43 protein-coding genes, 1 tRNA gene and 1 pseudogene (2 of these 45 only partly in view) are annotated in these 57,671 nt (G+C 72.8%); 31 read left to right on the forward strand and 14 right to left on the reverse strand.

The features are described 5' to 3' along the window. From OG393_RS17165 to OG393_RS17185, 5 genes are all read left to right on the forward strand, one after another. Positions 1 to 577, forward strand: the 3' portion of a protein-coding gene (locus OG393_RS17165; RefSeq protein WP_327375528.1) for a type II secretion system F family protein. 293 nt of this gene lie to the left of the window's left edge; 577 of the gene's 870 nt are visible here — the last part of the coding sequence; its start codon lies beyond the left edge, outside the window; it ends in the stop codon at positions 575 to 577. Positions 578 to 648: 71 nt separating this feature from the next. Continuing rightward, positions 649 to 1,353, forward strand: coding sequence for a type II secretion system F family protein (locus OG393_RS17170; RefSeq protein ID WP_327375529.1), 705 nt, complete (start codon positions 649 to 651; stop codon positions 1,351 to 1,353). A gap of 90 nt (positions 1,354 to 1,443) precedes the next feature. After that, positions 1,444 to 1,638, forward strand: a complete 195-nt coding sequence (locus OG393_RS17175) for a DUF4244 domain-containing protein (RefSeq protein ID WP_327375530.1) — start codon at positions 1,444 to 1,446, stop codon at positions 1,636 to 1,638. A gap of 13 nt (positions 1,639 to 1,651) precedes the next feature. After that, on the forward strand, positions 1,652 to 1,984 hold the full coding sequence (locus OG393_RS17180; protein WP_327375531.1) for a TadE family type IV pilus minor pilin: 333 nt from the start codon (positions 1,652 to 1,654) through the stop codon (positions 1,982 to 1,984). Positions 1,985 to 2,079: 95 nt separating this feature from the next. Continuing rightward, positions 2,080 to 2,412, forward strand: coding sequence for an Rv3654c family TadE-like protein (locus OG393_RS17185; RefSeq protein ID WP_327375532.1), 333 nt, complete (start codon positions 2,080 to 2,082; stop codon positions 2,410 to 2,412). Here OG393_RS17185 and OG393_RS17190 read toward each other — a convergent pair. Continuing rightward, the gene (locus tag OG393_RS17190; protein WP_327375533.1) at positions 2,354 to 4,831 is read right to left on the reverse strand and encodes a DEAD/DEAH box helicase; all 2,478 of its coding nucleotides are present in this window, start codon (positions 4,829 to 4,831) and stop codon (positions 2,354 to 2,356) included. The two genes, OG393_RS17185 and OG393_RS17190, sit on opposite strands and share 59 nt — an antisense overlap. 79 nt (positions 4,832 to 4,910) lie before the next feature. Here OG393_RS17190 and OG393_RS17195 point away from each other — a divergent pair, with 79 nt between their 5' ends. The 11 genes from OG393_RS17195 (at position 4,911) to OG393_RS17245 (ending at position 22,148) form a co-directional block, all read left to right on the forward strand. After that, positions 4,911 to 5,264: an STAS domain-containing protein gene (locus tag OG393_RS17195; RefSeq protein ID WP_147979000.1), complete on the forward strand. Its 354-nt coding sequence runs from the start codon at positions 4,911 to 4,913 to the stop codon at positions 5,262 to 5,264. Between the two features lie 78 nt (positions 5,265 to 5,342). Then, positions 5,343 to 5,804 carry an ATP-binding protein gene (locus OG393_RS17200; protein ID WP_327375534.1) on the forward strand — a complete coding sequence of 154 codons (462 nt, stop codon included), beginning with the start codon at positions 5,343 to 5,345 and terminating at the stop codon, positions 5,802 to 5,804. Between the two features lie 488 nt (positions 5,805 to 6,292). Then, positions 6,293 to 8,653: a sodium-translocating pyrophosphatase gene (locus tag OG393_RS17205; protein WP_327375535.1), complete on the forward strand. Its 2,361-nt coding sequence runs from the start codon at positions 6,293 to 6,295 to the stop codon at positions 8,651 to 8,653. 186 nt (positions 8,654 to 8,839) lie between these two features. Then, positions 8,840 to 9,529 carry a small secreted protein gene (locus tag OG393_RS17210; protein ID WP_327375536.1) on the forward strand — a complete coding sequence of 230 codons (690 nt, stop codon included), beginning with the start codon at positions 8,840 to 8,842 and terminating at the stop codon, positions 9,527 to 9,529. A gap of 335 nt (positions 9,530 to 9,864) precedes the next feature. Continuing rightward, the gene (locus OG393_RS17215) at positions 9,865 to 11,415 is read left to right on the forward strand and encodes a DUF7059 domain-containing protein (protein WP_327375537.1); all 1,551 of its coding nucleotides are present in this window, start codon (positions 9,865 to 9,867) and stop codon (positions 11,413 to 11,415) included. Positions 11,416 to 12,067: 652 nt separating this feature from the next. After that, a complete protein-coding gene (locus tag OG393_RS17220; protein ID WP_327375538.1) occupies positions 12,068 to 12,265 on the forward strand; it encodes a hypothetical protein in 198 nt (65 codons plus the stop codon). A 236-nt stretch (positions 12,266 to 12,501) separates the two neighbouring features. Continuing rightward, positions 12,502 to 15,408: a type I DNA topoisomerase gene (topA, locus tag OG393_RS17225; protein WP_327375539.1), complete on the forward strand. Its 2,907-nt coding sequence runs from the start codon at positions 12,502 to 12,504 to the stop codon at positions 15,406 to 15,408. 188 nt (positions 15,409 to 15,596) lie between these two features. Then, positions 15,597 to 18,866, forward strand: coding sequence for a dTMP kinase (tmk, locus tag OG393_RS17230; RefSeq protein WP_327375540.1), 3,270 nt, complete (start codon positions 15,597 to 15,599; stop codon positions 18,864 to 18,866). A 248-nt stretch (positions 18,867 to 19,114) separates the two neighbouring features. Continuing rightward, complete coding sequence (locus tag OG393_RS17235) at positions 19,115 to 20,317, forward strand: DNA polymerase III subunit delta' (RefSeq protein WP_327375541.1); 1,203 nt, start codon at positions 19,115 to 19,117, stop codon at positions 20,315 to 20,317. 103 nt (positions 20,318 to 20,420) lie between these two features. Next, entirely contained in the window at positions 20,421 to 21,977 is a 1,557-nt protein-coding gene (locus OG393_RS17240) for an alpha/beta hydrolase (protein WP_327375542.1), read from the forward strand. 94 nt (positions 21,978 to 22,071) lie between these two features. Then, positions 22,072 to 22,148 (forward strand) — tRNA-Thr (locus OG393_RS17245). 122 nt (positions 22,149 to 22,270) lie between these two features. Here OG393_RS17245 and OG393_RS17250 read toward each other — a convergent pair. Genes OG393_RS17250 through OG393_RS17260 form a run of 3 tightly spaced genes read right to left on the reverse strand, consistent with a single transcriptional unit; the run spans position 22,271 to position 23,785 of the window. After that, positions 22,271 to 22,702 carry a nucleotidyl transferase AbiEii/AbiGii toxin family protein gene (locus tag OG393_RS17250; protein ID WP_327378461.1) on the reverse strand — a complete coding sequence of 144 codons (432 nt, stop codon included), beginning with the start codon at positions 22,700 to 22,702 and terminating at the stop codon, positions 22,271 to 22,273. Continuing rightward, entirely contained in the window at positions 22,584 to 23,171 is a 588-nt protein-coding gene (locus tag OG393_RS17255; protein ID WP_327375543.1) for a nucleotidyl transferase AbiEii/AbiGii toxin family protein, read from the reverse strand. The genes OG393_RS17250 and OG393_RS17255 overlap by 119 nt, the downstream gene beginning before the upstream one ends. Next, positions 23,171 to 23,785, reverse strand: a complete 615-nt coding sequence (locus OG393_RS17260) for a type IV toxin-antitoxin system AbiEi family antitoxin domain-containing protein (protein WP_327375544.1) — start codon at positions 23,783 to 23,785, stop codon at positions 23,171 to 23,173. Before OG393_RS17260 ends, OG393_RS17255 begins: the two co-directional genes overlap by 1 nt. Positions 23,786 to 24,457: 672 nt before the next feature. On the opposite strand from OG393_RS17260, the gene OG393_RS17265 reads away from it, so the two are divergent. The 5 genes and pseudogenes from OG393_RS17265 to OG393_RS17285 all read left to right on the forward strand — a co-directional run. Next, on the forward strand, positions 24,458 to 26,029 hold the full coding sequence (locus tag OG393_RS17265) for a TIGR02677 family protein (RefSeq protein WP_327375545.1): 1,572 nt from the start codon (positions 24,458 to 24,460) through the stop codon (positions 26,027 to 26,029). Continuing rightward, entirely contained in the window at positions 26,026 to 27,555 is a 1,530-nt protein-coding gene (locus tag OG393_RS17270) for a TIGR02678 family protein (protein WP_327375546.1), read from the forward strand. The genes OG393_RS17265 and OG393_RS17270 overlap by 4 nt, the downstream gene beginning before the upstream one ends. Continuing rightward, entirely contained in the window at positions 27,556 to 31,686 is a 4,131-nt protein-coding gene (locus OG393_RS17275; protein ID WP_327375547.1) for a TIGR02680 family protein, read from the forward strand. Between the two features lie 4 nt (positions 31,687 to 31,690). Next, complete coding sequence (locus OG393_RS17280; RefSeq protein WP_327375548.1) at positions 31,691 to 33,046, forward strand: TIGR02679 family protein; 1,356 nt, start codon at positions 31,691 to 31,693, stop codon at positions 33,044 to 33,046. Positions 33,047 to 33,753: 707 nt separating this feature from the next. After that, positions 33,754 to 33,864 (forward strand): annotated as a pseudogene (locus OG393_RS17285) (Uma2 family endonuclease); the annotation flags it as partial. A gap of 80 nt (positions 33,865 to 33,944) precedes the next feature. Here OG393_RS17285 and OG393_RS17290 read toward each other — a convergent pair. The 5 genes from OG393_RS17290 to OG393_RS17310 all read right to left on the reverse strand — a co-directional run bounded on the left by OG393_RS17290 (position 33,945) and on the right by OG393_RS17310 (position 41,723). Further along, positions 33,945 to 36,038, reverse strand: coding sequence for a protein kinase domain-containing protein (locus OG393_RS17290; protein WP_327375549.1), 2,094 nt, complete (start codon positions 36,036 to 36,038; stop codon positions 33,945 to 33,947). A gap of 23 nt (positions 36,039 to 36,061) precedes the next feature. Continuing rightward, the gene (locus OG393_RS17295; RefSeq protein ID WP_327375550.1) at positions 36,062 to 38,269 is read right to left on the reverse strand and encodes a serine/threonine-protein kinase; all 2,208 of its coding nucleotides are present in this window, start codon (positions 38,267 to 38,269) and stop codon (positions 36,062 to 36,064) included. A 6-nt stretch (positions 38,270 to 38,275) separates the two neighbouring features. Further along, a complete protein-coding gene (locus tag OG393_RS17300; protein WP_327375551.1) occupies positions 38,276 to 39,178 on the reverse strand; it encodes a serine/threonine protein kinase in 903 nt (300 codons plus the stop codon). Positions 39,179 to 39,404: 226 nt separating this feature from the next. After that, positions 39,405 to 39,797, reverse strand: coding sequence for a DUF6479 family protein (locus tag OG393_RS17305; protein WP_327375552.1), 393 nt, complete (start codon positions 39,795 to 39,797; stop codon positions 39,405 to 39,407). 213 nt (positions 39,798 to 40,010) lie between these two features. Beyond that, positions 40,011 to 41,723, reverse strand: coding sequence for a bifunctional 3'-5' exonuclease/DNA polymerase (locus OG393_RS17310; protein ID WP_327375553.1), 1,713 nt, complete (start codon positions 41,721 to 41,723; stop codon positions 40,011 to 40,013). 760 nt (positions 41,724 to 42,483) lie between these two features. Here OG393_RS17310 and OG393_RS17315 point away from each other — a divergent pair. The 3 genes from OG393_RS17315 (at position 42,484) to OG393_RS17325 (ending at position 44,672) form a co-directional block, all read left to right on the forward strand. Beyond that, the gene (locus tag OG393_RS17315) at positions 42,484 to 42,873 is read left to right on the forward strand and encodes a winged helix-turn-helix transcriptional regulator (protein WP_327375554.1); all 390 of its coding nucleotides are present in this window, start codon (positions 42,484 to 42,486) and stop codon (positions 42,871 to 42,873) included. Continuing rightward, entirely contained in the window at positions 42,852 to 44,000 is a 1,149-nt protein-coding gene (locus tag OG393_RS17320) for a DUF2786 domain-containing protein (protein ID WP_327375555.1), read from the forward strand. Before OG393_RS17315 ends, OG393_RS17320 begins: the two co-directional genes overlap by 22 nt. Before the next feature lie 429 nt (positions 44,001 to 44,429). After that, positions 44,430 to 44,672 (forward strand): DUF397 domain-containing protein, encoded by a 243-nt coding sequence (locus OG393_RS17325; RefSeq protein WP_327375556.1) that lies wholly within the window; start codon positions 44,430 to 44,432, stop codon positions 44,670 to 44,672. Positions 44,673 to 44,999: 327 nt separating this feature from the next. Here OG393_RS17325 and OG393_RS17330 read toward each other — a convergent pair whose 3' ends face one another. Further along, the gene (locus OG393_RS17330) at positions 45,000 to 45,497 is read right to left on the reverse strand and encodes an ATP-binding protein (protein WP_327375557.1); all 498 of its coding nucleotides are present in this window, start codon (positions 45,495 to 45,497) and stop codon (positions 45,000 to 45,002) included. A 340-nt stretch (positions 45,498 to 45,837) separates the two neighbouring features. Between OG393_RS17330 and OG393_RS17335 the strand changes: the two genes are divergently transcribed. Beyond that, positions 45,838 to 46,710 (forward strand): helix-turn-helix domain-containing protein, encoded by an 873-nt coding sequence (locus OG393_RS17335; protein WP_327375558.1) that lies wholly within the window; start codon positions 45,838 to 45,840, stop codon positions 46,708 to 46,710. A 76-nt stretch (positions 46,711 to 46,786) separates the two neighbouring features. Beyond that, positions 46,787 to 48,244: an aldehyde dehydrogenase family protein gene (locus OG393_RS17340; protein WP_327375559.1), complete on the forward strand. Its 1,458-nt coding sequence runs from the start codon at positions 46,787 to 46,789 to the stop codon at positions 48,242 to 48,244. Positions 48,245 to 48,301: 57 nt separating this feature from the next. Here OG393_RS17340 and OG393_RS17345 read toward each other — a convergent pair whose 3' ends face one another. Both OG393_RS17345 and OG393_RS17350 read right to left on the reverse strand, forming a co-directional pair. Further along, positions 48,302 to 49,714 carry a glutamate decarboxylase gene (locus OG393_RS17345; protein ID WP_327375560.1) on the reverse strand — a complete coding sequence of 471 codons (1,413 nt, stop codon included), beginning with the start codon at positions 49,712 to 49,714 and terminating at the stop codon, positions 48,302 to 48,304. Between the two features lie 100 nt (positions 49,715 to 49,814). Beyond that, positions 49,815 to 50,183, reverse strand: coding sequence for a YbjQ family protein (locus OG393_RS17350; RefSeq protein WP_327375561.1), 369 nt, complete (start codon positions 50,181 to 50,183; stop codon positions 49,815 to 49,817). A gap of 150 nt (positions 50,184 to 50,333) precedes the next feature. On the opposite strand from OG393_RS17350, the gene OG393_RS17355 reads away from it, so the two are divergent. Then, a complete protein-coding gene (locus tag OG393_RS17355; RefSeq protein WP_327375562.1) occupies positions 50,334 to 51,020 on the forward strand; it encodes a DedA family protein in 687 nt (228 codons plus the stop codon). A gap of 146 nt (positions 51,021 to 51,166) precedes the next feature. On the opposite strand, the gene OG393_RS17360 is transcribed toward OG393_RS17355, so the two are convergent. Together OG393_RS17360 and OG393_RS17365 are read right to left on the reverse strand one after the other, a co-directional pair. Further along, a complete protein-coding gene (locus OG393_RS17360; protein WP_327375563.1) occupies positions 51,167 to 52,813 on the reverse strand; it encodes a threonine/serine ThrE exporter family protein in 1,647 nt (548 codons plus the stop codon). A 121-nt stretch (positions 52,814 to 52,934) separates the two neighbouring features. Next, positions 52,935 to 53,429 (reverse strand): inorganic diphosphatase, encoded by a 495-nt coding sequence (locus OG393_RS17365; protein ID WP_147979032.1) that lies wholly within the window; start codon positions 53,427 to 53,429, stop codon positions 52,935 to 52,937. Between the two features lie 102 nt (positions 53,430 to 53,531). On the opposite strand from OG393_RS17365, the gene dacB reads away from it, so the two are divergent. The 4 genes from dacB to hpt all read left to right on the forward strand — a co-directional run. Then, positions 53,532 to 55,010: a D-alanyl-D-alanine carboxypeptidase/D-alanyl-D-alanine endopeptidase gene (gene dacB, locus OG393_RS17370; RefSeq protein ID WP_327375564.1), complete on the forward strand. Its 1,479-nt coding sequence runs from the start codon at positions 53,532 to 53,534 to the stop codon at positions 55,008 to 55,010. 115 nt (positions 55,011 to 55,125) lie between these two features. Next, positions 55,126 to 56,256, forward strand: coding sequence for a zinc-dependent metalloprotease (locus OG393_RS17375; protein WP_327375565.1), 1,131 nt, complete (start codon positions 55,126 to 55,128; stop codon positions 56,254 to 56,256). 196 nt (positions 56,257 to 56,452) lie between these two features. Next, a complete protein-coding gene (gene tilS, locus OG393_RS17380) occupies positions 56,453 to 57,466 on the forward strand; it encodes a tRNA lysidine(34) synthetase TilS (protein WP_327375566.1) in 1,014 nt (337 codons plus the stop codon). 41 nt (positions 57,467 to 57,507) lie between these two features. After that, positions 57,508 to 57,671 carry the 5' portion of a hypoxanthine phosphoribosyltransferase gene (gene hpt, locus OG393_RS17385; protein WP_132917781.1) on the forward strand. The gene runs 376 nt beyond the window's last position, so 164 of the gene's 540 nt are visible here — the first part of the coding sequence; it begins with the start codon at positions 57,508 to 57,510; its stop codon lies beyond the right edge, outside the window.

Here is a 57,671-nt window from a genome sequence, read left to right on the forward strand (position 1 = left end):
ACGCCTGCGGGCGGCCGGAGGCCGTCGGGAGAGCGAGGCGCGGGCCGACGCGGTGGTGGCCCTGTGCGGCTCCGTGGCGGGGGAGTTGAGAGCCGGCCGACAGCCCGCGCAGGCGCTGGTCTTCGCGGTCGGGGCGACCGGGGCGTTGGGCGCGGGGGACATGGCGGCGGTACTGGCCGCGGCACGGTTCGGCGGCGACGTGCCGCGGGCGCTGCGGCGGGCGGCGCGCCGCGACGGCGCGGGTGGCCTGGCGGGCCTCGCGGCCTGCTGGCAGGTGGCCGTGGACGGCGGGGCGGGACTGGCCGCCGGGCTTGACCGGCTGGAAGCCGCGCTGCGCGAACACCGGGACCAGCGGGAGCGGCTGAGAGCCCAACTGGCTGGTGCCTGGGCGACCGTCGCCGTGCTCGCGGCGCTTCCGGCCGTGGGCCTCGCCCTGGGTACCGCGCTCGGGGCCGAGCCACTGCGCGTGCTGTTGCACACCCCGGCGGGACTTGTCTGTCTCGCCGTGGGCGGGGGGCTGGAGACGGCCGGCCTGTTCTGGGCCGCGCGGATCGTACGAGGGGGTGAGCGGCTGTGACGGGGCTGACGGGACTGACGGGCACGGCTGGCGTGTTCGGGACGGCCGTAGCGGTTACCTGGGCGGCTCGGATGACAGCGGACCGGCGTCGCGGGTACCGGACGCGGAAGCGGACCGCCGAGCTGCTGAAGAGCGAGTGGAGGCGTGGGCGTCGGCGACGGAGCGTGATCCCGCGGCGACCGGATGGCTTGCACGGCTGGGGCGTCCCGCTCGTCGTCGCCGTGACCTGCGGGGTGTCGATCGGCGGCATGGTCGGCTGCCTGGTGGGGATGACGGCGGCCTGGGGCGTACGGGCCTGGCGGACCCGGCGGCCGGAGCGACCGGCCCATGAGGCCGAGACCGTCCGGCAGTTGCCCCTCGCGGCCGATCTGCTGGCCGCCTGCGCCTCGGCCGGAGCCGGACCGGCGGAGGCCGCCGAGGCCGTCGGTGGATCGCTCGGCGGGCCGGTGGGAGAACGGCTGACACGGACGGCGGCCGAACTGCGCCTGGGCGGCGAACCGGCCGAGGTGTGGAAGAGGTTCGGGGCCGTCGCCGGTGCCGATGGCCTCGCCCGCTGCCTCGAACGGTCGGGCTCCACCGGGGCACCCGCCGCCGAGGCCGTCTCCCGGCAGGCGGCCGGGTTGCGTGCAGGGCGGGCCAGGGAGGCCGCCGCCCGCGCACAGCGGGCACAGGTGCTGATCACCGCACCGGTGGGGTTGTGTTTCCTGCCCGCCTTCCTGGCGGTGGGTGTGGCTCCGGTGGTGATCGGACTGGCGAGCGGACTGCTGCACCGGTGATCCCGCTCCGTGCCCGATCCGCTCCGGTGCCCGATGCGCTCGAAGAGCGCCTCGATTCGACGAACGACCATATGAGACAGAGGGGTTGCAATGCCGAACGTGAGCGAGTGGTGGCGGGTCCGCAGGGCTGCCGCAGACGACGCGGGGATGACGACGTCCGAGTACGCGATGGGAACGATCGCCGCCGCCGGCTTCGCGGCCGTGCTGTACAAGATCGTGACCAGCGAGTCCGTCTCCGGCGCGCTGGAGTCGGTGATCGGCAAGGCCCTCGATGCGCCGTTCTGAGGACCGCGGCGCCGTGACCGTGGAGGCGGCGATGGTCCTGCCGGTCCTCGTGGTGTTCACCCTGACGATGCTCTGGGCTCTGGCCGCCGCGGCGGCGCAGATCCGGTGCGTGGACGCGGCCCGGGCCGGCGCGCGAGCGGCGGCCCGTTCCGAGCCGGTCGCCGTGGCCGAGTCCGCCGCCCGAACGGCCGCACCCGACGGGGCGAGTGTCTCCGTCACCCGTTCGGGCGAGCTGTGGCGGGTGACCGTGGAGGTGTCCGCCCCCGGCCCCGGTGGCATGGGGCTGACCCTCCGCGCAGCGGCGGCCGCGCTGGCGGAGGAGACGGTGGGGGTGGGAGCGCCATGAGGCAAGCGGGTGGCCTTGGTGACGCCGGCCGGCTCCGGGATGTCCGTGCCGTCCGTCGCTGCCGCGGCCTTCGAGGCGAGCGGGGGACGGCGACGGTGTGGACCGCCTTCGCGGCCTGTGCGCTCTGCGTGGTCTTCGGGGCCGTGCTGGCCCTGGGCCAGGCGGTCGCGGCCCGGCACCGGGCGGGCGGGGCCGCGGACCTGGCGGCCCTCGCCGCGGCCGACCGGGCGCTGTGGGGCGAGGAGGACGCCTGCGCCACGGCGGCCCGGATCGCCGACGCCCAGGGGGCCGCCGTGCTGCGGTGCTCCGTTCGCGGCGACATCGCGGACGTGACGGCGGTGGTGCGCCTGGGGCCCTACGCGCCCGCGGTCAGGGCGCGGGCGGGACCGGCGGGGGCTCCGCCGGGGCTTCCCGTAGCAGTTCCGTGAGGAGGCGCACGGCGCCGCGCTTGTGGAGCGGGTCGTTGCCGTTGCCGCACTTCGGAGACTGGACGCAGGACGGACAGCCGGCCTCGCACTCGCAGGAGGCGATGGCCTCCCGGGTGGCCGTCAGCCAGGCGGGTGCCGTGTGGAAGGCCCGCTCGGCGAAGCCGGCGCCACCCGGATGGCCGTCGTACACGAAGACGGTCGGAAGGAGCGTGTCCGGGTGGAGCGGCACGGACACCCCGCCGATATCCCAGCGGTCGCAGGTGGCGAAGAGCGGCAGCATGCCGATCGAAGCGTGCTCGGCGGCGTGCAGGGCTCCGCCGAGGATCTCCGGGGAGACGCGGGCGGCGTCGAGCTGGTCCTCGGTGACCGTCCACCACACGGCCCGGGTGCGCAGGGTGCGCGGCGGCAGGTCGAGCTTCGTCTCCCCGAGCACCTCACCGGTGATCAGCCGACGGCGCAGGAAGGAGACGACCTGGTGGGTGACCTCGACGGAGCCGTAGCAGAGGCGCCCGGCGCCCCAGGGGATCTCGGTGTCGGTTTCGAGGACGGAGAGGGAGGTGGTGTCGCGGGCGGTGGTGGAGTACGGCGGACTGGCCTCCTCGACCAGTGCCACCGCGTCCCGCAGGTCCAGCTGCCGCACCAGGTACGTACGGCCCTGGTGGAGGTGGACGGCCCCGTCGTGGACGGCCGTGTGTGAGGCGGCCTCGTCGACGGTACCCAGGAGACGCCCGGTGGCCGCCTCGACGATCCGGACGGGGCTGCCGCCCTCGCCCCGGATGTCGGTGAGATCGGCGGCCCGCTCCCGGCGGGTCCAGTACCAGCCGGTGGAGCGGCGGCGCAGCAGCCCGGCCGCCTCCAGCTGGGGCAGCAGCTCGGGAACGGCTGGGCCGAACAGGTCCAGGTCGGAGTCGGTCAGCGGAAGCTCCGCCGCGGCGGCGCACAGGTGGGGGGCGAGGACGTAGGGGTTGTCGGGATCCAGGACGGTCGACTCGACCGGTCTGCGGAACAGTGCCTCGGGGTGGTGGACCAGAAAGGTGTCCAGCGGGTCGTCACGGGCGACCAGGATCGCCAGCGCGCCCTCGCCCGACCGGCCCGCACGGCCCGCCTGCTGCCACAGGGAGGCCCGGGTGCCCGGATAGCCGGCGATCACCACGGCGTCCAGTCCGGAGACGTCCACACCCAGTTCCAGGGCGGTCGTGGCGGCCAGCCCGAGGAGTTCGCCGGAGTGCAGGGCGCGCTCCAGGGCGCGGCGTTCCTCGGGCAGGTAGCCGCCGCGGTAGGCGGCGACCCGCCGGGCCAGGGAGCGGTCGACCTCGGCCAGGCGCTCCTGCGCGATCACGGAGATCAGCTCCGCCCCGCGCCGGGAGCGGACGAAGGCGACCGAGCGGACGCCCTGGACGACCAGGTCGGTCAGCAGGTCGGCGGTCTCGGCGGTGGCGGAGCGACGCACCGGCGCGCCCCGCTCGCCGTGCAGCTCGGTCAGCGGTGGCTCCCACAGCGCGAAGACCAGTTCGCCGCGCGGTGAGGCGTCGTCGGCGACCTCCGCCACCGGCAGTCCGGTCAGGCGTCCGGCGGCGGTGGCGGGATCGGCGGCGGTGGCGGAGGCGAGCAGGAAGACGGGTTCCGTGCCGTACCGGGCGCAGACGCGACGCAGCCGGCGCAGTACCTGGGCGACGTGCGAACCGAAGACGCCCCGGTAGGTGTGGCACTCGTCGATCACGACGTAGCGCAGGGAGCGGAGGAAGGAGGACCACCTGGAGTGGGCGGGCAGTATGCCCCGGTGGAGCATGTCGGGGTTGGTCAGCACGTAGTTCGCGTACTGGCGGACCCATTCGCGTTCCTCGACCGGCGTGTCTCCGTCGTAGACGGCGGGCCGGATTCGGTTGCCGAGCGGTGCGGCCAGCTCGCGCACGGCTCGGCGCTGGTCGGCGGCGAGGGCCTTGGTGGGTGCCAGGTACAGGGCGGTGGCGCCCCTGCCGTTGGCGGCCTCGGCGCCGTCCAGCAGCGTGGACAGGACGGGGGTGAGGTAGGCCAGCGATTTGCCCGAGGCCGTACCGGTGGCGATCACCACGGACTCGCCGTCGAGGGCGTGCTCGGCGGCCCGTGCCTGGTGGGCCCAGGGGTGCTCGATTCCGGCCGCCTGGATAGCGCCGATCACTTCCGGACGGATGCGATGCGGCCAGACTGCATGCCGACCCTCCCGGGCGGGCAAGTGCTCCGTATGAGTGATGCGCGCGGCCCGGCTCTCGCCCGATGCGAGCCGGTCGAGGACCCTGCCGGGAGACGGGCGGCTGCCCGAGGTTCCGGCCGGTCGACTGGGGCGGTGATTCTTGGCCATCGGCACCGAGTGTGTCACTGGCATGACGGACAATGCTCCCAAGGCGTCGTGCATGGCTGCTGGTAAGTGATTGAATGCCATCGCGGCTGGCGATCCGTCCCCCGACTCCGCCCGGGAGATCCGAGGGGCGAACGCCCGATAGCAAGGTGCTGGAGGATCCGTGGACCTGTCCCTGTCGACTCGCAATGTGTCCGGCCCGAGCGGCGACCGTACGGTTGTCGAGGTCGGTGGCGAGATTGATGTGTATACCGCGCCCAAGCTGCGCGAGCAGTTGGTCGAGTTGGTGAACGACGGCAGCTACCACCTGGTCGTCGATATGGAGGGCGTGGACTTCCTCGACTCGACCGGCCTCGGCGTACTGGTCGGCGGTCTGAAGCGTGTACGCGCGCACGAGGGGTCGCTGCGCCTGGTCTGCAACCAGGAGCGCATCCTCAAGATTTTCCGGATCACCGGTCTGACCAAGGTGTTCCCCATCCACACCACGGTCGAAGAGGCCGTCAACGCCACCGACTGAGCCGGAAGACGGACGGGAGAGCCGGGCGACACGCCCGGTCTTCCGAGTTGTCCACCCACACGTTCCCAGGGGGACCGCATGGCCACCGTTGAACTCCGCTTCAGTGCCCAGCCCGAGCACGTCCGCACGGCCCGCCTGGTGGCGGCCGCGGTGGCGCGCCGGGCCGGGGTCGACGACGCGGTCCTCGACGAGGTCAGGCTCGCCGTCGGCGAGGCGTGTTCCCGTGCTGTCGGGCTCCACCGCAGCAACGACGTGACCACTCCGGTCCGGGTCGTGCTCACCGAGGAGGAGAAGTCCTTCTCCATCGAGGTGGGAGACGAGGTTCCCGGTGCGGGGGTGGCGGCGGCCGACGCCGCTGGTGTGCCCGGCTTCCGGGACGCCGCGCCGGCCGAGGAGTACGACGACGCCGACGGCGAGGACGAGATGGGTCTCGCGGTGATCCGCGGGCTCGTCGACGACGTCGAGGTGAGCGCCGGCGAGGACGGCGGAGTGATCCGTATGAGCTGGCCGACGAACCCGGCGGACGACGTGCTCTCCTGAATCCCGCTTCCGCGCGACGAGAAGCGAAGAAGAGGCCCTGCCCCGCAGGGCCTCTTCTCGTCTGTCTGCCCGCGGCTGTCGCTGACCGGTCACTTCCCGCCCGTCACCGATCGCGCTCTGCCGGGCATCCGGCCCGGTATCACCCCTCGCGCAGACCGATCCCCGGCCGGCACCACCCGTCACGCGTAAGCCCCACCGAATACACCGCACCACCCGCACCCCCTCGCATACATCTCGCGCGGACCGCGGTATCACCCGTGACGCGTGCCGATCACTCGTACCGGTCCCTGCCGCGGGGCATTCCCGCCGATCACCGAAACGGTCGACCGGAACCCGTGACCGCCCATGCGTAAATGCTTCTGCCGCATTACCGTTCTCGGTGTTGGCCGTGAGGTACGAGCGGATTCTGATTGCGGCGCACTGTTTTGTTCGGGATTCGCTCCATACAATCCGTCCACATCTTGACCTCGCAACGTCAAGGAGGACGAATGGCGGGTCTTGCAGCCGCGGTGCTCACTCAGGAGAACCGCGTGATCGTGATCGTCATCGCAGCCGTCGCCCTGGCGGCGCTGCTCGTCGCCCGGTTGCTGGTGCGTCAGGTGCTCGCCGCCGACGAGGGCACCGACACGATGAGGGAGATCGCCGCCGCCGTCCAGGAAGGCGCGAATGCCTATCTCGCTCGGCAGTTGCGCACGCTGGGAATCTTCGCGGTCGCGGTGTTCTTCCTGCTGATGGTGCTCCCGGCGGACAACTGGTCCCAGCGTGCCGGGCGTTCGCTCTTCTTTCTGGTGGGTGCGCTTTTCTCGGCGGCCACCGGATACATCGGTATGCGTCTCGCGGTACGGGCGAATGTGCGCGTGGCCGCTGCCGCCCGGGAGGCCACGCCCGCACCCGGAGAACCGGAAAAGGATCTGACACTCGTCTCCCACAAAGCGATGAAGATCGCTTTCCGTACGGGGGGCGTGGTCGGGATGATCACCGTCGGCCTCGGACTGCTCGGCGCCTCCTGCGTCGTCCTCGTCTACGCCGCCGACGCGCCCAAGGTCCTCGAGGGCTTCGGTCTGGGAGCCGCGCTCATCGCCATGTTCATGCGCGTGGGCGGCGGCATCTTCACCAAGGCCGCCGATGTCGGCGCCGACCTCGTCGGCAAGGTGGAGCAGGGCATCCCCGAGGACGATCCGCGCAACGCCGCCACGATCGCCGACAACGTGGGCGACAACGTCGGCGACTGCGCGGGTATGGCCGCCGACCTCTTCGAGTCGTACGCCGTGACGCTTGTCGCCGCCCTCATCCTCGGCAAGGCCGCCTTCGGCGACCTCGGGCTCGCCTTCCCGCTGATCGTCCCGGCGATCGGAGTGATCACCGCCATGATCGGCATCTTCGCGGTCGCCCCGCGCCGCGCCGACCGCAGCGGGATGTCGGCCATCAACCGGGGCTTCTTCCTCTCCGCGGTGATCTCGCTCTCGCTGGTGGCCGTCGCCGTCTTCGTCTACCTGCCGTCCTCCTACGCCGACCTCGAAGGTGTCACCGAGCCGGGCATCCGGGAGCACGGCGGCGACCCGCGGGTCTTCGCCCTGGTGGCCGTCGCCATCGGCATCGTCCTGGCCGCGCTGATCCAGCAACTCACCGGCTACTTCACCGAGACCGCCAGGCGGCCGGTCAGGGACATCGGCAGGTCCTCCCTCACCGGACCCGCCACGGTCGTCCTCACGGGCGTCTCCATCGGACTCGAGTCCGCCGTCTACACCGCGCTGCTCATCGGGCTGGGTGTCTACGGCGCGTTCCTGCTCGGCGGCACCTCCATCATGCTGGCGCTGTTCGCGGTGGCGCTGGCGGGTACCGGGCTGCTCACCACCGTCGGTGTGATCGTCGCCATGGACACCTTCGGTCCCGTCTCCGACAACGCCCAGGGCATCGCGGAGATGTCCGGCGACGTCCAGGGCGCCGGCGCGCAGGTCCTCACCGACCTCGACGCCGTCGGCAACACCACCAAGGCGATCACCAAGGGCATCGCCATCGCCACCGCGGTCCTGGCGGCCGCGGCCCTCTTCGGCTCGTATCGCGACGCCATCGCCACCGCGGTCGCCGACGTGGGGGCCAGGACCGGGGAGGCGAACCTCTCGATGGACATCTCCCAGCCCAACAACCTCGTCGGGCTCATCCTCGGCGCCTCGGTCGTCTTCCTCTTCTCCGGGCTCGCCATCAACGCGGTGTCACGGTCGGCCGGGGCGGTCGTCTACGAGGTGCGGCGTCAGTTCCGCGAACATCCGGGGATCATGGCGTACACCGAGAAACCCGAGTACGGCCGGGTCGTCGACATCTGCACCAAGGACGCGCTGCGCGAACTCGCCACACCCGGGCTGCTCGCCGTGCTGGCGCCGATCGCGGTCGGCTTCTCCCTCGGCGTGGGCGCTCTCGGCTCCTATCTCGCCGGGGCGATCGGCACGGGTGCGCTGATGGCGGTCTTCCTGGCGAACTCCGGCGGCGCCTGGGACAACGCCAAGAAGCTCGTCGAGGACGGCCACTACGGCGGCAAGGGCAGCGATGCGCATGCCGCGACCGTGATCGGGGACACCGTCGGCGACCCGTTCAAGGACACGGCCGGACCGTCGATCAACCCGCTCCTGAAGGTGATGAACCTGGTCGCCCTGCTGATCGCGCCCGCGATCGTGCAGTTCAGTTTCGGCGCCGACGCGAGCGCCGGACTGCGAGCGTCGATCGCGGTCCTGGCGAGCGTCGTGATCATCGGAGCGGTCTACGTCTCCAAGCGGCGTTCGGTGGCCATGGGTGACGAAGACGACACCGACGACCGGAAGCCTTCCACGCCCAACGCGCCGGTCGTTTCGTAACCCCTGATCAAAGTGCCTGCGGACGACACCTTCTGAGGTGTCGTCCGCGTGTGGTCGTCTCACGTGAGGCGTGTCTCCCTTGGTGCAAATGACTGCAATAGGGGGTGATTCGGTCGTACGAAAGGTGGAAGTGGCGCGCTTGGCGTGTATGTTCCGGGGCCGAGAGCCTTGGAAGGGACCGATCCGGTGAACAAGAAGCTTGCGGCCGTGGTGTCCGGCAGCGCGGTACTGGTGCTCACGCTGTCCGGTTGCAGCGACGACGGCGAGGAGATGGACACCTGGGCCAAGACGTTCTGCGACCAGGCCCAGCCGCAGTTCCAGAAGCAGGCCAACGCCAACGAGCTCATCAAGTCGACCGCCGCGGACAGCAAACCGGCCGAGATCCAGGCCGCCGACTCGAAGGCGTTTGCGGACATCGCCGCGGCCGACCGGGCCCTCGCGAAGGCCATTGAGGCAGCCGGCGCCCCGCCGGTCGAGAACGGCGAGACGGTCCAGCAGGACGCGATCAAGGAACTCAACGCCGCGGCGGTGGCGTACGAGGGCCTGAAGAAGCAGGTCGACGCGCTCGACACGTCGAACCAGCAGAAGTTCGCAGACGGCCTGAAGGGCGTCGCCGACAACCTGGCGAAGATTCAGAACATGGACCAGAACGCGCTGAACAAGGTCCGTGAGGGCGAGTTGGGCCAGGCGCTGGCGAAGCAACCGGGCTGCCAGTCGCCGAAGCCGTCGGTGCCGCCGTCCGCCGGGTCCGGGCCCGGTGCCGATCAGGGGCCGGGTTCCTCCCCGTCGACGAAGGCGTCGGCCTCCCCGTCGGCGAAGGCGTCGGCCGCCTCATCGGCGAAGGCGTCCGGCCAACCGGACACGAGCCAGGAGTAGCGCGGCTCCGCGCGGGACGAGAACGATCCCCACAGGCCGGTGGCCCGGCGGCGGTACACACCGGGCCACCGTCCCGTTCCGTCCCGGCTCCGGGCAGGTGCCCGGTCGTGGCCCGGCTGAACGCGGTGCGCGCGCCGTCCCGAGTCTCCTGTCGGCGCGCCGGCTCGGCCCACGCCCGCCGCCTCCTCGCCCCGCCCCCGCACGCTCCGCCCCCGCACGCCCCTCCGCCGTTCTCTCGTGCTTCGGCGTCTCCGTACCCCCGTGCCGGTACACCCGTCCCGTGCGCACGGGCGGGGCGGGGCGGGCCGAGGTGGTGCGGCGGTCACAATGAGGGAGTGAGTACGACCAGCCTGACCCCCAGCCTCCCGTTGCCCGCGCACGCCGCCCGACTGCGCGAGGCGCTGCTCGCCGCGGACTTCACCGCCGACGGCCTGCTCGAACTGCTCGGAGCCCCCGCCTACGCTGCCCTCGCCCGCAGCGAGACCGTGCCCGCGCTGCGCGCCACCCGCGGGGACTCCCCGCTGGAGTCGCTCGTGCGTCTCTTCCTGCTCCAGGGCGCCGTCCCCGCCGAGCGGGCCGCCGCCGCGCTGCCGTTGAAGGAGGCGCTGGCCGACGGGTGGGTCGAGGAGGAGGGCGACGAGGTCCGGGCGACGGTCGACGTCCGCCCGTACGGAGGACCGGAGGGCCAGGACTGGTTCATCGTCTCCGACCTCGGCTGCGCGGTCGGCGGCGCCGGCGGCATCGGCAGGAAGGGGCGTCACGCGGGGACCGCCGTCGTCCTCGGCGTCGGTGGGGCGTCCACCACGCTCGCCGGCATCACGGTCCGTACGCCCGTCTCCTCCGCCCTCGACCTGGGAACCGGTTCCGGAATCCAGGCCCTGCACGCCGCCCAGCACGCGACCCTGATCACCGCGACCGATCTCAACCCCCGCGCACTGGACTTCACCCGGCTCACCCTCGCCCTGTCCGGAGCCCGTGGGGCCGAGCTGCTCGCGGGCTCGCTCTTCGAACCGGTCGACGGCCACACCTACGACCTGATCGTCTCCAACCCGCCGTTCGTCATCTCCCCCGGCGCCCGGCTCACCTACCGCGACGGCGGCATGGGCGGCGACGACCTGTGCCGCACGCTCGTGCAGGAGGCCGGCGAGCGACTCAACGACGGCGGCCATGCCCAGTTCCTCGCCAACTGGCAGCACGTGGAGGGCGAGGAGTGGCAGGAGCGCCTACGGTCCTGGGTGCCGCGCGGCTGCGACGCCTGGATCGTGCAGCGTGAGGTCCAGGACGTCACCCAGTACGCCGAGCTGTGGCTGCGCGACAGCGGCGACCACCGAGAGGACCCGGCACGCTACGACGAGCGGTACGAGGCGTGGCTCGACGAGTTCGAATCCCGCGGGACGCGGGCAGTCGGCTTCGGCTGGATCACCCTGCGCAAGAACCCGGCGGTGGCCTCCGGAGCCGTGGAGCCGTCGATCGTCATCGAGGAGTGGCCGCACCCCGTCGAGCAGCCGCTCGGCGACACTGTCCGGGCGCACTTCGAGCGTCAGGACTACCTGCGGACCCGTGACGACGCGGCGCTGCTCGCCGACCACTTCGTCCTCGCGCCGGAGGTGATGCAGGAGCAGGTGGGCCTGCCCGGCGCTGAGGACCCCGAGCACGTCGTGCTCCGTCAGAACCGCGGCATGCGGCGCGCCACCAAGGTCGACCACGTCGGCGCCGGATTCGCGGGCGTGTGCGACGGATCGCTCAGCGCCGGCCGCATCCTCGACGCGATCGCCCAGTTGACCGGCGAGGATCCCGTACTGCTGCGGGACCGTACCCCGCAGGCGATCCGCCTCCTGGTGGAGGAGGGCTTCCTGCTGCCCGTCGGCGAGCGGGGCGACGCCTGACACGACCCGGACGGCCACCCCGTGGCCCCCGCGCCGGACGCACGGTCTCCCGGGCCGGCTCCCGGGGGCGGCGGTCCGCGGCGGGCCGAGCTCCGGTGACCGTTTCCGCCTCCGCTCTCCTCCCGCCTCCGCTTCCGTATCGTCACCCGGCTCGTCGTGTCCCGGGGAAGGCCCGCCCGCCGGGTGTCACCCGGCGGGCGGCGCGGCGTATGCCCGCGGAGACACCGCTGGTCGGGGCGGAGTACCCGTTCTTCCGCCGGGTGCTCCGCGCCGGGCTCCCGGCCTCGCCGGAGGGCGCGGCCCACCCGTCCGCGCCGTCCGGCCCGAGCGCTTCCGCCTGCCGGGCGTCCGGCGGCGCCGTGCCCCCGCGCGGGGCGCCGGCCCCGGCCCCCGCCCCGTGCCGTCCGTGGCGCCCACCGCGTCGGCGCGCCGACGCCCCTCCCGCTCGGGCCGGGACGAAACACGAGGCCACGCGGCCGGACGGCCGGGAGAAGGAACGCCGGAGGAGACGCGTCCACTACCGGCCATCTTCGTGAACCCCTGCCGGGCCGTCCGCGTCGTTCACCCGGAATTCGCGCCCACGACGCCGGGGGGTGCCAGCCTCGGGCTCCAGAGGGCCGCGGAGGCCCACGGAGGGAACGGGGTACGGGGCATGGAGAGCGGGCCAGCGATCTTCGCCGGGACGGCGTTCGCGCTGTTCGGAGGCGCACTGCTGCTGTGGACGGTGATGCGCGTGCGGCACCGTCGGCCTGTGGCGCATGGTGTGGACGTACGCGCCGGGGCGGCACTGACGACGGTCTTCGGCGCGGTGTTCCTCCTGCTCGGGGTGTGGTGCTTCGGGCGGCTGTGACGCACGCTCTCCGGCAGCCGCGGCGGACGGTCGCGCCCCGCCGGTCGGGAGTCGGGCGGCAGGAATGCCAGCACTCGGGTTACCGTTCGAGTGGCCGTTGCGGGCTTTCGCCGTTTGACACGGGGGCGGGTTGTACCGTCACACTCCGCAGCGACGGCAGCGTCACCGTACGAGCCGCAGCCGTGCGTGCCGTGCCGCACGCAGCCACCGAGCGTCGACCGGAGAGAAGAGCGAAGTTGTCCCCGACCAGCGAGACCGCAGAGGGCGGCCGCCGACTCGTCATCGTCGAGTCGCCTGCCAAGGCGAAGACGATCAAGGGCTACCTCGGCCCCGGATACGTCGTCGAGGCGAGCGTCGGGCACATCCGTGACCTGCCCAGTGGTGCCGCCGAGGTACCGGAGAAGTACACCGGCGAGGTGCGCCGTCTCGGGGTCGACGTCGAGCACGACTTCCAGCCCATCTACGTCGTCAACGCCGACAAGAAGGCACAGGTCAGGAAGCTCAAGGAGCTGCTGGCCGAGTCCGACGAACTCTTCCTCGCCACCGATGAGGACCGCGAGGGCGAGGCCATCGCGTGGCACCTCCAGGAAGTCCTGAAGCCCAAGGTCCCGGTCCACCGGATGGTCTTCCACGAGATCACCAAGGACGCGATCCGGGCGGCCGTCGCCAACCCGCGCGAGCTGAACCAGCGCATGGTCGACGCCCAGGAGACCCGTCGCATCCTGGACCGGCTGTACGGCTACGAGGTCTCGCCGGTCCTGTGGAAGAAGGTCATGCCGAAGCTGTCGGCGGGCCGCGTGCAGTCGGTCGCCACCCGGCTCGTCGTCGAGCGGGAGCGCGAGCGCGTGGCCTTCCGGTCCGCCGAGTACTGGGACCTGACCGGCACGTTCTCCACTTCCCCCGGTGACGCCGGAGCCGCCCTCGCCGGGGGCGGCTCCGGCGAACCCTCGTCGCTGGTCGCTCGGCTGGCCACGGTCGACGGCCGGCGGGTCGCGCAGGGCCGGGACTTCGGTGCCGACGGCCGGCTGAAGTCCTCCCAGGTGCTCCACCTGGACGAGACGAACGCGCGTGCCCTGGCCGCGGCGCTGGCCGAGACCTCCTTCGCCGTCCGCTCGGTCGAGTCGAAGCCGTACCGGCGCTCCCCCTACGCCCCGTTCCGGACCACCACCCTCCAGCAGGAGGCGAGCCGCAAGCTCGGCTTCGGCGCGAAGGCGACCATGCAGGTCGCGCAGAAGCTGTACGAGAACGGCTTCATCACCTACATGCGTACCGACTCCACGATCCTGTCCGACACCGCCGTGGCGGCGGCCCGGGCGCAGGTCACGCAGCTGTACGGTGCCGACTACCTGCCGGAGAAGCCGCGCGTCTACGCCGGCAAGGTCAAGAACGCGCAGGAGGCGCACGAGGCGATCCGCCCCTCGGGTGATCGTTTCCGCACCCCGGCGGAGACCGGTCTGACCGGCGAGCAGTTCCGGCTCTACGAACTCATCTGGAAGCGGACCGTCGCCTCCCAGATGAAGGACGCCACGGGTGACTCGGTCACCGTCAAGATCGGCGGAGTCTCCTCCGACGGACGCGACGCCGAGTTCACGGCCTCCGGAAAGACGATCACCTTCCACGGCTTCATGAAGGCGTACGTCGAGGGAGCCGACGACCCCAACGCGGAGCTGGACGACCGTGAGCGCAGGCTCCCGCAGGTCACCCAGGGCGACCCGCTGTCGGCGCGGGAGATGACCGCGGACGGCCACGCCACCAAGCCGCCGGCCCGCTACACCGAGGCCACGCTCGTCAAGGAACTGGAAGAGCGCGAGATCGGCCGCCCGTCGACCTACGCGTCGATCATCGGCACGATCCTGGACCGCGGCTACGTCTTCAAGAAGGGGACGGCCCTCGTCCCGTCGTTCCTGAGCTTCGCCGTGGTCAATCTGCTGGAGACCCACTTCGGCCGGCTCGTGGACTACGACTTCACGGCCAGGATGGAGGACGACCTCGACCGCATCGCGCGGGGCGAGGCCCAGTCCGTGCCGTGGCTCAGGCGCTTCTACTTCGGCGAGGGCGGCCAGGACGACGGCGCCGGCGCGGCGGACGCGGGCAACGGTGACGGCGACCACCTCGGCGGTCTGAAGGAACTGGTCACGGACCTCGGCGCGATCGACGCGCGCGAGATCTCCTCCTTCCCGGTCGGCAACGGCATCGTGCTGCGCGTCGGGCGCTACGGCCCGTACGTCGAGCGCGGCGAGAAGGAAACCGAGGGACACCAGCGGGCGGACGTCCCCGACGACCTCGCTCCGGACGAGCTGACCGTCGAGCACGCCGAGGAACTGCTCGCCAAGCCGAGCGGTGACTTCGAACTCGGCACCGACCCCGTCAGCGGGCACCAGATCGTGGCCAAGGACGGCCGCTACGGCCCGTACGTCACCGAGATCCTTCCCGAGGGCACGCCGAAGACCGGCAAGAACGCGGTCAAGCCGCGCACGGCCTCGCTGTTCAAGTCGATGGCACTGGACACCGTGACCCTCGACGAGGCGCTGAGGCTGATGTCGCTGCCGCGCGTGGTGGGGACCGACGCCGAGGGCGTCGAGATCACCGCGCAGAACGGCCGCTACGGCCCGTACCTCAAGAAGGGCACGGACTCGCGGTCGCTGACGGAGGAGGAGCAGCTCTTCACGATCACGCTGGAGGAGGCGCTCGCGATCTACGCGCAGCCCAAGCAGCGCGGGCGTGCCGCCGCCAAGCCGCCACTGAAGGAGCTCGGCGTCGACCCGGTCAGCGAGAAGCCGGTCGTGGTCAAGGACGGCCGCTTCGGTCCTTACGTGACCGACGGAGAGACCAACGCGACCCTGCGGACCGCCGACAGCGTCGAGACGATCACTCCGGAGCGCGGGTTCGAACTGCTGGCGGAGAAGCGCGCCAAGGGACCGGCCAAGAAGACGGCGAAGAAGGCCACGGCCAAGAAGACGGCCGCGAAGAAGACCACCGCGAAGAAGACCACGGCCGCGAAGAAGACCACGGCCGCGAAGAAGACCACGGCCGCGAAGAAGACCACGGCCGGGACGACGGCGACGAAGGCCACCGCCACGAAGGCCACGGCGGCCAAGAAGACCGCCGCCGCGGCGAAGAAGTCGGCGGACGGGCCGGAGTAGAGCGGCCGGACCACGGACACCGGCGAGGGGCGGGGGCGCGAGCCTCCGCCCCTCGCTCGTGCCCCGCTCGTGCCCCGCTCGTGCCCCGCTCGCCCCCGCTCGCCCCCTCTCGCGCACGGTCTCGGCGCGTGCCACGTTTGTTCGGGCGGAGGGAACAGGGAGTGAAGGGGTCCGGATAGGGTGGACGGATGACGCGAGCAGAGCAGACGGACTCCGGTGCCGCACTTGTCGCAGATTCCAGGGAACGTGCCGTGCGGGCGCTGCTGCGCCACCGGCCTCTCCGACGCTTGTGGAGCGCGCAGTTCGTCGGGGGGACGGGGGACGCCCTCGCCCTGCTCGTCCTGGTTCTGCTCGGCCTTCAGTCGGCCGTGTCCGAAGGCTCGTTCGGCGGCGGCTACCAAGGAGCGGCCCTCGCCGTCGCCACCGTCGTCGGCGCCCGGCTGCTGGCCGGCGTGCTCTTCGGGGCCGTCCTTCTCGGCCCGCTCACCACCCTCACCGGCCCCGCGGGAGTCCTCGACCGGCGCTGGACCATGATCGGGGCCGACGCCCTGCGGGCCGCGCTGCTCGTCGTCGCCCCGCTGTGGATCGACTGGACTCCCGGCAAGGCACCGTGGTTCCTGCTCGGCACCGTGTTCGTCACCGGCGCGGCCGAGCGCCTGTGGACCGTGTGCCGCGAAGGCGCCGCTCCCGCGCTGCTGCCCGCGTCACCGCTGGAGGGCGCCGCCGTACGCCCCCTGCCGGACCACCTGGACACGCTGCGCCGTCTGACGCTGCGCACGAACTTCCTCGCCGTCCCGGCCGCCGCGGCCGTCCTGCTCGTCGCCACCCTCGTCGGCGACCTGCTCGGCACCGGCATCGAGTGGTTCTCCCTGCACCAGGCCGCTCTCGGCTCGTACGTCGCCGCCGGCCTGTTCGCCGCCTCCGTCTCCGTCCTCGCCGCCCTCACACTGCCCGGCGGGAAGACGCCGAGGCCCCGCTCGCCCCTGGAGGGACTGCGCCGCCCCCGCACGGACCAGGGCAAGGAGAACGGCCGTACCGGAGCCCTGCCGATCCTCGTCCTCGCGTGTGCCACCGTCGCCGCTGCCGTCACCGCCGCGGCGGCCGTCTCCGTCCTCCACGCGGGCGACCTCGGCGGCGGACCCGTCACCTTCGCACTCCTGATCCTCGCGCTCAGCGGGGCCACCGGTGTCGGCATCCGTACCGCCGGCTCCGTGCTCACCGTCCTGTCCCGCCGTCGCCTCCTCGCCCTCGCGATCGCCCTGAACGGCGTCGCGCTCCTCGCGATGGGCCTGGTGACCGACACGACGACCGTGCTGCTGCTGGCCGTTCTCGCCGGTTACGCCGCCGGAGTCGCCGCCCACACCGGCCACACCCTGATCGACCAGGAGACCGAGGAGGCCCGCAGGCCCCGGGCCACCGAACACCTCCAGGCCGTCGTCCGGGTCGCCATGGCCTTCGCCGCGCTGGTCGCCCCGCTGCTCGCGGCCGTGATCGGCCGGCACCGCCTCGGCTCGGGCAGCTTCGTCTTCGCCCATGGCGGCGCCGCCTTCACCCTGATGCTGGTCGGCGCGCTGCTGCTGCCGGTCGCCGCCCTCGTCCTGGCCAGGACCGACGACCGTGCCGGCGTTTCGCTGCGTCGCGACCTGCGCGACGCGCTGCGCGGTGCCGACCCCGTCCAGGCACCCGCCCCCACCGGCTTCTTCATCGCCCTGGAGGGCGGCGACGGCGCCGGCAAGTCCACCCAGGCCCAGGCACTCGCCGACTGGATCCGCGCCAAGGGCCACGAGGTCGTCGTCACCCGCGAGCCGGGTGCCACACCCATCGGCAAGCGCCTGCGCTCGATCCTGCTCGACGTGTCCAGCGCCGGACTGTCCCACCGCGCCGAGGCGCTGCTGTACGCGGCCGATCGCGCCGAGCACGTCGACTCCCTGGTCAAGCCCGCCCTGGAACGCGGCGCCGTCGTCATCTCCGACCGTTACATCGACTCCTCCGTGGCCTACCAGGGCGCCGGACGCGACCTGTCGCCGACCGAGATCGCTCGGATCAGCCGCTGGGCGACGGGCGGGCTCGTGCCGCACCTGACCGTCCTGCTGGACGTCTCCCCGGAGACCGCGCGGGAACGGTTCACCGAGGCACCCGACCGGCTGGAGTCCGAGCCGCCGGAGTTCCACGAGCGGGTGCGGGCCGGCTTCCTCACCCTGGCCGCCGGGGACCCGGGCCGCTATATCGTCGTCGACGCCGGCCAGGAACCCGAAGCCGTCACCACCGTCGTACGCCACCGGCTCGACCGGATGCTGCCGTTGTCCGAGGCCGAGGTGAAGGCCCGGGAGGAGGCCCGCCGCAAGGCCGAGGAGGAGGCCCGTCGGCGCGCCGAGGAAGAGGCCGCGCGCAAGGCGGAGGAAGAGCGACTGGAGCGCGAGCGCCAGGAGCAGCTCGCCAAGCTCCGTGCCGAGGAGGAGGAGCGCAAGCGCCGCGAGGAGGAGGAGGCGCGGCAGCGCGAGGCCGAGCGGCAGGCCGAGGAGGTCCGCCGTCGCGCCGAGGAGGCCAGGCTGGCCGCCGAGGAGGAGCGTAGGCGGCGCGAGGCCGAGGAGAAGGTACGCCGTGAGGAGGAGGAACGCCGCCGCGAGCAGGCCGAGGAAGAGGCCCGGCTGCGTGAGGAGGCGGAGGAGCGTCGCCGCGAGAAGCAGCGCAAGGCCGAGGAGGCCCTGCTGCGCGCCGAGGAGGCGAGGCGGCTTGCCGAGGCCGCGGCGGCGAAGGCCGCCGAGGAGGCAGCCCGCGAGGCCGTCGCCGAAGCGGAACGGAAGGCGGCGGCCGAGGCAGCCGCCGCGAAGGCCGCGGCCGAGGCGAAGGCGGCCGAGGACGCGAAGGCCGCCGAGGCCACCAGGATGGCGGAGGAGGCACGGGCCGCGGAGGCGGCGCGGGCTGCCGAGGCGGCGCGCCTCGCGGACGCCGAGGAGAAGGCGAAGGCCGCGGAGGCCGCCCGCGCACGCAAGGCCGAGCAGGACGCCAGGGCCGCGGCGGAGGTATCGGCCAACGAGGTGACCGTACCCACACCGGTCGTGCGGCCCGACGACATCACACAGCCCGTGCCGACCGTCTCACCGAACGAGGTCACGGTCCGCACGCCGCTCGTGAAGCCGCAGGAGCAGACGCGTCCCGAGGAGGAGACCGCCGTGCTCCCGTCGGTCCGGGACGCGGCCGACACCGCGGTCCTGCCGCCCGTCCGGGACACCGACCCGGCCCACCGGGTGCCGCCGGGGTTCTTCCGTGACGAGGAGGACGAACCGACGGGGGCCGGCGACCGCACCCGTGAACTGCCCCAGGTCGACGAGCGGGGCCGCCCGCGCCGCCGCTCCGACTGGGCCGAGGAGACGCCGCTCGACGACCTGCCGACCCTGGCGGACGAACTGTTCGGCCCGCACGACGACGAGGACGACAGCCGGCCCCCGCGCCGCTGACGCCCACCGACGGCAGCGGTGCCGACGACGTCCCCGCCGTCGGCACCGCGGCCGTCGGGTACGCCCCCGGGGGCCGGTGCCGTGTCGTGCAGTGCTCCGCACGGCCCCCGCGCCGCTCTCCCCGACCCCTCCCGGTGCGTGCCCGTCCCCGCCGCTCACCCCTCCCTCCCTCCCTCCCTCCGGCCGTCGCCTGGACCCGCTGTCGGCGCGGTGCCCCACAATGGAGGACGTACCTGAGGAGGGCGCACATGGCCGTATGGGACGACCTGGTCGGACAGGCGCGGGTCGAGGAACAGCTCGCCGCCGCCGCGCGCGACGCCGACGCGCTCGTCACCGCCCAGGCCACCGGCGGTTCCGGCCCCGAGGCGTCCAAGATGACGCACGCCTGGCTGTTCACCGGCCCCCCGGGCGCCGGGCGGGCGACGGCGGCGCGCGCGTTCGCCGCCGCCCTTCAGTGCGTGAGCCCCGACCGGGCCCTCGGCGGGGCGCCCGGCTGCGGCTTCTGCGACGGCTGCCACACCGCCCTGATCGGCACCCACGCCGACGTCGAGGTCGTGCGCACCGACCTGCTCTCCATCGGCGTCAAGGAGACCCGCGACCTGGTCCGGCGGGCCCAGCTCTCACCCGCCAACGGCCGCTGGCAGGTGATCGTCCTGGAAGACGCGGACCGGCTCACCGAGGGTGCCGGAAACGTACTCCTGAAGGCGGTCGAGGAGCCCGCGCCGCGCACCGTGTGGCTGCTCTGCGCACCGTCCCTGGAGGACGTGCTGCCCACCATCCGCTCCCGCTGCCGCCACCTGACGCTGGGCACACCGCCGGTGGACGCCGTCGCCGACGTCCTCGTGCGCCGGGACGGCATCGACCCGGCCGTCGCCCAGGCCGCGGCCCGCGCCACCCAGGGCCACATCGACCGTGCCCGCCGGCTGGCCACGGACGAGCGGGCCCGGTCCCGCCGTTCGGTCGTCCTCAAACTGCCCCTGCGGACCGACGACATCGGAGCCTGCCTCAAAGCCGCCCAGGAACTGGTCGACGCGGCCGGCGAGGAGGCCAGACAGAGGGCGGAGGAGACCGACGTCAAGGAGACCGAGGAACTGAAGGCCGCCCTCGGCGGAGGCCAGGGCGGACGCATGCCCCGCGGCACGGCGGGTGCCATGAAAGAGCTGGAAGAGCGTCAGAAGCGGCGCAAGACGCGTTCGCAGCGCGACAGCCTGGACCTCGCGCTCACCGACCTCACCGGCTTCTACCGCGACGTACTGGCGCTGCAGCTGAGAGCACGTACGGCCCTGGCCAACGAGGACGTGCGGGACGCGGTCGAAAGGATCGCCCGGGACACCACCCCGGAGCGGACACTGCGTCGGATCGAGGCCGTGCTCGCCTGCCGCGACGCCCTGGACCGGAACGTCGCCCCGCTGCTGGCCGTCGAGGCGATGACCATGGCGCTGCGAGACTGAGATGCCGCGCCAGGCGTTCCGCCGGGGCCTCCGCGGGGCGCCCCGCCGTGGCCCCGGCGGTCCGATTGGACACGCTCCGCACTCGTACGGATACGCTCCGGGCATGGACTCCAGGCGCTTGCTCCGCACGTCCGCCACCGCCCTCGCGGCGGCCGGGCTGATCCTCTCCGGCTGCACGGGCGGGAACGACGCCGCCGCCGGGCCGTCGTCCGAGCGGAAACCGGCCGCCTCCTCCGCGTCCCCGGTGTCCGAAGCCGCCCTGCGGGGCTACTACACGCAGAAGCTCGCCTGGAGCGACTGCGGTGTCCCCGGATTCGAGTGCGCGACGCTCCGCGCGCCGCTCGACTACGCGAAGCCGGACGAGGCGGAGATCGCACTGGCGGTGTCCCGGGTCCGGGCCACCGGCCCCGGCAAGCGGCTCGGCTCGCTCCTGGTCAACCCCGGCGGCCCCGGCGGCTCCGCCGTCGGCTACCTCCAGGGCTACGCCGGCATCGGCTACCCGGCCCCGATCCGCGCCCGGTACGACATGGTCGCCGTCGATCCGCGCGGAGTGGCGCGCAGCGAGCCCGTCGAGTGCCTGACCGGCCCCCAGATGGACGCGTTCACCCAGGTCGACCAGACCCCCGACGACGACGGCGAGACAGCGGCGCTGACCGCCTCCCTCAAAGGCTTCGCGACCGGCTGCGCCCAGCGTTCGGCGAAGATCCTGCCCCACGTCTCCACCGTCGAGGCGGCACGGGACATGGACCTCCTGCGGGCCGTCCTCGGCGACCGGAAACTGACCTACGTCGGCGCGTCCTACGGCACCTTCCTCGGGGCCACCTACGCCGAACTCTTCCCCTCCCGCGTCGGACGGCTCGTCCTCGACGGGGCGATGGACCCCTCCCTGCCGGCGGAGGACCTCAACCGCGACCAGACGGCCGGCTTCGAGACCGCCTTCCGGTCCTTCGCCGCGGACTGCGTCGAGAAGGCCGGCTGCCCGCTCGGCACCAAGTCGGTCGCCGAGGCCACCGACAACCTCCGGGACTTCTTCCGCCGGGTCGACGCCCGGCCCCTGCCCACCGGCGAGAGCCGGGCACTCACGGAATCCCTGGCCACCACCGGCGTGATCGCCGCGATGTACGACGAGGGAGCCTGGCCGACGCTGCGCGAGGCCCTGACCCGGGCGATCGGCGGCCAGGGCGCGGGCCTGCTCGCCCTGGCCGACAGCTACTACGAGCGCGAAGCCGACGGCACGTACGCGAACCTGATGGCCGCCAACGCCGCCGTGAACTGCCTGGACCTTCCCTCCGCCTTCACCGGGCCCGCAGAGGTGGAGAAGGCCGTGTCCTCCTTCGAGAAGGCGTCCCCGGTCTTCGGCGAGAGTCTCGCCTGGGCATCCCTGAACTGCGCCTACTGGCCCAGCCCCGCGACCGGCCGCCCCCACCGCATCACCGCCAAGGGCGCGGCCCCGATCGTCGTGGTCGGCACCACCCGCGACCCGGCCACCCCCTACAAGTGGGCCCGGTCCCTGGCCTCCCAGCTCTCCTCCGGCACCCTGCTGACCTACGAGGGCGACGGTCACACCGCGTACGGCCGCGGGAGCGACTGCATCGACACCGCGATCAACACCTACCTCCTCGAAGGGACCGCCCCGGAGGAGGGAAAGCGCTGCTCGTGAAGGTGCCGGAGGCCACCCCGGGGGTGGTCGGAGCACCCCCGGAAACTGTGTAGACTTGGCGACGCCGCTGCGCCCACTATGGATCGCACAGCATGCCGCCTTAGCTCAGTTGGCCAGAGCAACGCACTCGTAATGCGTAGGTCTCGGGTTCGAATCCCGAAGGCGGCTCCATTTTAGACCAGGCCAGATATGCTCTGACCTGGTCTTTTGTGTTCAGTTTCTGATGACTGGTCAGCTCTTGTGGTGGCTGGATGTTCAGGGGAGCGCGAGGGGAGCGCATTCGAGCTCCGGAATCAGGACCATGTCCGGGTGGCTGCGGCCCACGTCTGTGTGGCGGCTTCGCCCGTGATGCAGGGATCCGAGAAGGCGATGACCTGCTGCACGACGTCGGTGAAGCGTTCGGGGTGGCCGGTTGCGGCAGTGCCTTGGCGGCGGCGCCACGCGGCATAGGAGCTCTGGCGCTGCTCGGCGAGGTCGGTGATCGCTGTGCTGAGTGGCTTGAGAGTGATGCCTCGGTGGGTGGCCGTGGCGGTCAGCGCGGCGGCGAGTTCCCGGCCGTCGAGGTCGTTGAGGGTGAGCAGGCGGTAGAGGTCGGCGTAGTCGCGGTCACGGGTGTTGAGGTCGCCGAGCGAGATGGCGGTGGTGAGCTTCTCGGCGATGACAGTGGCGAGGGGGTAGCCGAGGATCTGGAAGCTCTCCGAGGTGAGCTGCTGCGGGTAGTCGATGGTCTGCGGGCCGGGGGGTGACGGGGTCGCCGAAGCTGACGTCGAGCTGGAGCTTGAGACGGGCCCGTGCGATGGAGGCGGCCATCGACAGGCGCAGGCCGTGGTACTCGTCCTCTTCGCGGATCGGTACGGTCTTCAGTGTCGCCGGGTCGAAGGCGACGCCGTCGTCGGTCTCGGTTGCGGCGATGGCCGCGATCCTGCGAACGATCTCGGTTTCCTCGCCGGGGAAGGAACGGCCGAGGATGTCGATGTCGCGGGTCGTGCGGCGAGCCCCGAACTGGGCGAGCAGCAAGCCGCCCTTGAGTACGAAGTGTTCGCGGCCGAGGGGTGAGATGGCGAGGCGGTAGAGGAACCGTTCGAGTACGTACTCGACCATGATCTCGTCGGTGGAGCGGTTGGTGCGGCGGGCCAGGTTGCGCAGGTCGTTGTAGACGCGGCCGGCGGTGGTGCCGCGGGTGGGGTTCGGCATCAGGCGAGCACCGCCTCGACGGCGGGGCGGATGGTGGACAGCGCGTCCAGTTCCCGAGCGATGTCCTGGAGCTCGCGGGCGGCGCGGCGTCCGTCGCGCCGCAGGTAGCGGCCGAGTGCGGACAGGGCCAGGGTCTCGCCGATGCGGTGGCGGTGGCGCATGGCGTCGACGACGCTGCGGGCGGCGTTGTATACGGGGATGGTTTCTCCTGGGGCTGCTTCGAAGGGCTCGATGCCGAGGGCGAAGGTCTGTGCGGTGTACTGGGCGACAGTGGTGGGCGGGTAGGAGATCGTGGGGCGGCGGGTGCCGCGGGGTACGGCGATATGCACGGTGGTGGGGATGTCGTCGATCAGCTCATGCAGGGCGAGAGCCGACTCGCCGCAGATGACGGCATGGGGCGCCCGGATGCATACGGCCAGGAGGTCGGCGTGGGCGGTCTCCGGTGCGTCTGCTTTGCGGTAGACGCCACGGGAGAGGTCGTTGACGGCCCCCTCTCCGACCAGGGTGGCGAGATCGCGAGAGGAGAGCCGCGCCTGGTGTGCTTGCGCTGTGGTGAAAGTGGGGGGCAGGTGAGTCAGCCGCTGTGAGCGGCTGGGGTCTTTCGCGGCCGTCATGCATCAAATCGTACCCCTCTCGGGTGGTGATGGGTGCGATTTGATGCATTCGGTGCGCTGGCCGTCTCGACGGTGGGGCGGCGCCCAGCAACAGGGCATCCTTACTCTTGACCCGCGAAACCACCCTTTGCCGGGAGGGCGCCGTCCGGCTTCGCGTGGCCCTTGCGGCGGGCTCGATCTTCAGGCCACGTTCGGGGAAGAGCCACAGGACGGGCGGTGCTGCGTGCAGTGCTCCATCAGCCACCGGATGCTCGCCGGAGTCCCCGTCCGGCACCGGTTTGATGCCCAGCCTTCCGTGGATGAGTTCCATCCGGAGGACTTCGCGCTCAGCGGCTGTGGCGATGCGCTCGAAGTCTTCGGCCGGCATCTTCCGCCGGTGCTCAGCGACGGTCACCAGACGCCTCCCACGCTCAGCCCAGGCGGGCCCGGGGCTGCGTGTGGCCTGTTGGCGTCCGGCAGGGCCGAGCCGCCCGAGCGGGGCCGGAGGAGGCAGCCCGGGGTCAGGGCCGCTGTCCGGCGCCGGGGCGGGATCTGTGAGGGCGCGGAGTCTACCCGCGTCGGCAGAGCTGGGAGGAGGGTTTCCCCTGCACGGTGTTCAGGCGGCAGACTGGGGGTCAGGCCCGGCAGTGTCCCACCGGTCCGTTCCGCCGTACGAGGAAGCCGCCGACGCTCGTGAGTCACGATTCCCTGGCCCCGTCGCAGGCCGCGCCGGCCGTCGCCGTTCCCGCAGATGCTGAGGAAGAAGGGGCCTTCGGGATCGACGCCTTCACCCTCGACGACCGACTTCGGCTCTTCCACTTCGCCGCCGCCGAGAAACGCCACGACTACTTGTGGCTGCTGCGCGCCTTCGAGCGGGGCCGGGCCAACTACCAGGTGTTGCTGAACGCGTCGGACGTGTCCGGGCTCCTGCGCCAGATGGCCGGGGAGTACGCCGGTGCGGCGGCCGTCGGCGACGTACAGCCGCTGCTCGACGCGCTCGCCGAGTGGCGTGTGCTCGACCGCAGTTACGACGGGACGCGGGCGGCGAACCTGGCGGAGTACCGCAACCGGCACTACGTGTATCAGTTCACCCAGGCCGGTTACCGGGCGTACCGGGCCGTGGAGGACGTGCTCGGCGCCGCCCTGGAGGACGCGCAGCTGTCGCGTCTGGTCTTCCCGGACATCCTCGCCGACCTGACCGCGCTGGCCGAGGCGAACGCCGCGGGCGACGCCGAGGAGGTCTACCGCAAGCTGGGCCGCCTGGACTCCGTGCTGAACGAGATGGCGCAGCGGGCGGCCCGCTTCTATCTGATGCTCGGCGACCTGGCGCGCACCAACGACACCCGGCCCGAGGTGTTCCTCGCGCACAAGGACGCGCTGCTCGCGCACATGCGGGAGTTCACCGCCGAGCTCGGGCGTTACGCGCCGCTGCTCGCCGAGGCGGTGGAGAAGGCCGCCGCGAGCGGTGTGGACCGGATGGTCGAGTACGCCGCGGAGGCCGACGAGCGACTCTTCCGGACCCCGGCCGCCCGTCTGGACGACTGGCGGCAGCGGTGGGGCGGCATCGTGCACTGGTTCGGGGAGCGTGAGCACAGCGAGGCCGAGCGGCTGCAGGACGCCACGGTCACCGCGATCCGTTCCGTGCTCGCGCTGCTGCGCCGGGTGACCGAAGCGCGGCGCGGCGGGGTCAGCCGGGAGAGCCAGCTGCGCCACCTCGCCCAGTGGTTCACCTCGTGCGTCAGCGACGACGACGCGCACGCTTTGTTCCAGGCGGTGTTCGGGCTCGGCGCGCCCCGGCACATCGCCGTCCCCTATCCGGATCCCGAGCTGATTCCGGGCCGTAGCTCTTGGTGGGAGGCCGAGCCGGTGGAGCTGGCCCGCACCCTGGTGCAGTCAGGCCGTACCCCTGCCCTCAAGGGCCCCGGCCGTATCGAGCGCAACGACGCGGAGCGGGCCCGGCTGCGGGCCGAGCAGATCAGGGAGCAGGCCGAGCGCCGGGGCGCGGCCGCCGCCCTGGCCCTCGACGGCGCCTACAGCAGGGTCCTCGACGAGGCCGAGACCCGCGCCCTGCTCTCCCTGATGGACGTGGCGCTGGCCGCGCGGGTGCCGGTCACCCGGGGCGTGCCGGGCCCCACCGCCGCCGGCTCCGCGCACGGCGTACGTCTCACTCTCGTCCCGACGGGGCCCGGCGAGGCGTTCACCACGGTACGGACCGTGCGCGGGGATCTGCATCTTGACGGGCTGCGCCTGGAGGTCACCGGATGAGCACCCGCGTCGCCGAGAACGTCTCGGCCCTGGAACTGGCCGACTACCAGAAGGCCGTGCGGCTGGTCCTGCGGCATCCGCTGATCACGCCGGTGTACCCGGACAGCGGCGCGCTGGCGACCGTGCGGCGCTGGGCCGAGCAGCTGCGTACCGACCTGATGGACGTACTCGGATACCGGCTGGTCACCACCGCCGACACCGCCCGCCTCCAGCGCGCGCAGGACCGGCTCGATGCCACCCGGCCCGCGCTCAGCCGTGCGGGCCGCCCCTTCGACCGGCGCCGCTACGCCTATCTCGCCCTCACTCTGGCCGCCCTCGGCAGGCACGGAGCCCAGGTCGCGCTCGGTGAACTCGCCGACGCCGTCGCCGCCGACGCGGCCCGTATCGACGGTCTTGGCCTGGACACCGCCCGCAAGCACGACCGGGACGCCTTCGTCGACGCGGTCAGCTGGCTCGCCGAACGCGGTGCCCTGAGGCTCGCCGACGGCTCGGCCGCCTCCTGGGCCTCGGATCCGGAGCGGGCCGAGGCGCTCTACGACGTCGACCGCGAGGTGCTCACCGCCGTTCACCAGCCCACCCGCGTCCTCCAGCACATCACCTCGGTGACCGGGCTCCTGGACTCGGCGGGCGCCCGGAGCCTGTCCGAGGGGCGCCGGGCCCAGCGGCTCACCGCCGCCCGGCGGGCCAGGCGCCTGGTCCTGGAGAACCCGGTCGCCTACTACGCCGACACCGACCCCGAGCTGACCGGCCAGCTGCGTGCCCCCGCGCTCGCCGAGGACCTCACCCGCCTCACCGGTCTGAGCGTCGAGCGCCGAGCAGAGGGCATCGCCCTGGTGGACACCTCGGGACGCCTGTCCGACCTGCGGTTCCCCGGCGGTGGCACCGTCGCCCAGGCCGCCCTGCTGCTCGGCTCGCGGATCAGTCAGGCAGCGGCGCGCACCGGGCGGCACGCGCCCGAGCCGCTGCCCGCGCCGACCGCCGCCGAACGCCTCGCGGACCGGGCCGGCCGTATCGACCTGGCCCTCCCGGCACACGGCGTGTTCGGGGAGATCGCGACGGGTGCGGCGGGTGCGGGTACGACCGGCGCGGACGCCGGGGCGGCGCACCGCGGGGCGGACGGGGACGAGGCGGATGGCGGACCGAACGCGGAGAGCGACTCCGTGTCCGCCCCGGAGGCCCGCTACCCGTTCGTCACCGCCTCCTGGCTGCGCGCCCGGATGAAGGACGTCATCGAGCGGTACGGGACCGGGTTCGCCGCCGACCTGCGCGGCGACCCCGACCGGCTGCTCGACCAGGCGCTGGACCTGCTGGCCGCCATGTCGCTCGTCGTACGGGTGGAGGGCGGCGTCCTCGCGCTGCCGCTCCTGGCCCGCTATCGCGGGGTGACGGCCGAGGTCAGGACCCGTACCCGGGTACGTACCGCCGCGCCTGAGGCCGATGACGCGCCCGCCCCGGCCGCTTCCCAGGACGCCCTCGTCCCCGAGCCCCGCGCGCACACCGCCGACGATGTGAAGGACCCCGCCTAAGTGAGCACCGCCGCCACCGACCTCAAGACCCGGTTCGTGCCCACCCGCGCCGGGATCGTCAACCTGTGGGACTACCGGGACGAGGAGTTCTCCTTCGCCGGAGGCTGGCTGGTGCTGCGCGGCCCCAACGGCTCGGGCAAGACCAAGGCCCTGGAGGTGCTGTTCCCGTTCGTCCTGGACGGCCGCATCGACCCCAAGCGGCTCAACCCGTTCGCCGCCGAGGACCGCACCATGAAGTCCAACCTGCTCTTCCGCGGGCAGGAGGGCGCGCTCGGATACGTATGGATCGAGTTCACCCACCGCAGCACCGGGCAGGCGGTCACCTGCGGCATCGGCCTGCACGCCCAGAAACACCGGGACGCCCCCGCCCGCTGGCACTTCGTCGCCGACGGCCGGGTGGGAGAGGACTTCTCCCTGCTCACCGACGACGACCGGCCGCTGACGAAGAAGCAGCTGGCCGCCGAACTCGCCCCGCTCGGCGCCGAGCTGATCGCCTCGGCCACCGACTACCGGGCCGCCGTCGACCAGCGGCTCTTCGGCCTCGGCCGGGAGCGCTACGAACAGCTGCTCACCCTCATCCTCACGCTGCGCCGCCCTCAGCTGGCCAAGAACCTCGACCCGGCGAAGCTCTCCGACACCCTCACCGAGGGCCTGCGCCCGCTCGACGAGGACCTGATCGGTGAGGCCGCCCGCTCCTTCGACGACATGGAGTCCGTCCAGCGCACCCTGGACGGTCTGGTCGCCGCCGACGAGGCCACCCGGGCCTTCCTCGCCGCCTACTCGACCTACCTGCGGGTCAACGCCCGCGTCGCCGCCGACCGGCTCAGCGCGCGACGCGGGGAGAGCGAGCAGCGTGAGCGCGCCCACGCCGGGGCGGAGGCGGAGCTCGACCAGGCCCGCGACCGGCGGGAGGCGGCCGGCACCCGGGCCGACGAGACCGATGCGGCGCTCGCCGCGCTCCGCGCCCGCCTGGAGCAGCTGCGCTCCTCCGCCGCCTACCAGGCCGTCGAACAACTGGCCGATCTGGAACGTCTGGTGCGTACCTGCGAGCAGGCCGTCCGGCAGGCAGCCGACGAACACCGCCGCCGCGGCGCCGCCACCGGCCGGGCCCGCGCCGAGGCCGGGCACGCGGCCTCTCTCGCCGCCGAACTCGCCACCGCCGTCAGCGCCTCGGCCGCCGCCCTCGCCGACCAGGCTCACCGCGCCGGCATCCACTGGAGCGCCGCTGACGCGGACCCCGCGACCCTCGCCGAACGCGCCTCGGCCCGTGCCGCCGCCCGCCACGAAGGCGTACGGGCGGTACGGGCCGCCGCGGCGCACCTGCGGGACGCCGAGCGGACCCGCGAGGCGGCCCGCGCCGGGCGGGAACGCGCCCAGGACGCGGTCCGCGGCGCCGAGCACGAGGAGCGGACGGCGCACGGCGCGCTCGTCGCGGCGCACCGGCAGGTGCGGGAGGAGCTTGAGGGGTGGACCGCCCAGTACGGCGAACTGCTGCCCCCGGACACCGCCGACCGTCTGACCGAGGCCCTCGACGCGGCCGCCGAGGCGGACGGCCCGGGGGCTTCGGCCCCCGGGCTCACCGACCTGTTCGCCGAGGCCGTCCCCCCCGCCGTCCAGGACCTGCGCGACCGCCTGGCCGCCCTGCGCACCGAGCGCGACGCGCTGCTCTCCCGCCGGGCCGAGATGGAGGCCGAGCGGACCCGGATCGCCGCCGAACACGACGACGCCCCGCCCGCCGCCCGCGGCCGAACCGCACCGCGCGGGGAGACCGGGGAGACCAGGGAGAGATCGGCCGTGCCCCTGTGGCGCCTGGTCGACTTCGCCGACCACCTCGACGACGCGGGGCGCGCGGGCGTCGAAGCGGCCCTGGAGGCGTCCGGCATCCTCGACGCGCTCGTCACCGCCGAGGACCGGCCCGTGACCGCCGCCGCCGGCGACGGATACCTGCGCGCCACCGCCCCCGTCGACGGACCCAGCCTCGCCGACCTGCTGCGTCCCGAGACCGGTACCGCGATCCCGTCCGCGAGGATCACCGCCGTACTCAGGTCGGTCGCCGTCGCCGACACGGTGAGCGACTCCAGCACCGCCACCGCCACCGCCATCTGCCCGGACGGCCGCTACGCCGCCGGGATCCTCGTCGGCGCCCACACCAAACCGCACGCGGAGTACGTCGGCGCCACCGCCCGCGAGCGCCGCCGCGCCGCCCGCATCGCCGCCTGCGACGCTCTCCTGGCCGAACTCGGCGCCCAGCTCGACGAGCTGGCGCGGGCCGTGGCCGGCTGCGCGCGGGCCCTTGAGGAGTACGACACCGCCCGCGCCGCCCTTCCCCGTACCGCCGTCCTCACCCCGCACCTGCGCGCCCTGGACCGGGCGGTCGCCGCCCTGCGCGCCACCCGCGAGGCCCAGGATGCCGCCCAGTCGGTCCACGACGAGGCGCAGGCGGCCTGCGCGGTCGCCGAACGCGCCCTGCACCGGGCCGAGTCGGAGCACGGCGTCACCGCCGTCGGCGCGGACGACACCGAGTCCGCGACCCGTTCCTTCGAGCAGGCGGCGGCAGAACTGGCCACCCGCAGGCGCGAGCACGCCCGGCAGAACGAGACCGCCGCCTCGGCCGCCGAGCGGCTCACCGTGACCGCCGAGGACGAGGAGAGGGCCGCCGAAGCCGAACAGGCGGCCCGCCGCCGCCACGCCGAGGAGGACGCCGGACTCCAGGCCCTGCGCGAGGCCGTCGGCGCCGAGGCTCGGCACGTCATGGCCCGTGTCGAGGAGACCGAGAACAGCCTGGAGGCAGCCACGCGCGAGGCGGAGGCGGCCCGCAGGGCCAGGGACGAGGCGATCGGGCACCTGGCCGCCGCCGAGGCCCGGCGTACCGCCGCCGTCGACGCTCTGCGGGTCGCCGCCGCCGAGGAGCAGGACACCGCCCGCGGCCTCGCCCCGTACGCGGCCCGCGAACTCCTCGACCTCCTGCGCTGCCCGCCGGGTCTCGCCTGGCCCGCCCAGGAGGCCGACTGGACCGGCGCGGGACTGCCCGCCGCCGCCGTGGCCGTCCACGAGGCGATCCTGACCGCCACCCGCGACCTGACCCCCACCGAGTCCAGCGTCAAGCAGTCAGTCACCCGCCTCACCACGGCGCTGGAGGACCTGCACGCCCAGCTCGCCGCCGCCGGACAGGACTACCAGCCCGCCTGGGACAGCTCCAGCGGAGTGATCGTGGTGTCCGTCGCCGACGAACAGGGCCCGCTGCCGATCGCCTCGTTCGCCGAGAAGATTGCCGCACACCGCCGGGACCAGGCCGAACTCCTCTCGGATTCCGAACAGCGGATCCTTGAGGACGCCCTGCTCACCCGCCTCGCCCAGCAGATCCACGACCGCACCGTGGACGCCCGCGACCTCATCCGCCGTATGAACACCGACATGCGTGAACGCCGCATGTCCTCGGGTACCACCGTCGGGGTGAGCTGGCTGCTCGCCGACACCCTCGACGACGAACAGCGGGCCGTCTGCGCCCTCCTGGACGCCGACGCCGCCCGCCTCGGCCCGGACAAGCTCGCCCGGATGCGCACCCACTTCGCCGCGCAGATCAAGAACTCCCGCGCCCGGCAGCGCGAGACCCCCTACCGGCAGCTGCTCGCCGAGGTCCTGGACTACCGGCGCTGGCGGCAGTTCGCCTTCCAGCTGGTCCGCCCCGGCAAGGACGAGGAGCGCCTCACCCGCGCCCGGCACAGTCGGCTGTCCGGCGGCGAACAGTCCGTCTCCCTGCACCTGCCGCTGTTCGCCGCCGCCCATGCCATGCTCAACTCCGCCCACTCCGACGCCCCGCGCCTGCTCGCCCTCGACGAGGCGTTCGCGGGCGTCGACGACACAGGGCGCGGCGAACTGATGTCGCTGGCCGCCCAGTTCGACCTCGACCTGTTCATGACCGGGTACGACCTGTGGGCCGTGCACGCCGCGGTCGGCGCCGCTGCCCACTACGACCTCGCGCACTCCGCCGTGGACCACACCGTCTCCGCGCTGCTGCTCCTGTGGGACGGCGAGCGTCTGCACGCCGACGACACCGGCACCCTGAGCGCCGCACTCGGCTCACCGGGCACCCGCTGCGTACACCGGGAGGCCCGGCTTGTCGGCGGCTGAGAACGTGGCGGCAGACCCATCGGGTCCGGTCGCGGGTTCGCCTCCACGCTCCGAGCCGAGCGGTGCGACACCCCCGCCGTCGTACGCCGAACTGGCCGGCGAGGGCTGGCGGCGCCTGATCGCCGCCGCCCGGCGCCGGCTTGAGCGCACCGGAGGAGCCCTCGACGGCGACATCGGCCTCACCGCGCCCACCGAAGCCGAACGCCGTACGGTCATCGGCGTCACCGGCCGCTATCGCCCCGAGACCGTCAGACGTCTCACCATTCCCCTCTCCGACCTCGACACCTACCTGTACGACCGGTACGGCACCGGCCTGCTCCAGACCCTGGGCGCTCTGCGCGGCCCGCTGCGCGACCGGCCGGCCGAGCGCGCCGACGAGGCGGCCGCCCGTGCCCGAGTTCTCGAAGCGGCCCACGCCTCACCCCTGGTCGGCCGGGACTGGTACCCGGCCTGGTTGGAGAGGGTCACCGCCGACGGCACCCTCACCCGCCTCGTGCGGCGTGGCGACGGCGCCCTGCTGGCGGCGGCCGTCCGTGTGCTGGAGGTACTGGAGTTGCCGGACCTACCGGATCTACCGGACCTGCCCGGAACACGCGGCGACGGCGGCCGGGGCCCGCTTCCCCTGCCCGTCCTCGCGGAGTGGACCACGGGGGACACCAAGGCCCTGGTCCCGGGCGGCCCGCTCGAACAACTCGTGCTGCGCGCCCTCGCCCAGCGCGCCGCGGCCGACGGCGGGCCGCCGGTCCGGGTTCCCCAGGACCGGGCGGGGCGCCGCGCCCTGTGGGAAGGCGCCGGAGCCGTCGCCGACGACCTCGCCAGCCAGGTCCTCGTCCTCAACGTCGGCGCCATGGGCGACGACACGGTCTGCGACTGGCTGCGCGACGCCACCGGCTTCGGCATCCCCTTCCGCCTCACGCTCCACCAGCTGACCAGCGCCGACGTCGTGCCCGCCGCCCGCGAGATCCACGTCTGCGAGAACCCGGCCGTCCTGCGCGCCGCCGCCGCCGAACTCGCCGACCGCGCCGCGGCCCTGGTCTGCACCGAAGGCGTTCCCTCCGCCGCCTGCCATAGGCTCCTCGCCGCCGCGGCCCGCGCCGGCGCCCGCCTGCACTGGCGCGCGGACTTCGACTGGACCGGCCTGCGGATCACCGCCGCCGCCCTGGAGCGGCACGGTGCCCGTCCCTGGCGCATGACCGCGGCCGACTACCGGGGCGCCCTGGAACGGGGCGAGTCCACGGGGCTGGCCGGATCGCCCGCCGCCAGCCCCTGGGACCCCTCCCTCGCTTCCGCACTGAGCGAGTCGGGCCAGGCGGTCATGGAGGAACGACTGCTACCCGAACTCCTGTCCGACCTCGGCTGACGCGCTTGCCGCGGGGCGAGGTGTGGACGTCGACGACGCGGATGCGGTCGCCGGGGCGGAACTGGATGCCCGGAGTTGTCGGAACCACACAGGCGGCTCCGCGGCGCGCATTCCGACAGCTGTCCGCTGTCAGACCGCCACCGAAGGCGGTCAGGGGAGCGCGAGGGGAGCGCGGACGCCTTTGGACGGTGCGGCACTGGGCACGCACAGCGGGACCGCGACATGTGCTGTGATCTGGGGAAACGGGATCTGTCACGATCCCATGGCACAGCCCGGCACGATCGCTGTCGGCCTCGTAATGCGTAGGTCTCGGGTTCGAATCCCGAAGGCGGCTCGGATCAGCCCCAGGACTCACTCGCCGTGACCTGGGGCTTTTTCATGCCCCTTACCTGAGCGGACATGCGGCAGCGGGGGTCCGATACCTCGTGCGTGAGCATGCGGGAGCGACGGGGCTGTCAACCCGTGGACACGGGTCTCGCCCGCCGGTGGTCGCCGGTGAGCGGCCCGTCGCGGCAGAGCGGAAGCAGCGGCGCAGGCCGAATGCACGGCGGTGCTCCGTGCTCGCGGTGGCGAGCCGGGCGGCCATCGGGTCGTGGGTTGCGGTGGCGTCGGTGAGCCGGGCCTGCTGGACGGCCGAAGCGCGCGCCGGCTGTTCTGGCGTCCGGTGTGCCGGGGGGGCTGGGACGGTGCGCTGAGTTCAGCGGGAGGAGGAGGCCGCGGGACCTGACTGGAACGCCGATACCGACTTCGACGTCTGTCTCCAGGACGTTCCGCTCACGAGTCGGTGCCCGGATGTCGTCGTGTACCAGCCCGCGACCCGAGCCGCCGGATCGCGCGTTGCGGGTGGCCGGCCTGGACGCGGCCGTGCTGTCGCGTCTTCTGGCCGGGGCGCGGTCGGTCAGAACACGGGCAGGGCACTGAGTGACGTGCCGTCAAGGACGAAGACCCGGTTCGCGTCGCCCGTGAGCCAGTAGCGGTCACGGTTCTCCAGCATCGGGAACGTCCACGTCGGGCGGGACGCGGCGGACAGGTCCAGGGCCTGGATCGCCGCCTGCTTCTCGTTGGCGGCCACCGACCAGAGCCCACTGCCCTGCAGCACGAGGGGGCTGCCCGCGTCGCATTCGAGGAGCCCGCTGTAGCGCCAGTCGGTGGCCTTTCCCGTCCGGATGTCGAGCTGGACGGGGAAGATGACCTCGGTCGCGTACACGGCCGGGCCGTCGAACGTCGGGGAACTCCAGAAGGCCGGATCGCCGTTGGGCAGTGCCGGGCTGTCGGTCGACCAGAGTTCCTCGCCGCCGACGAGGCCGAAGGCGAACAGTTGCTTGCCCGCCACGCACAGAGTGCCGTCCGACTCGGCGGCCTGGGCCCGGCCCGATACGGTCAGCTTCCGCTGCTGCCAGATCTTTCGGCCGTCGGCGGTGTCCAGGGCGATCACGGAACCGTCCGCGGCCGTGATGACCAGCCGGCGCCGCGCGGCCAGGCCGCGTGACGCCGCCTTCTCGCCGAGGTCCGCGTCGACCCGCGCGGTCCAGCGGACCTTGGCGTCGGACCGGTTCACGGCGCTCACCCGGCCGTCCTCGGTGATCGCGTAGACCGCTTCGGCGTCCGCGGCGAGCAGCGAGGCGGCCCGTGCGGGGGACGTCCATTTGGGCTCGCCGGTCGAGGCGACGAACGTGACGAGCGTGCCGTCCCGGTCCACGGCCGCCACCAACCGGTCGGAGAGGGACAGATAGCGACCGGCGGCCACCACGTCAGGCGCCGACCAGCGGACCGAGCCGTCGACGACGCTGCGCGCGGCGATGCCGCCCTTCGGCGCCGCGACGATCAGGACGTCCCGCACGGGCAACGGCGCCGTCGCCTCCTCGGCGAGCGCGGACGGGACCTTCCAGAGCGGTTCGGGCGCCTCGCCGAGGACGTAGTCGCCGTTCTTCGCGTCCAGGACGCGCGCCTTCGGAGTCGGTACGGCCTCCGGTATGTCGAAGGGGCCGCCGCCCTTCCCGTACCACCAGGCGGCGGCCCCGCCACCGGCCGCGAGTACGGTTCCGCCGGCCGCGAGGCCGGTGAGCAGCCGACGCCGGGTGAGCGGACGCGGTGCGACGGCGCCCGCCGTGGTGGTCAGCTGGTGGAGGTGGTGTTCGCGGGTGGTGATGTCCTGTGCGATCGGCCCCTTCCGCCAGACGCGTTCCGCGCCGTGGGGCGGGGCCGCCGCCTGGAGGACCGCGGCGGGCAGGGGCCGCGCCGCCGGGTCCTTGGCGAGGCACGGGCCGATCAGCGGCCGGAGCGCAGGCGGTACGCGGTCGAGGCGCGGTGCGCCGTGGACGACCTCGTACTGTACGGCGGCGACATGCGCGCCCTCGTACGCGTGCCGCCCGCTCGCCGCGAACACCAGGACGGCGCCGAGGGAGAAGACGTCGGCCGCCGCACCGACACGCTGTCCGAGCACCTGCTCGGGCGCGCCGTAACCGGGGGTGACCGGGACCTGGCCGGTGGTGGTGAGGGTGAGGCCGTGTTCGGGGCGGGCGATGCCGAAGTCGATGACCCGGGGGCCGGTCGCGGTGAGCACGATGTTGGCGGGCTTCAGGTCGCGGTGGACGAGTCCGGCGGCGTGTATGTCCCGCAGCGCGCGGGCGAGCGCCGCCGCCAGTGCCCGTACCGACGCCTCGTCGAGTGCCCCGTGGGCCTGGACGGCCTCCGCGAGGGTGGGGCCGGGCAGGAACTCGGTGGCGATCCAGGGACGGCCGCCCTCCGTCTGGGCGTCCAGGACCCGGGCCACCGTCCCGGCCGTGACCGCCCTGGCCATCTGTGCCTCGCGGACGAACCGACGGGTGAGGTCCGCGTCGTGCGTCAGGTGGGGGTGCAGCACCTTGACGGCGGCCGCGCGCCCTTCGCCGTCCTGGCCGACGTAGACCTTGCCCATGCCGCCTTCGCCGAGCACGGAGTGGACGCGGTACGGGCCCAGTCGGATCGGGTCTCCGGATTCCAGGGGCTTCATGGCGTGTGAGGCTTTCTGTGAGCTCAGGCGAGGGGGTACGCGGCGGTGTACTCGTCGCCGATGGCGATGAGCCGCTCGGCGGACCTGTGGGCGAAGTACCGTGCCCTGGCGGCCTTGAAGGGGCGGGACAGGGTGCCGGTGCGGATGTCCACGGCCACCATCCCGGAGGACGCCTTGCTGTACACGTACGCGATCCCGGCCACGGGGGGCGTGTCGAGGTCCTCGGCGGTGACCGCGCGACTCTTCTCCGCCCATCGCTGCCGGCCGTTCGCGGCGTCGAGCGCGACCGTTCCGCGGCCTTCCTCCACCGCGTACACCACACCGTCGTCGACGGTCGCGGGGCTGAACCGGGCTCCCGGAGTCCGCCCCTCGAAACGCCAGCCCTCCTCGCCGTCGGCGAGGCCGAGCGCGACGAGTTCACCCGCCGCCGGATACACGTACCGGCCGTCCACGGCCAGATGCGCCCGGCTGAGAACCGGCTGCTCGCCGCCGAGCGGCCGGTTCCAGAGTGCCTTGCCCGTCCGTGCGTCGTGGACGACGAGGCGTGGTTCTCCGTCCGCGGACTGCTGGACGAGGACGAGGTACGCGCCCACGGCCCGGGCGGAGAGGAAGTGCAGGCGCTCGGAGGAGTGGGGGCGGGCGGGGAGCGGAACCTCCCAGAGCTTGCTGCCCGTGCGGGTGTCGACGGCCAGCAGGAACCATGTCTGGTCCCGGTGGAAGCCGGTCTTCGCCTGGGGACCCCGTCCCGCGGCCAGGAAGACGGCCTCGCTCGTCGCGCAGAGCAGTTGGGTACCGTAGAGAATCGCTCGCAGGTCCTCGAGTTCGCCGAACGGGGCGTCGATCTTTCCGGTGTCCCGGTCGACCGTGGCGACGGTGAGGGGATCGGTCTCTTCGAGGGTGTAGTCGACGGCGTAGAGCTTCTTGCCGTCCGTGGCCGTGCGGCGCATGAACCAGACCTCGGAATCGGGCCACTTGGCCTCGCCCGTCGCGGGGTCCAGGCCCTTGACGCCGTACTCCCCCACGAGGAGCAGTCCGTCGAGGACGAGCGGGGCGGGGAGGGTGAGAGGGTCCGTGTAGCGGGTCTGTACCTGCCAGAGGAGGTCCCAGGCGGGTTTCTCCGGTGACGGGGCCGGTGACGTGCTGCCGGAGCCGTCCGAACGGGTGCCGCCCGGACGGCCCAGCCAGGCCCAGGCTCCGGCTCCGGCCACCGCCGCGCCGAGTACCGAACTCCCCCCGAGCGCGAAGAGCTTGCGGCGGGAGAGCGCGGACGAGGGCGTCGGCTCGCCGCCGGGAGAGGTCTCGGCGTCGGCGGGGTCGGCGGGGTCGGCGGGCGCCGGAAGGCGGTGCGGCCGGGCGCGCCAGACGCCGCCGGAGCGGCGGGCGATCTCCAGGAGCAGGGGTTCGGGGAGATGGGCGGAGAAGTCGCCCTGTCCGTGGTGCAGTCGGTCGGCGAGTTCGCCGGTGGTGGGGCGGTCGGCGGGGTTCTTGCCGAGGCAGCGGGTCAGGACCGGGACCAGGGCCGCGGGGACTCCGGTGAGGTCGGGTTCGGCGTAGCGGACGCGGTAGAGGAGGTCGGCGTGCTGTCCGGTACCGAAGGGCCCCCGGCCGGTGGCCGCGTAGGTGAGGACCCCGGCGACGGCGAACACGTCGCCGGCGGAGGTGTGTTCCTGGCCGGTCGCCTGTTCGGGGGACATGAAGGCGGGCGTGCCCGCGACGGTACCGGTGCGGGTGAGGCGGTCGTCGCCGATGGCGCGGGCGATGCCGAAGTCGATGACCTTGGGACCGTCCGCGGTGATCATGATGTTGGATGGTTTGAGGTCGCGGTGGACGACCTCCGAGGCATGGAGCTGGGCCAGTGCCGTGCACAGCAGGGCCCCCATCGCGCGGACCGCCGGCTCGGGGAGTGGCCCCGCGACGGAGACCGCGTGGTCGAGGGACGGGCCGAGCACGTACTCGGTGGCCAGCCAGGGAGTTTCGGCGAGCGGGTCGGCGTCGAAGACGCGGGCGCCGTGGACGGGGCCGATGACGCGGGCCGCGTCCACCTCCAGGCGGAAGCGGGTGCGGCCGGCGGGGTCGGCGGCGACGTGGGCGTGCATCGTCTTCAGCGCCGCCGTACGGCCTGTGGCCGAGCGGGCGAGGTAGACGGTGCCCATGCCGCCGCTGCCCAGGCGGGCGATGAGGCGGTACGGGCCGAGGCCGTGCGGGTCGTCATGGGTGAGCGGGGAGAACATCGGCCATCAGTCCAGAGCGGCGGGGGAGGGGAGTTCGGCGGCGAGGACCCGCGCCGACTGGCGTGCCAGCGCGGCGATCACGGCTGCCGGCAGCGGAATCGGAGCGACCGTGTCCAGGGCGGTGGGCGGATGCGTCGGCGGAGGCGTCGCCGTACTCGCGCCGTGCGCCAGGTGGGTGAGGACCTCGTGCGCCTGGGGGCGTCTCGCGGGATCACGGGCGAGGCATGCCGAGATCACGGCGCGCAGCGAGGGGGGCAGTTCCCGGCTTTCGGGCACGGTGTGGCCGGTGCTCGCCTGGGCGAGTACCGCGCCCAGGGCGTACACGTCTCCCAGGGGGCGTGGCCGTCCGCCGGATGCCTGCTCCGGGGCGAGGCTGCCGGAGTCCAGTCCCGGCAGTCCGCTGCGGTGCTCACCGTCGGGGGCGGCGGCCCGCACGGCCCCGAAGCAACTGAGGCGGGGGCCTTCGGTGGTGAGCAGGACGGCTGCCGGGGAGAGACCCGCGTGCGTCACGCCGTGGGCGTGGGCAGCGGCCAGCGTCCCGGCGAGGGCGGTGCCCAGTGCCCGCACGACGGGCTCGGGCAGCGGACCGCCGTGGGCCCGCAGGACGGCGGGCAGGGGGAGTGCCGGGACGTACGGTGTCGCGCACCAGCGCAGGTCACCCGGGCCGCCGACCTCCTCGACCGTGAGGAACCCCGGGATCGAGAGGCGGCGGGCGTCCTCCGCCTCGACGGTCCAGCGGGCGGGGTCCGCTCCGGCGAGCGGAAGGCGGACGAGGGAGGTGCGGTCGCCGTCGGCGCCGCGGCTGATGAAGAGGCGTTCCGGTACGGCCTGTTCGGACTCCGGGGCGAGCCGGGCCAGCGTGCGGTGTGGTCCGGTCCAGGGAGGGTCGTCCTCGCGCAGACGTTCCACGTGCGGTCTCCCCCCGGTCTGTGATGAGCGAGGACGAGCCTACTCAGACGTCTGTGCGACCTGAGGGCCGGTACCGGCCCTCAGCGGGGTTCGGTGCCGGTGCCAGGACCGGACGGGCGGTCGGCGCGTGGCGTGGAGGCCGGGCGGACGGGCGACTCGCGTGGGCGACACGTGAGCGGAGTGGGTGTCGGCCCCCGCCCATGGCCGGGCGGGGGCCGTACCGGCGTCAGTCGCCGTGGCCCGTGCCGCCGCTGCCGAAGCCGCCGCTGCTGATGCCGCCCCACTTCCGCTTCTCCTCGGTCGGTGGCTCGGGTGAGGTCTCCGAGCCCGATTCCTTGAGCTGGTACGGCATGAGCCGGTGTTCGCCGTCGGTCTGCGGCATCTCCGCGGGACGGCGGTACTCGGACATCTCACCGGGGAGCGCGTCGGTCTCCGGGCGGTGCGGTTGTTCCTCCGGCTTGGGTGTCGGTGATTCCTTGTCCCTGACCCGGAAGCCCAGGTAGACCCCACCGATCAGTACGGCGACGATGATCAGACCGCCGAGGAGCTGGCCCAGGCCCGATTGCCAGACACCGGCCAGTGTCGCGCCCCCTGCGGAATCCGCGAGAAAAGCGTTCATACTCCATGATTACCCCGTTTCGAGTGGTTTTGGATGCTCGCGACTCATGAACTCGTCCGAAAGCGTCCGCCGACCCCTCGCGCCCGGACTCCGGCGCTGGAAGACCGATGAAGACCTTGCTTCGGCCGCCCGACTCACCCCGGATCGCCAGTAAATGTCAATCGGTATGAATTGCCGCAAGCCGGGCACGATTTCAAGATCTTCAGGACGCCTCTAGGCGGCGTCGGAGTAGCGCTCGACCGTCGACGTCGTGAAAGGGAAGCGCACGGGGGTCCGTCCGAAGGCGATCAGGGCCGCTTCGTCTCCGGCCGCGCCGATCGCCGCCGTGACCGCCTCCGCCTCCTCGGCCGGGCAGTGCACGATCACCTCGTCGTGCTGGAAGAAGACCAGCTCGGCCCGCATCGCCCAGAGGGACCGGCGGAGCGCGGCGAGCATCAGCAGGGCCCAGTCCGCGGCGCTGCCCTGCACCACGAAGTTCCGGGTGAAACGGCCGCGCGCACGGGCGTCGGAGGACGCGTATCCGGCGGTGTACCCGCTTCCCGCGGCCTCGGAGCCGTCTTCTCCCGGGCCGGACCCCTGAGGGATGCCCGCCTCGTCGTTCTCGTTGTCCTCGCCGCCGCCGACGGCACGCGGGCTGGTGCGCCCCAGCCAGGTCCGCACGAGCCGGCCCTCCTCGCCCGCCTTCGCCGCGTCGTCGACGTAGGCCACGGCCCGGGGGAAGCGGCGGCGCAGCGCGGCGAGGTTCTTCAGGCCGTCGCCGCTGGTCTGGCCGTAGATCGCGCCGAGCAGGGCGATCTTGGCGTGCTCCCGGTCGCCGGAGAAGGCCCGGTCGGACAGTCGGGTATAGAGGTCGTCGGGGTGTGCGGCGACCTCCATCAGGCCCGGGTCGTGGGAGATCGCGGCCAGGACCCGGGGCTCCATCTGGTCGGCGTCCGCGACGACGAGCCGCCAGCCCTCGTCGGCGACGACGGCCTGCCGGATCACCTTGGGGATCTGGAGGGCGCCGCCGCCGTTGGTGGTCCAGCGCCCCGTGACCGTGCCGCCGGGCAGGTACTCGGGGCGGAAGCGGCCGTCGTGCACCCAGTCCTGGAGCCAGGACCAGCCGTGGGCGGTCCAGATCCGGTACAGCTTCTTGTACGAGACCAGGGGGGCGACGGCCGGGTGGTCGATGCCCTCCAGCTCCCAGCGGCGGGTGGACCGCACGCGGATCCCGGCGCGCGCGAAGGCCCGGACGACGTCGGCGGGCAGGTCGGGGCGGACGCGGTGGCCGAAGGCGGCGGACACCTCGTCGGCGAGTTCGGCCAGCCTGCGGGGCTCGCCGCCTCCGGCGTACCGCTCGCCGAGCAGGCCGTGCAGCACCTCCCGGTGCGCATCGGCCCGCCAGGGCAGGCCGGCGCGGTGCATCTCCGCGGCGACGAGCATCCCGGCGGACTCGGCCGCGGTCAGCAGCCGCATTCTGCCGGGGTGTTCGGCGCGGTCGTGCCGGCGCCGCTGTTCGGCGTAGACCTCCAGCAGGCCCTCGAAGGAGATCCCGGCGGACGGCGCGGGCTCGAACAGGGAGTCCTGTGAACCGGGCGCGGCGGCGCGCGGGGGCGGATCGGGCGGTACGGGCGTGTTCCGCAGGCGAGCCAGGGCTGCCGCCGCGGAACGGGGTTCGCCGAGCCGGCCCTCGTGCCCGAGGAGGAGCTGTTCGGCGATCTCGACGTCGTAGCACCGCTCGACACGCACCCCGGCGGCCAGGAGGCGGGGATACACCTCGGCGGTCGACCGCCAGACCCAGCGCGTGACGTCGGGCCTCGAGCGGACGGCGGCGACGAGGTCGGGCTCGTGGACGACGGTCCCGACGGGCAGACCGTCGGGACCGAGGGGGACGAGTCGTGCTCCGTCACCCTCCGTGTCACCGGCCAGCGCCCACCTCTCGCTCATGGACGCGAGTCTGTCAGCCGCCGCCGACAACGCCACCGCTGACGGAGGCGGCGAGGGTCAGGCACCCGGCGACGGGCGGGGCCATGTGCGCCGCGGGCTGGTCCCGCGCCCGTGCCGGACCGGCGCGGAGCCACGGGCGGGGCGGCGGCCTGGCTCCGACCCCGGTCGCCGCCCCGCCCGTCCACGATCGCCGCTCGGCGTGCCGCGCGCACGCGGGGAGGAAGGCCACCGGGTCGGCTCGACCGTCGGCACACCCCGCTCGGCGGCGGGCACCCGCTCCTGTCGCGGGGCCGTCGCGGCCGGTGCCGGGGCGGTCGGTGGTCTTGGGCGGGGGACCGGCGCCGGGGGCCGGGGCCGGGCGGGCTCCCCGGGTGGGCGTCACCACTCGATATCCACAGGCTGTGGACGGCTGGATGTCCGGTCGACGGTACCGGGGAGCGGAAGGCGCGCCTTCCCGGACGCCCACCCGCCCGCCACCGGGCGCTCCGGTGCGCCGCCGTCGCGCGACCGGTCCCGGCCACCGTGGTGAAGGCCGCCGCGAGCGTGCCGGGCTCGTCGAAGTCGACCCGGCGGGTTCCGGGCAGTCCGGCGCGGGTGCCGAGGACGACGTCGTCCCGGCCCGCGAGTCGCTCCGCGACGAGCCGTCCGAGTGCGCCGGAGACACCGGTCACGAGCAACATGGTTCCCCCTGATGGTGTGGGTGGGTGGTGACGCCTGCCAGCATGGTGGGAGGCCACGGAACCCGGAAGGAGGCACATTCGTGTCAGTGGGGCACACGGAGGTAACCACCGAGCCCGTCGTCAGCCGCGCGGACGAGTGCGGCGTACGCGAGGTGCAGGACCGGCTCGGCGACAGGTGGACCGTGCACGTGGTCGTCGAGCCGGCCGCGGGTGCGAGACGGTTCAAGGAGCTCCAGCGGCTGGTCCGCGGCATCTCGCAGCGGATGCTGACGCTCACCCTGCGCCGCCTGGAACGGGACGGGCTCGTGACGCGGACGGTGTACCCGACGGTTCCGCCGCAGGTGGAGTACGCGCTGACGGAGACCCGGCACAGCCTGACGCACCTGATCAAGCAGCTGATCGACTGGTCGCTCGACCATCGCGAGGTGATCGGGCGGGCCCGTGCGGAATGGGACGCCCAGCAGACGTGAGCACGGTCGAGGAAGCCTTCGGGGCCGCCCTGTACACCGACGAGGTGGCCGCGCTCGACGCGGCGGCGTCCCTGCTCGCCGCCGACCCGGCGGCCGACGCCGAACTGTCCCGGCGCGGAGTGGAGTTCGTTCGGCGGGCCTGGGAGCGCGGCTGGCAGCCCGCGGATGTCGCGCGGCTGGCGAGGCGTGATCTCGAGGAACCGCACCTGCGGCTGCTCGGGGCGCTGATCGAGGCCGAGACGGCCGGTTACGAGCGGCTGCCCGACCGGTGGGCCGCGCAGATCGCCGCACTGGACACCCGTGCCTGGCGAGCGGACCGCTTCTCGTACGCCACGGCGGTCCTGGAGCTGTACCGCCTCCTGGTCAGGCTGCCGTCCCTGGACCCGGTGGGGCCCGTGCCGGGTGACGCGCCGCTGCCCCCCGCGGCGGTGGGCGAACCGCGGATGCTGACCCGGATCCGAGCCCTGCTCGCCAAGGCCGAGGCGACCGGTTACCCGGAGGAGGCGGAGGCGCTGGCGGCCAAGGCGCAGGAGCTGATGGCCCGGCACAGCCTGGACGGGGTGGCGACGCAGGGCGGCGCGCCGAGGACGGCGGGAGCGACGCCCGGGGCCGTACGGATCGGCGTGGAGCCGCCGTACGAGCAGGCGCAGGCGATCCTGCTGGACGCGGTGGCGACCGCGAACCACTGCCGGGCGGTGTGGAACGAGACGTACGGCTTCTCGACGGTGGTCGGCTTCGAGGCGGACCTGGGACCGGTGGAGCTGCTCTACGCCTCGCTCCTGGTCCAGGGGATGGCGGCGATGACCCGAGCGGAGGCGGAACAACGGAAGGGCGGCCGGAAGCGCACGAAGTCCTTCCGGCAGTCCTTCCTCCTGGCCTACGCGAACCGGCTCGGTGCCCGGCTGGCCAGTACCTCGCGGCGCGTGGCGGCCGAGGCGCCGACACTGCTGCCCGTCCTCGCCTCGCGCGATGTCGCGGTCACCGCGCGCGCGGACGAGATGTTCCCGGAGACCCGGACGACCCGGGTCCGGGCGGCCTGGGACGAGGCGGGCTGGACGCACGGCACGACGGCGGCGAACCGGGCGGGCCTGGACCGGGGCCGCCCGCGGGTGTCCCGGGGGGAGTGAGCGGACCGGGGCCGTTCGGTGCGGTGAGCGAAACCGCCGCCGGCGGCGCCGTGGGTGAACCGGCGTGACGGCTGCCGCGTCCTTACAGGGGGATGCCGGTATCGACGGTCGGCCGGCGACACCGGGTGCCGGCTCGGGAGCCGGTGTCCGGGGCGTCCGCCGGCCGGGCGTCCCCCGCGCCGGAGCAAGATCGAAAGTCGTAGGGTGGCCGGGACGGCGGACCGGCGGCAGGCGAGCGGTTCGCCAAGCCGGCCGACGAGGCCCGGTCAGTGGCGCGCTCGCCGTACCCGCCGGTAGGCCGTACGCACGCTGTGTCGCGTAGTCGACACAGCACCCCGCGTGCACGTGCATCTGCTCATGCATCGACATATGAACACAGCTATGATCCGAGGAAGTTGACACCTGCAACAAGCAACTCGGGAGCTCCCAATGCATCACGCGCATCGTGCGTACAACGGCATGGCGGCCACCGAGCTGGAAGGTGTCGTCTGGCAGAAGAGCAGGCACAGCAACTCCCAGGGATCCTGCGTGGAGTTCGCCAAACTGCCCGGTGGGAACGTGGCGGTCCGCAACTCCCGGCACCCGGACGGGCCGGCGCTCGTCTACACGCCCGCCGAGATAGAGGCACTGCTCCTCGGCGTCAAGGACGGGGAGTTCGACCACCTGGTGTGAGGCGGCGCGGCGGTTCGCGCACGGGAGGACGCACGGGCGCCCGCACGGGCCGCACCGGAGCCGAGAGGCGCGGGCCGTGCCGGGGGTGGTGGAAGGTCCTCGGCGGGCGGGCGCGACCGGATGCCTCGGCATCAGGGGCTTCGGCGTCGGGCGGCAGGCGGCCGGAGGACCACCGGCCCCCGGGTCACCGAAGAGCGGTGCGGGTGTTCCCCAGCCCCCGGGGCCGCGCCGGAACCGTCGATCCGCGCACCCTCGGCCGGTGGCCCCGGCGACTGCCGGGGCCGTTGCGCGAAGTCCGTGCGCGGGCGCCGTGGCGCTGCCGCGCCGCTATTCCGGCCCCAGTCGGAAGAGCGCCCAGACGACCTTGCCGTGGAGCGCCCCCGCCAGCGGGTGCCAGCCCCAGCTGTCGCTGAAGGAGTCGACCAGGAACAGCCCTCGTCCCGACTCCGACGCGCAGTCGCCCTCGGCCTCACGCGCCTCGGGACCCTGATGGCTCGGGTCACGCACCGCGCACACCAGACGGCCGGTCCAGCGCATCAGGTGGAGCCGCACGGGTGTGCCCCGGCCCTCGTCCTGGGGCGGGTCCGAGGGCATCGCGTGGCGCAGCGCGTTGGTGACGAGCTCGGAGACGACCAGGGCGACATCGTCGAAGCGGTCGGCGAGATCCCATGTGGTGAGCGTCGACTGGGTGAACTTCCGCGCGCCGCGTACCGCTTCGTAGCGAGGCGGGAGGGCGCAGGAGGCCGAGTTGGAGACGGTCTTGGGATCGATCGGAGGAAGCCCCTGCCGTAGCGGCTCGAGCATGGTCGATCCATTCGTCCCCATGCGAGGCACTCCCGGGAATCGCGGCGAATCGCGGCTGTGGTGCGACGGCGTGGTGCTAGAGGTGCTGCCAAGGGTGCTGCGCCGCCGCGCCACGATCGAGTACGAGGCTGCGCGGGGTCCATGGTTCCGAATGCGCCCACGGTATGCAAGGGCAGATGCACGTGCACGCGCCGGACCTGTCCTTCCACGCGCCGATTCGGCGGATATCTTCCACCCCTTCCTTTCGTCTTCCCGGTGAAGTCGCCCTGAAGTTGCCCTCTTTCCGTAATCGCATGTGTACGGGCTGAAGCGTTTAGTGGCAGAATCCGGGACCCGGGAACGCGAAGGAGAGGCTGGAGCCGTGACCGCAGTCGAATCGAGCGGAACGAGTGGGAGCGTCGTACGACGCATCCTGCTGGGCTCGCAGCTGAGGCGGTTGCGCGAGTCGCGTGGCATCACCCGCGAGGCGGCCGGTTACTCGATCCGCGCCTCCGAGTCAAAGATCAGCCGCATGGAGTTGGGCAGGGTGAGCTTCAAGGCCAGAGACGTCGAGGACCTGCTCACGCTCTACGGTGTCAGCGACGAGGCGGAGCGCGGCTCGCTCCTCGGGCTCGCCCGTGAGGCCAATGTGGCCGGGTGGTGGCACAGCTTCGGCGACGTTCTGCCGGGATGGTTCCAGACCTACATCGGTCTCGAAGGCGCCGCCTCGCTCATCCGGGTCTACGAAGTCCAGTTCGTACACGGCCTGTTGCAGACCGAGGCGTACGCGCAGGCCGTCGTCACCCGGGGCATGCCGGACGCCCCGCGCGCCGAGATCGACCGGCGCGTCGCGCTGCGCCTCGAACGCCAGAAGATCCTCGTCTCCGAACACGCCCCCCGGGTCCACGCCGTCCTCGACGAGGCGGCCCTGCGCCGCCCCTACGGGGACCGGTCCGTCATGCGGGGGCAGTTGAGGCATCTGATCGAGGTGTCCGAGCACCCCTCCGTCACGCTTCAGGTGATGCCCTTCAGTTTCGGCGGGCACGCCGGCGAGAGCGGTTCGTTCACCATGCTCAGCTTCCCGGAGTCGGACCTGTCCGACGTCGTCTACCTGGAGCAGCTCACCAGCGCCCTCTACCTCGACAAGCGCGAGGAAGTCGGTCAGTACGCCCGGGTGATGGAGCGGCTCCAGGAGGACAGTCCCGACCCCGAGGAAAGCCGGGATCTTCTCCGGGGCCTCCTTCAACTCTCGTGATACGTCAGTACGATGACGTGACATCAGTTCACGGCAGTGCCGACGTCCGCCACCGCGGGTTAAGGGGTCTCGTCCTATGTCCTACTTCACCGACCTGGCCCACCAGTACATAGACGGCGAGTGGAAGCCCGGCAGCGGGTCGTGGGACATCATCGACTTCAACCCCTACACCGGGGAGAAGCTCGCCTCGATCACCATCGCCACCACCGACGAGGTCGACCACGCCTACCGGGCCGCCGAACGAGCCCAGACGGCATGGGCCGAGACCAACCCGTACACCCGCCGCCTCGTCTTCGAGCGCGCGCTGCGGATCGTCGAGGACCGCGAGCAGGAGATCGCCGAGACGATCGTCGCCGAACTCGGCGGGACCCGCCTGAAGGCGGGGTTCGAGCTGCACCTCGCCAAGGAGTTCCTCCGCGAGGCGATCCAGCTGGCGCTCCGGCCCGAGGGCCGCATCCTGCCCTCGCCGGTCGACGGCAAGGAGAACCGCGTCTACCGTCTCCCGGTCGGTGTCGTCGGCGTCATCTCGCCCTTCAACTTCCCCTTCCTCCTCTCGCTCAAGTCGGTCGCTCCCGCGCTGGCCCTCGGCAACGCCGTCGTCCTCAAGCCGCACCAGAACACCCCGGTCTGCGGCGGCACGCTCGTCGCGAAGGTCCTGGAGGAAGCCGGGCTGCCCGCCGGGCTGCTGAACGTCGTCGTGACGGACATCGCCGAGATCGGCGACGCGCTGCTGACCCACCCGATCCCGAAGGTCATCTCCTTCACCGGCTCCGACCGGGTCGGCCGCCACGTCGCCACCGTCTGCGCGCAGAACTTCAAGCACGCGATCCTCGAACTCGGCGGCAACAGCGCCTTGATCGTCCTCGACGACGCGGACGTCGACTACGCGGTGGACGCGGCCGTCTTCAGCCGTTTCGTACACCAGGGCCAGGTCTGCATGGCCGCCAACCGGATTCTCGTGGACCGCGGCCTGGAGCAGGAGTTCACCGAGAAGTTCGTGGCGAAGGTCGCGACCCTGCGCGTGGGCGACCCGGCCGACCCCGGCACGCACATCGGGCCGCTCATCAACCCCCAGCAGGCCGAAGCGGTGTCCTCCCTCGTGGACCAGACGGTCGAGGAAGGCGCGACGGCACTGCTCCACGGCACGGTGGACGGCAACGTCGTCTCGCCCTCCGTGCTCACCGGCATCGCGCCCGGCGCACCCGTGCTGAGCCAGGAGATCTTCGGCCCGGTGGCGCTGATCGTCCCCTTCGACGGCGAGGACGAGGCCGTACGGATCGCCAACGACACGCCCTACGGCCTGAGCGGCGCCGTCCACACCGGTGACGTCGAGCGGGGCGTGCGGATCGCCAAGCGCATCCACACCGGCATGATCCACATCAACGACGGCACCGTGCACGACGAGCCGATCGTGCCCTTCGGCGGGGAGAAGCACTCGGGCATAGGGCGCCTGAACGGCGACTCGATGATCGACGCCTTCACGACCCAGAAGTGGATCTCGGTCCAGCACGGCCGCAGCCGCTTCCCGTTCTGACGCCGTTCCCCGGGCGGTACGGGGTCGAGGCCGACCCCGTACCCGCCCGGCGGGTTCTCAGTGGTGGAAGGCGGTCGCCGCCGCCTTGTCGCGGCTGAGCGGGTGCGGCTGTCTGCGCAGTTCGGGCAGCAGCCGGTTCAGGTCGTCCACGAACAGCGCCGCGAGGTCGGCCGAGAAGCCGTTGCGGCAGACCACGCGCAGGACGGACAGGTCCTCCCGGTCGGGCGGGAAGGTGTACGCCGGGACGAGCCAGCCGTGTTCGCGCAGGCGCCGCGAGACGTCGAAGACGTCGTAGGCCGTGATCTCGGGGGCGGTGGTGAAAGCGAACACGGGCAGCTGGTCACCGCGTGTCAGGAGCCGGAAGTCGCCCATGGCCTCGATCCGTTCGGCCAGACCGCGGGCGATGTCCCGGCTGGTCTGCTGGACCACCCGGTAGCCCTCCCGGCCGAGCCGCAGGAAGGTGTAGTACTGCGCCACCACCTGGGCGCCCGGACGGGAGAAGTTCAGGGCGAAGGTGGGCATGTCGCCGCCGAGGTAGTTGACCCGGAACACCAGCTCCTCGGGGAGTTCGGCCGAGGAGCGCCACAGAGCCCAGCCGACACCCGGATAGACGAGGCCGTACTTGTGGCCGGAGGTGTTGATCGAGGAGACTCGGGGCAGCCGGAAGTCCCACACCAGATCCTCGTCGAGGAACGGTGCGACCATCCCGCCGGAAGCCCCGTCCACGTGCACGGGGACGTCCAGGCCGGTGCGCTCCCGGAGGGCGTCCAGGGCGGCGCAGAGATCGGCGACCGGCTCGTAGGAGCCGTCGAAGGTGGAACCCAGGACGGCCACCACGCCGATGGTGTTCTCGTCGCAGAGCTCCGCCGCCGCCTGCGGGTCCAGATGGAAACGGTCCCCCTCCATGGGCACGAGCCGGGCCTCGACCTCCCAGAAGGTGCAGAACTTCTCCCAGCAGACCTGGACGTTGACCCCCATCACCAGATTGGGCCGGGCGGTGCCCGGATAGCGGTCGCCGTTGCGCTTGGCCCAGCGTCGCTTCAGGGCCATCCCGGCCAGCATGCAGGCTTCGCTGGAACCTGTGGTGGAACAGCCGACGGCGGCGCCCGGGTCCGGCGCGTGCCACAGGTCGGCGAGCATCGCCACGCAGCGCCGCTCGAGTTCCGCGGTCCGCGGGTACTCGTCCTTGTCGATCATGTTCTTGTCGCGGCACTCCGCCATGAGCACTCCGGCCTGCGGCTCCATCCAGGTGGTGACGAAGGTGGCGAGGTTCAGGCGGGAGTTCCCGTCCAGCATCAGCTCGTCGTGGACCAGCTGGTAGGCGCTGGTGGGCGGCAGCGGCCCGTCGGGCAGGCGATGGTGCGGGGGCGCGTCGGTCATACCGCCGGCGGGGTTGGCCTCGCCGTAGAAGGGGTTGAGGGCGAGGCGCGGGTTCGCCGTCTGGGCGGCGGGTCCCTTGTGCAAGGCCATGGGGCACTCCTTCGGAAGAGGATCGCGGGCGGGGAGGGCACCGGACCCTCGGGCGCGAGCCCGGGCGGCCCGACGAGGGCGCGTCAGCCCCTCCCGGGGGTCAGGAACGGGGCGCGATCACGGCCGCCGTGCCGTAGGCGCAGACCTCCGTTCCCACGTCCGCCGCCTCCGTCACGTCGAAACGGAACATCAGCACCGCGTTCGCGCCCCGGGCCCGCGCCTGCTCGATCAGCCGGTTCATCGCCTGGTTCCGGGTCTCCACCAGGGTCTTCGTCAGCCCCCTGAGCTCACCGCCGATCATCGACTTCAGGCTGGCGCCGATCTGGCTGCCCAGGTGCCGGGACCGCACGGTGAGTCCGAAGACCTCGCCGATCACCTGCCGGACCTCGTAGCCGGGGACGTCGTTGGTCGTCACGACCAGCACGTCGGACTGCGCTACCTGACCGCCGCCGTACTCATCGATGCCCATGCGCATCCACCTCCTGGCCTCCAGCCTCGGGCGCTTCGCGTCCTCCCGCATCCTGGAGGGGGCCGGTGGAACCCGGACCCGGGAGAATGCGTTGATACCTTGAGGCGGCCGTCCCCCCGCCCCCGTCGACCGAGCAGGAGCCCGGAACCCGTGAACACGCTTGCCCTCGGACCGAGCTGGCTGGACCCGGACTACCTGATCCAGACCTTCGGTCTGATCGGCGTCCTGGTCATCGTCTTCGCCGAGTCCGGCCTCCTCATCGGGTTCTTCCTGCCCGGCGACTCGCTGCTCTTCACCACCGGGCTGCTGGTCACCACCGGCATGCTGGACACACCGCTGTGGCTGGTCTGCACCCTCATCGCGCTCGCCGCGATCATCGGCGACCAGGTCGGCTACCTCTTCGGCCGCAAGGTCGGCCCGGCCCTCTTCCGGCGCCCCGACTCCAAGCTCTTCAAGCAGGAGAACGTGGAGAAGGCGCACGAGTTCTTCGAGAAGCACGGCCCGAAGTCGCTGATCCTGGCCCGCTTCGTCCCCATCGTCCGCACCTTCACGCCGATCATCGCCGGTGTGAGCCGGATGAACTACCGCTCGTTCATCGTCTTCAACATCGTCGGCGGCGTGCTGTGGGGCGTGGGTGTCACCGTCCTCGGCGCCTCCCTCGGAAAGATCGACTTCGTGCACAAGCACATCGAGGCGATCCTCATCCTGATCGTCCTCGTCTCGGTGGTCCCGATCGTGATCGAGTTCCTCCGGGCCCGCTCCCAGAGCAAGAAGACCGTCCGAGCCCAGGACGACGCCCCGGCCCCCACCAAGCGCGGCCGGCACGCCAGGCACTGACCCTCCCGTCCCCGCGGCACGCGCCCGCCCGCGGCACCTCTGCCGCGGGCGGTCCCCTTTCCGGCGGCGATGCCCGTCGTGGCACTACGTGTTGCGAGAGTCCCTCCTGGCCCTCCGGGCGGACGGAGCTACTTCCGCAACACGCCCTAGAAACCCCTCGTGCGCTTCGCCGCGCGGCGCGCCGCCGCCGTGCGCGGAGCCTGAATGAACAGCCGGGCCAGCTCGCTTCCCAGGTTCACCCCGATGGCGATCGCCAGCGCCAGCGCCGCCGCCTTCGCGAGATAGGCGAAGCCCTGGTCGAGATTGTTCTGGGCGATCGCCAGCACCCCGAAGTACGTCGCGGAACCCGGCAGCAGCGGCCCGATCGCCGCCGTCACGTACGGCAGGGACGAGGTGTGGTGGTACCGGGCGATCAACTGCCCGAAGAGCCCCACCAGGCCCGCCGCCACCGCCGTGGCCATCACCGCGGAACCGTCCGCGGTCACCGCGATCGAGGCGTACACCACCCACGCCACCCCGCCGTTCAGCGTCGCGAAGAGCACCGTCGCCCTGGACTGCTGCAACAGGACCGCGAACGTCATGGACAGCACCATCGCCGCCACGATCTGCACCGTGGGCCGCTCGACCGCGCTGAGCGCCCCCTCCGGATTGAGCTGGGCGCCGAACTGCACCGCCACGTACAGCACCGACAGCACGCCCACCACGATCGCCACGAAGAAGTAGCCGACCTCCAGCAGGCGCGCCGACGCCGTGATGTAGAACCCGGTCAGACCGTCCTGCACGGCCGCCACCAGCGCCCGTCCCGGGATCAGCGCGAACAGCCCACCGGTGATGACCGCCGACGGTCTCAGATCCGCGTGCAGCAGCGTCAGCAGCACGCCCAACGCGGCCGGCGGCATCGCGGCCACCAGGAACTGGTAGAACTCCGGCAGCCCGCGCCCCGCGAACAGCCAGGCCAGCCGGTCACCGAGCACCGCTCCCATCGCGGCCACGAAGAACACCGTCGCGCCGCCGCCCAGGAGCATGGAGGCCGCACCCGCCAGCACACCGGCCGACGTCGTCAGCACCCACCCCGGATACGGGTGGCGGTTGCGCCGCATCTCCGCCAGCCGCCGGTACGCCTCCTCCGGCGTGACCTCGTGGGCCTCGGCGTTGATGTCCGCCAGCAGCTGGTACACGGCCTCCAGACGCGTGTAGTCCGTGCCCCGGCGCCGTACCGTCCGGTTCGCCGTGACCGGATGGTCCACCAGCGACGGCTGGTGCGTGATCGACAACAGCGTGAACGTCACCGTCGGTTCGCACCGGTCCAGCCCGTACGAACGGCAGATCGCGAACATCGCCGCCTCGACGTCCTCCGCGGCCTCGCCCCCCGCGAGCAGCAGCTCCCCGATCCGCAGCGTCAGGTCGAGCACACGCCCCACCGCGGGACCCGACTCGTCCTCGCGGTGCGCCGGAGCGTCCGGCACCGGCCGGTCGCCCACCGGCAGCTTCAGCAGCGTCCGCATCCGGTCCTGCCACGGCGCGTCCACCGACAGCTTCGCCAGCGGGACGCCGTGCACCGGAGTGAACACCGACGGCGGATGCCTCACCGAGTAGGTGGACGGCGGGGCGAACGCCGAACCCTCGGGCTCGACGGCCGGCTCGGCCGCGAACCCCTCGGGTACCGCGAACTCGGAGGTCGGATGCTCCTCCTCCGGGACCCAGGTCTGCTGCACCCCGGCGGGCGGGGTGAACGCGCTGCGCGCCTCGTCCGACTGCGGCTTCCGGTCCTCCGGTCCTTCCGGCTCCGCCACTGGATATCGCCCTCACTCCGCGGTGTACACGGCCTCGCCCAGTATGAACGCGTGACGGGCGGCGCACCTCATGGAGATGCACCGCCCGTCACGTGTACAGCTGCCTATCGGCGCGCCCCGATCAGTGGGAGCCGCCCTGCGCCTGCAGGCGCTTGTAGGATGCCTCGATCTCGGCCTCGGCCTCGGCGCGGCCGACCCAGTCGGCGCCCTCGACCGACTTGCCCGGCTCCAGGTCCTTGTAGACCTCGAAGAAGTGCTGGATCTCCAGGCGGTCGAACTCGGAGACGTGGTGGATGTCCCGCAGGTGCTCCACGCGGGGGTCCGAGGCCGGGACGCACAGCAGCTTGTCGTCGCCGCCCGCCTCGTCCGTCATCCGGAACATGCCGATCGCGCGGCACTTGATCAGGCAGCCGGGGAACGTCGGCTCGTCCAGAATGACCAGCGCGTCCAGCGGGTCGCCGTCCTCGCCGAGCGTGTTCTCGACGAAGCCGTAGTCGGCCGGGTAGCTGGTCGAGGTGAACAGACGGCGGTCCAGACGGATGCGACCCGTCTCGTGGTCGACCTCGTACTTGTTCCGCGACCCCTTCGGGATCTCGATGGTGACGTCGAACTCCACGGGTGGCTCCTCCTGAATCAACACATGTGAATGCCTGCGGCAACGCGCAGTGATTAAGTGTCCCTCACGCCTGTGTGTGATCGCGAAAGGGGCTGGTCAGCAATGCCGGAACCGAGGCTGTGGCAGCTCACGGCGTGCTCTGCCGTACTCGGTCTGACACTCGCCGCCGGAATGGTGGCAGCCGCCGGCCCGTGGGACTCGGGCCAGCGTAAGGCCGAGCGGGCGCGCGCCGCCGCCACCGACGGGACAGGTGGCGCACATCACGCGGGCGTCGCCGCCCCCGCGCCCTCCGCGCGCCCCGCCCCGGCCCCCAGCGCGGCCGGGGTCCTCCGGGCCCTCGCCCCCTCGCGCCCGGCCCACCCCACCGACCTCGCCGCCGGCCTCGCCCCGCTTCTGGCCGATCCCGGCCTCGGCCCGCTGCGCACCGCCTGCGTCGTCGACGTCGCCACCGGCCACCGGCTCTACGGCGAGGGCGCCACCACCCCCATGACCCCCGCCTCCACCATCAAGATCGCCACCACCGTCGCCGCCCTGTCCGCCCTGGGGCCCGACCACCGCATCCCCACCACCGTCGTCGCCACCCCCGACCACCGCACCGTCACCCTCGTCGGCGGCGGCGACCCCACCCTGACCCCGGCCCGCCTCACCACGCTCGCCCAGGACACCGCCCGCGCCCTCAAGGCCCGGCGGGTCACCGCCGTACGCCTCGCCTACGACACCAGCCTCTACCCGGGCCCCCAACGCCACCCCATCGGCCCCAACGACAACATCGCCCCCGTCGTCGCCCTGATGACCCGCGAAGGCCGCCTCGACGACTCCACGAGCGGCCCCGCCCCCCGGAGCGCCGACCCCGCCGGCGCCACCGCCACCGACTTCGCGGGACGGCTGGAACGCGCCGGCGTCCACGTCACCGGCGTCCCCTCCCCGGGCCGCGCCCCCGACCACCCGGCGCCCGGAGCGACCACGCGGCCCACCGGGACCCCGCGGACCGGCCCGGACGACCCGCCCGCCGTCTCCGGCAGCGTTCTCGCCCGCACCTACTCCGCACCCCTCGCCGCGCTCGTCGAACGCACCCTCACCCACAGCGACAACGACCTGGCCGAGGCCCTCGCCCGCCAGACCGCCCTCGCCCGCCACCGGCCCGCCGGTTTCGAGGGCGCCGCGAAGGCCGTGCACGAGGAGCTGACCCGCCTCGGCCTGCCCACGGCCGGCGCGCGCTTCGCCGACGGCAGCGGTCTCTCCCGCGCCGACCGGGTCACCGCCGCGCTCCTCACCGCCCTCCTGGCCCACGCCGCCGACCCCGCCCGGCCCGCCCTGCGCCCCGTCCTCACCGGCCTGCCCGTCGGCGGCTTCAGCGGCACCCTCAAAGGCCGCTACCAGGCCGGACCCACCCAGCCAGGCGCCGGCCTGGTCCGCGCCAAGACCGGCACCCTGACCGGCGTCAACACCCTCGCCGGAACCGTCGTCACCCCCGACGGGCGCCTCCTCGCCTTCGCCTTCCTCGCCGGCCGCACCCCTTCCCCTTTCACCGCCCAGCCCGCGCTCGACCGGCTCTCCGCCGCCCTCGCCGCGCCCCGCTGACCCGCACCCCGCCGCGCCGTCCCGTACCGCGGCCCACCGGAGCGCCCCGGCCCGCGGCCACACCGACCCGCTCCAACCCCCTACCGATCCGACGCCGAGAACGTACGGTTGACGCATGACGAGCATCGGTGGTGCCGAGATGGTCGACTGGAACCTCGCGGTCGCGACCGCGACCCGCCTGCTGCGGCCGGGCCCCGAGGTGAGCCGCGACGAGGCCCGCGAGGTCGTCGCGGAACTCCGCCGGCACGCCAAGGCGTCCGAGGAACACGTCAGGGCCTTCACCCGGATGATCCCCGACGGGCACGAACCGCGGGACACCCCCGTCCTCGTCGTCGACCGCGCCGGCTGGGTCCGCGCCAACGTCGCCGGCTTCCGCGAACTGCTCTCCCCCCTCCTCGACAAGATGCGCGACCGCCGTTCCGCCACCCCCGGCGGCGCCGTGCTCGGCGCCGTCGGCGGCAAGGTCACCGGTGTCGAGCTCGGCATGCTCCTGTCCTTCCTCGCCTCCCGCATCCTGGGCCAGTACGAGACCTTCGCCCCCGCCACCCGAGACCTTCCCGCCGGAGCCGACGGCGGCGGGCGTCTCCTCCTCGTCGCGCCCAACATCGTCCACGTCGAGCGCGAACTCGACGTCTCGCCGCACGACTTCAGGCTCTGGGTCTGCCTCCACGAAGAGACCCACCGGACCCAGTTCACCGCCGTTCCCTGGCTCCGCGACCACCTGCAGGGCGAGATCCAGTCATTCCTCGGCGCCACGGAGGTCGACCCGTCCACCGTCGTCGAGCGGCTGCGCGAAGCGGCCCAGGCCCTCGCCGGGGGCCGTCCCGAGGGAGAGGAGGGGGAACCCTCGCCCTCCCTTGTCGAACTCGTCCAGACCCCCGAACAGCGCGAGATCCTCGGCCGCCTCACCGCTGTCATGTCCCTCCTCGAGGGCCACGCCGACCACGTCATGGACGGCGTGGGGCCCGAGGTCGTCCCGTCCGTCGCCGAGATCCGCGAGAAGTTCCAGCAGCGCCGCGCCCGCGGCGCCTCCCGGCTGGACCTCGCCCTGCGCCGGCTCCTCGGCCTCGACGCCAAGCTGCGCCAGTACCGCGACGGCGAACGCTTCGTCCGGGCCGTCGTCGACCAGGTGGGCATGGACGGCTTCAACCGCGTATGGACCTCTCCGAACACTCTTCCGACCAAGGCGGAGATCGCCGCACCCGCCGACTGGGTCGCGAGGGTGCACCGTAGGGCAGACTCGTGAGACGCGAGCGACGAACGGCAGAAGAATCCGCCATCCATCACCCGTCCGAGGGACCGTAGGCGAAGGACAGGCGTGCAATGCTCGGGTAACGGCCGAGTTCTGTCACCATCGACGCACTCTGAGTGACCGAACCCCCCCTTTCGACCGTTAACACACCGACCGAGGCACCCCACATCCTTCACGAAGGGCACCGGACATGGGTCCCCATCCTGCGGTCGCGGCGATACGCCTGGCGGTCCGCCGCGTACTCCACGACATCCTCACCGAACACGACGCCGACACCGGCGCGCCCGAGACCGAGCCCCTGGTGCTCGTCGCCTGCTCCGGCGGCGCCGACTCCATGGCGCTCGCCTCCGCGCTCGCCTTCGAGGCCCGCAAGCTGCCTCTCCGTGCCGGCGGCATCACCGTCGACCACGGCCTCCAGGACGGCTCCGGCCAGCGCGCCGCCGAGGTCGCCGGCCGCATGGCCACGCTCGGACTCACCCCCGTCGAGTCCCTCACCGTCACCGTCGGCCGTGCGGGAGGCCCCGAGGCCGCCGCCCGGGACGCCCGCTACGCGGCCCTCGACGACGCCGCCGAACGCCACGGCGCCACCGCCGTCCTGCTCGGCCACACCCGCGACGACCAGGCCGAGACCGTCCTCCTCGGGCTCGCCCGAGGCAGCGGCATCCGTTCCCTCTCCGGCATGGCCGCGGTCTCCGGCACCTCCCGCCGCTACCGCCGCCCCTTCCTCGAACTGGACCGGCAGACCGTCCGCAGGGCCTGCGTCGCCCAGGAGCTCGCCGTCTGGGACGACCCCCACAACACGGACCCCGCCTACACCCGCTCCCGGCTGCGCCACGAAGGGCTCCCCGCCCTCGAGAAGGCTCTCGGCAAGGGCGTCGTCGAAGCCCTCGCCCGCACGGCCCGGCTCTCCCGCGACGACGCCGACGCCCTCGACTCCTGGGCCGCCGACGCCGAAGCCTCCGTGCGCGACGAGACCGGCCGCCTCGCGTGCGACAAGCTCCACGGGCTGCCCGCCGCCGTCCGCCGCCGCGTGCTGCGCCGCGCCGTCATCGCCGTGGGCGCCCCCGCGGGCTCCCTCTTCGCCCGCCACATCGAAGAAGTCGACCGGCTCGTCACCGGATGGCGCGGCCAGGGCGCCATCAATCTGCCCGGCCGCGTCGAGGCACGCCGGCAGGGTGGCAGACTGGTCATCCGGCAAGGCTGACGCACGCTGCAACGAAAGTGACCCGGGTGAACGAGAAGGACATGGGCACCGACCTCAAGTCGGTGCTCATCACCAAGGAAGAGATCGACGCGAAGCTGGCCGAGCTGGCCGCGAAGATCGACGCGGAGTACGCGGGCAAGGACCTGCTCATCGTCGGAGTCCTCAAGGGCGCCGTGATGGTGATGGCGGACCTGGCACGCGCCCT

Origin of the sequence: Streptomyces sp. NBC_01216, from assembly GCF_035994945.1 — a bacterium.
Classification (GTDB): Bacteria; Actinomycetota; Actinomycetes; order Streptomycetales; family Streptomycetaceae; genus Streptomyces.

Coding starts and splice junctions, on each gene's coding strand:
- OG393_RS17330 (WP_327375557.1), bottom strand. CDS start 45,497: ATGGGGACGAATGGATCGACCATGCTCGAGCCGCTACGGCAGGGGCTT.
- OG393_RS17320 (WP_327375555.1), top strand. CDS start 42,852: ATGGGACGCCCAGCAGACGTGAGCACGGTCGAGGAAGCCTTCGGGGCC.
- OG393_RS17220 (WP_327375538.1), top strand. CDS start 12,068: ATGGAGAGCGGGCCAGCGATCTTCGCCGGGACGGCGTTCGCGCTGTTC.
- OG393_RS17290 (WP_327375549.1), bottom strand. CDS start 36,038: ATGAAGCCCCTGGAATCCGGAGACCCGATCCGACTGGGCCCGTACCGC.
- OG393_RS17190 (WP_327375533.1), bottom strand. CDS start 4,831: ATGGCATTCAATCACTTACCAGCAGCCATGCACGACGCCTTGGGAGCA.
- OG393_RS17340 (WP_327375559.1), top strand. CDS start 46,787: ATGTCCTACTTCACCGACCTGGCCCACCAGTACATAGACGGCGAGTGG.
- OG393_RS17305 (WP_327375552.1), bottom strand. CDS start 39,797: ATGAACGCTTTTCTCGCGGATTCCGCAGGGGGCGCGACACTGGCCGGT.
- tilS (WP_327375566.1), top strand. CDS start 56,453: ATGGGTCCCCATCCTGCGGTCGCGGCGATACGCCTGGCGGTCCGCCGC.
- OG393_RS17325 (WP_327375556.1), top strand. CDS start 44,430: ATGCATCACGCGCATCGTGCGTACAACGGCATGGCGGCCACCGAGCTG.
- OG393_RS17270 (WP_327375546.1), top strand. CDS start 26,026: ATGAGCACCCGCGTCGCCGAGAACGTCTCGGCCCTGGAACTGGCCGAC.
- OG393_RS17240 (WP_327375542.1), top strand. CDS start 20,421: ATGGACTCCAGGCGCTTGCTCCGCACGTCCGCCACCGCCCTCGCGGCG.
- OG393_RS17235 (WP_327375541.1), top strand. CDS start 19,115: ATGGCCGTATGGGACGACCTGGTCGGACAGGCGCGGGTCGAGGAACAG.
- OG393_RS17295 (WP_327375550.1), bottom strand. CDS start 38,269: ATGTTCTCCCCGCTCACCCATGACGACCCGCACGGCCTCGGCCCGTAC.
- OG393_RS17175 (WP_327375530.1), top strand. CDS start 1,444: ATGCCGAACGTGAGCGAGTGGTGGCGGGTCCGCAGGGCTGCCGCAGAC.
- OG393_RS17200 (WP_327375534.1), top strand. CDS start 5,343: ATGGCCACCGTTGAACTCCGCTTCAGTGCCCAGCCCGAGCACGTCCGC.
- dacB (WP_327375564.1), top strand. CDS start 53,532: ATGCCGGAACCGAGGCTGTGGCAGCTCACGGCGTGCTCTGCCGTACTC.
- OG393_RS17375 (WP_327375565.1), top strand. CDS start 55,126: ATGACGAGCATCGGTGGTGCCGAGATGGTCGACTGGAACCTCGCGGTC.
- tmk (WP_327375540.1), top strand. CDS start 15,597: ATGACGCGAGCAGAGCAGACGGACTCCGGTGCCGCACTTGTCGCAGAT.
- OG393_RS17350 (WP_327375561.1), bottom strand. CDS start 50,183: ATGGGCATCGATGAGTACGGCGGCGGTCAGGTAGCGCAGTCCGACGTG.
- OG393_RS17170 (WP_327375529.1), top strand. CDS start 649: ATGACAGCGGACCGGCGTCGCGGGTACCGGACGCGGAAGCGGACCGCC.
- OG393_RS17260 (WP_327375544.1), bottom strand. CDS start 23,785: ATGACGGCCGCGAAAGACCCCAGCCGCTCACAGCGGCTGACTCACCTG.
- OG393_RS17255 (WP_327375543.1), bottom strand. CDS start 23,171: ATGCCGAACCCCACCCGCGGCACCACCGCCGGCCGCGTCTACAACGAC.
- OG393_RS17310 (WP_327375553.1), bottom strand. CDS start 41,723: ATGAGCGAGAGGTGGGCGCTGGCCGGTGACACGGAGGGTGACGGAGCA.
- OG393_RS17205 (WP_327375535.1), top strand. CDS start 6,293: ATGGCGGGTCTTGCAGCCGCGGTGCTCACTCAGGAGAACCGCGTGATC.
- OG393_RS17345 (WP_327375560.1), bottom strand. CDS start 49,714: ATGGCCTTGCACAAGGGACCCGCCGCCCAGACGGCGAACCCGCGCCTC.